Raw genomic sequence first — 42,880 nt, 5'->3', positions numbered from 1 at the left:
CCTGGACTGGCCTCATCGCCGGCAAGCCAGCTCCCACAGGGACTGCACAGGGCTTGAGGCCTATGCGGTCGAGGTGGGAGCCCATCGCGACACAAAGGCCGCTCCCACAAAGGTCTTGTGATGCCTGGGCTGGCCTCATCGCCGGCAAGCCAGCTCCCACAGGTACTGCACAGGGCTTGAGGCCTATGCGGTCGAGGTGGGAGCCCATCGCGACACAAGGCAAGGCAGCTCTCACAAAAGTCTTGTTTTGCCTGGGCTGGCCTCATCGCCGGCAAGCCAGCTCCCACAGGTACTGCACAGGGCTTGAGGCCTATGCGGTCGAGGTGGGAGCCCATCGCGACACAAGGCCGCTCCAACAAAGGTCTGTATTGCCTGGACTGGCCTCATCGCCGGCAAGCCAGCTCCCACAGGGACTGCACAGGGCTTGAGGCCTATGCGGTCGAGGTGGGAGCTGGCTTGCCGGCGAAAGGAGGGCGAAGCCCTCCCCTGCGATCTTCAGCCCTTCTTCACCCTGAACCACGCCGCATACAACGCCGGCAGGAACAATAGGGTCAGCACCGTGGCCACGATCAACCCGCCCATGATCGCCACCGCCATCGGCCCGTAGAACACACTACGCGACAACGGGATCATCGCCAGCACCGCCGCCAGCGCAGTCAGCACGATCGGCCGGAAGCGCCGCACCGTGGCCTCGATGATCGCCTGCCAACGCTCCATCCCCGCCGCGATATCCTGCTCGATCTGGTCCACCAGGATCACCGAGTTGCGCATGATCATCCCCGCCAGGGCAATGGTGCCGAGCATCGCGACGAAGCCGAACGGCTGGCGGAACACCAGCAGGAACAGCGTCACGCCAATCAGCCCCAGCGGCGCGGTGAGGAACACCATCACCGTGCGCGAGAAGCTGCGCAGCTGGATCATCAGCAAGCTCAGCACCACCACGATGAACAGCGGCATGCCGGCATTCACCGACTTCTGCCCACGCTCGGAGTCTTCCACCGTGCCGCCCACCTCCAGCAGGTAGCCATCGGGCAGCTTGGCGCGGATTTCCTGCAGGGTCGGCAGAATCTGCTTCACCAGCGTCGCCGGCTGCTCCTTGTCGTAGATATCGGCACGCACGGTCACCGTCGGCAAGCGGTTGCGGTGCCAGATGATGCCCTCCTCAAAGCCATACTCCAGGGTCGCCACCTGCGACAGCGCCACGCTCTGGCCGTTGTCGGTCGGCAGCGCCAGGCTGCCGAGGTTGCCCAGCTCGCTGCGCTCCTGCTGGGTGCCGCGCAGCAGGATCTCGATCAGCTCGTTGTCCTCGCGGTACTGGCTGACCGTAGTGCCGGTCAGCGAGCTTTGCAGGAAGCTGGACAGGTGCGCGGTGCTCACCCCCAAGGCACGGGCACGGTCCTGGTCGATCTCCAGGAACACCGCCTTGCTCGGCTCCTCCCAGTCCAGATGCACGTTCACCACATGCGGGTTCTCGCGCACCTTGGCGGCCACCTCACGGGCCAGCGCTCGGGCCTTCTCGATGTGCTCGCCAGTGACCCGGAACTGCACCGGATAACCCACCGGCGGGCCGTTTTCCAGGCGGGTGACCCGCGCGCGCAAGTCGGGGAACTGCTGGTCCACGGTGCTGATCAGCCAGCTGCGCAAGCGTTCGCGGTCCTCCATCGACTTGGCCAGGACCACGAACTGGGCGAAGCTGGCCGCTGGCAGTTGCTGGTCCAGCGGCAGGTAGAAGCGCGGCGAACCGGTGCCCACATAGGCCACATAGTTGTCGATGCCATCCTGCTGCTTGAGCAGTGCCTCCAGTTGCTTGACTCGCTCGGCGGTATTGGCCAGCGATGCGCCTTCGGCGAGCTTCAGGTCGACCATCAGTTCCGGGCGCCCGGAGGCCGGGAAGAACTGCTGGGGCACGAAGCGGAACAGCAGGATGCTGCCGACAAAGGCGGCAATGGTCAGCAGGATCACCGTCTTGCGCCGCCGCACGCACCACTCCACCACCCGCCGTACACGCTGGTAGAACGGCGTGGCGTATGGGTCTGGCGCGTGGCCGTCCTTGCCATGGCGCGCGGCATGCAGCTTGGCCAGGTCCGGCAGCAGGCGCTCGCCCAGGTAAGGTACGAACACTACGGCGGCCACCCACGAAGTCAGCAGGGCAATGGTCACTACCTGGAAGATCGAGCGGGTGTATTCGCCGGTGCTGGAGGCCGCCGTGGCGATGGGCAAGAAGCCCGCTGCGGTGATCAGGGTGCCCGTGAGCATCGGGAAGGCGGTGCTGGTCCAGGCATAGCTGGCCGCCTTGAGGCGGTCGTAGCCCTGCTCCATCTTGATCGCCATCATCTCCACGGCAATGATCGCGTCGTCCACCAGCAGGCCCAGGGCCAGTACCAGCGCGCCAAGCGAGATCTTGTGCAGGCCGATGCCGAAGTAGTGCATGGCGGCGAAGGTCATGGCCAGCACCAGGGGAATGGCCAGCGCCACCACCAGGCCCGTGCGCAGGCCCAGGGAGAAGAAGCTGACCAACAGCACGATCACCAGCGCCTCGACCAGCACCTGGACGAACTCGCCAACCCCCGCCTTGACCGCCGCCGGCTGGTCAGAGACCTTGCGCAGCTCCATACCGGCCGGCAGGCTGCGCGCCAGGCGTTCGAACTCGCCTTCCAGGGCCTTGCCCAGCACCAGGATGTCGCCGCCGTCCTTCATCGACACGGCCAGGCCAATGGCATCCTCGCCCATGAAGCGCATGCGCGGTGCGGGTGGGTCATTGAAGCCACGGTGCACCTCGGCGACGTCGCCGATACGGAAGGTGCGATCACCTACGCGAATGGGGAACTGGCGAATCTGCTCGACGCTGTCGAAGCGCCCGCTCACCCGCAGTTGCAGGCGCTCGCTGGGCGTCTCGAAGAAGCCTGCGGTGCTGACCGCGTTCTGTTCCTGCAGGGCCTTCTGCACAGCCTCCAGTGGCACCCCGAGGGTGGCCAGCTTGAGGTTGGACAGCTCGATCCAGATTTTTTCATCCTGCAGGCCGATCAGCTCGACCTTGCCCACGTCCTTGACCCGCTGCAGCTGGATCTGGATGCGGTCGGCGTAGTCCTTGAGCACTGCGTAGTCGAAGCCTTCGCCGGTCAACGCATAGATATTGCCGAAGGTGGTGCCGAATTCGTCGTTGAAGAACGGGCCCTGGATCTCCGGTGGCAGGGTGTGGCGGATGTCCGCGACCTTCTTGCGGATCTGGTACCACAGCTCAGGGATGTCCTTGGAATGCAACGAGTCGCGCGCCATGAAGGTGACCTGTGACTCGCCCGGGCGAGAGAACGAGACGATCCGCTCGTACTCGCCGGTTTCCATCAGCTTCTTCTCGATGCGCTCGGTGACCTGGCGCGACACTTCCTCGGCCGTGGCACCAGGCCACAAGGTGCGGATGACCATGGCCTTGAAGGTGAACGGCGGGTCCTCGCTCTGGCCGAGCTTGGTATAGGACATGGCGCCAATGGCAGCCAGCAGTATCATCAGGAACAGGACGATCTGGCGGTTGCGCAGCGCCCAGGCAGAAAGGTTGAAACCCATCGGGACTTACTCCTTGGCCGTCAGGTTCACTACGCGGTTGCTGCGGTCGACCGGGCGTACCTGCTGGCCCTCGCGCAATACATGACCACCGGCGGCAACCACCCAGTCATCCGGGGCCAAGCCTTCGAGCACCGGCACGCTGTCGCTGCCATACGCCCCCAGGCGCACCACGGCCCGCTCCAGGCGGCTGTCCTTGTTGACCCGCCAGACGTAGGCCTGGCCGTTTTCCGCAGTGACCGCCGACAGCGGCACCGCCAGCGGGATCATCCCCTCATGGGCGATGAACACCCGGGCGCTCTGGCCCAGTTCGGCGGGGGCGGTGGCCGAAGTGAAGGCGATGCGCGCCGCGAAGGTGCGCGAGCGCGGGTCGGCAGCCGGTGACAGTTCGCGAATACGCCCCTGGAAGCGCTCCTGCGGATGCGACCACAGCTCCACGCTCACCGGCTGGCCTACAGCAAAGCGGGCGAACTGCTGTTCCGGAAGGCCGATGGCCACTTCCCGCTCGCCATCGGCGGCCAGGGTGAACACGGTCTGCCCGGCAGCGACCACCTGGCCCACTTCAACCTGGCGCTTGGCGATCACCCCGGCCTGCGGCGCGCGCAGCACGGCATATTCAGCCTGGTTGCCGGCCACGTCGAACTCGGCCTTGGCCTGCTTCAGGCGGGCCAGGCCGGCGCGGTAGAGGTTCTCGGCATTGTCGTACTGGGAATGGCTGACCATCTGCCGGTCCAGCAGCTTCTGGTAGCGGTCGCGCTCGGCGCGCACCAGCGACAGGTTGGCCTCGGCAGCCGCCAGCTGGGCGCGGTTGGCTTCCAGTTGCAGGCGCACGTCCTGTGGGTCCAGTTCGGCCAGCGGCTGGTCGGCCTTGACCCGCTGCCCCTCTTCGACCAGGCGCTTGCTGACCTTGCCACCGATGCGGAAGGCCAGCTCCGGCTCGAAGCGCGCGCGCACTTCGCCGGGGTAACTGTCGGCAGCGGCTTCGGCCGGCTGCGGCTGCACCACCAATGCCGGGCGCGGCGCGGCAGGTGGGGCAGCTTCCTGGCCGCACGCTGCAAGAAGCAGGGCAGCGGCTGCGGGCAGAACGATGGACAAGGCATGGCGCAACATGATGAATCCTTTCCCGAGGGGCACTTCGAATATTTATACTGGCAAGTATATTAAATCAGGGAACCGGTGCCGGGAAGGGTATGTGTGTGGGTTTTTGCAGGGTATGGCTTGGGCCTTTTGGCGCCTTGGTGGGGGTGCCAAGCAGTCCTGGGAAACCGTAGTCCAGCTGTGGAAGCGGCCTTGTGTCGCGATGGGCCGCAAAGCGGCCCCGGCGGTATCTGCGGCGAAGCTGAAATCGTGGGGCCGCTGCGCGCCCCATCGCGACACAAGGCCGCTCCCACCTCGACCGCATCAGCCTCAAGCCCTGTGCACTACCTGTGTGGCTTGCTGGCGATGAGGCCAGTCCAGGCAATACAAGACAGTTGCTGCTACAACGACCGCGCTAGCCCGCCTGGCCGGCTTGGCGGCTGAGGTCTCGGTAACCGGCCGCTGGGTGACTGGCTGGCAGCCGTGCCCCGTCGCTGAACAGCTTCTCGCGCAGGGTGCCAGGCCGATATTCGGTTTTGTAGACACCACGATGCTGCAATTCCGGCACCAGCAACTCGACCACACGATTCATGCCAAGAAATAATCGTTATAAATTAGCAAGTTATATTTACTTATCGACACCGCGGATGCCTGCAGGAGGACATCACTGTCGATCAACTGTCCGCTGGCAGACAGCAGGTAATGCAGGCAGGCTTTAGCCGGATGGCGCCTGACCCGCTAAGATGGGCGACTCTTCAACCAGATGCAGACCACAATGTCCAACGACGCACCCATCGGCCCAGGCCGGCCCAAGGACCTGGCCAAGCGCGAGGCGATTCTTGAAGCGGCCAAGGCGCTGTTCTTAAGCCTTGGTTACGCCAACACCAGCATGGATGCGGTCGCTGCGGCGGCAGGTGTTTCAAAGCTCACCGTGTACAGCCACTTTACCGACAAGCAGACCCTGTTTGGCTCGGCGGTCATGGCCACGTGTCAGGTGCAACTGCCCGACTTGCTGTTCGAGTACCCCGAGGGGGTGCCGGTGGAGGAGGTGCTGCTGACCATTGCCCGTGGCTTCCAGGCGCTGATCAGCAGTGATGAGGCGGTCAAGCTCAGCCGCCTGATCATGGCCCAAGGCAGCCTCGACCCACGTTTTGGCGAATACTTCTACGAAGCCGGGCCCAAACGCGTGCTGGCGGGGATGGAAGCGCTGCTGCGCGGGGCGAATGAGCGTGGGCTGCTGCGGATCGACAACCCGTTGCGGGCGGCGGAACACTTCTTCTGCCTGGTCAAGGGTGCGCCTGATTATCGGTTGCTGCTGGGCTGTGCCGGGCCACTGGAAGGCGAAGAAGCCGAGGCGCATGTGCGCGAGGTGGTGGGCGTGTTCTTGCGGGCGTACCAACCCTGACGCAGATACGAACCTTTGCGGGAGCAACAGTCTTGTATTGTCTGGACTGGCCTCATCGCCGGCAAGCCGGCTCCCACAGGTACTGCACAGGGCTTGAGGCCTATGCGGTCGAGGTGGGAGAGCGTCCGCCAATCAGGTGCCCCGCAACCGGCACACCTACCTGACATTTTTGCCAGTATTCAACCAGGCACCTTCCTGACAGGCTCTCATGTACTACTTATACATGAGAGCAACCACCATGCCATCGCAAGCACTCAAGCTCTTTTACAAGGGCAACAAGCTTTCGGTATTGCATACCAGCGATATTCACCACACAGTGGTCAGCGTCAGCAACCAGAACCTGTGCGAAGCGACCAGCCATACTGCGCAAAGACGATTGCTGGCCACCGATGCGCAAGATTCAACAGTCCTCATCGGCTCACAAAATCAGGCTAGCATTATTTACGATCCTTACGGCAAGGACAGTTGCCAGCCTGCCAACCCACTGTTATCTCGATTTACCGGCCAGTGCTGGTTACCCGATGCCATCGGTTATTTACTAGGCAATGGTCACCGCCTGTTCAATCCAGGATTAAAACGCTTCCACAGCGCAGACAGCTTGTCGCCATTTGGAAAAGGGGGACTTAATGCCTACGCCTACTGCAACAATGATCCGATTAATAGCTCGGACCCCAGTGGCCGATATACCTCGTTTCTGAAGTGGCGAAAGGTGGATACTCTTATGCGAAACTTTCACCCAAACTATCTAATCCTGACTCCACCTTTTCCGTTAATGAACACTGGGCGCTCAAAAAGTCGATAAGAAAACGACTATCAGGTGCAAGATCGATGCTGAGCAGCGCGACCAGGTCGAAGAATACAGAAAAGAACAAGTACGCACAGGAACTTATCACAACACTCAATGAACAGCAGACTCTACTCGACATGTACAACCCCCCTTCCTCGGCAGAAGGGCGATATACGCGGAACCCGGTGAAAGTCAGTCAGTATTTGGTACCAGAAACCGAACCCCTGCCTCCAACGCCAACTTCAAGCCAGACGCCAAGTCGGCGTTCAAGCTCAAGCTCAAGCTCAAGCTTAAATTCAAGATCAAGTCGCTACGAATACAAATTATTTTGGGCCTCGTGGATGAAAGGCCAGGCTAGAATTGCAGATGCAGTAGAGCGAAAAGCCAAAGGCATTCGAATTTATTCAATTCCTTACAGCGACTTCCTCGAGTAAATATCATATCGGCCCGACTTGCCCTCAAGGCTATGGCTCGGCTTCGGCCCCTCGATGATCGGCGCCTTGCGCGGTCGTTTCACCACCAGTCGGCGGCTGGCCAGCGCCAGGGCGGATTCGAGCAGGGCCGGGGTATCCAGGTCATCACCGACCAAAGGCCGGGTGACGAAGCGGTCAAGCTCAGCCGCCTGATCATGGCCCAGGGCAGCCTGGACCCGAGCTTTGGCGAGTACCTCTACGAAGCCGGGCCCAAGCGCGTGCTGGCCGGGATGGAGGCGCTGCTACGCGGCGCGCATGAGCGTGGCTTGCTGCGCATCGACAACCCGCTGCGGGCGGCGGAGCACTTCTTCTGCCTGGTCAAGGGGGCGCCGGATTACCGCTTGCTGCTGGGCTGCGCGGGGCCGCTGGAAGGTGACGAGGCCGAGGCGCATGTGCGCGAGGTGGTGGGGGTGTTCTTGCGGGCGTTCGAGCCTTGACGGCATGGCTAGTTACAGGCCCGGAGCACTTGATTCCAATCTCTACCTTTCGCACCAACCAGCGAAAGGTAGAAAATCAGCCTAGCGTCTCAATTCTCAACCCACTTGCGAATATTATTTTGCAATCTTCCAATTTCTGCCAAGTTTTCGGCTGTGCCAAGCCCTGCTTCTTGGATCTGGATGAGTACTTCCAGTAAGTCCGTATCCCTTGCAATCGCACGCTCTCTATTGAAGTTTTCCTGCGCCCTTCTTCGCTCCATCAGCGTTGTTTTTGGCCTTGGCGTGGGGGCGCTGCCAACTAACGAGCCTTCTGGTCGTACTGAACTGCTTGCCTGCCGAGACGACTCGCGTGTAGCGCCGAATTGATTCAACAATTCCAACTGCTGATTAATATCCGAATCAGTAAGCTGCTTGAATGGATTGATGCCCTCCGCTGTCGGTGCAACTTTTTTGCTTATGCTATTGGTTCGGTTATCTCGAGTCGGATTTGTTTTGGCTACTGGCACGCCAATCTTCGCCTGCTTTGGCGCTTTGGATTTCTTGCCAAATATTCCTCTGAAGAGCTTCCCAATCCCCCAGAAATGCCCGGTCGGGTCAGTACGGTTGGTGGGATCTCCCGCACAATACGCATACGCATTAAAACCACCTGCCCCAAATGGGCTCCAACTGTCCGGGCTGCAAAAGCGCATCATGACCGGGCTGAACTGCCGGTAGCCATTCCCCAGATGATAACGCCCCGTGATCGCGTCCGGCCGCTCACCATTGAAGGCAAGCAACGACGGCAAACCGCTGCCCTGAATATGATGCCCATAGGGCGAGTAAGCCTGTGCCTCCTGACGTTTCCTCTCATAAATGGACAAGACCGAGCGCTGCTGGTCGCATGCCGCCAGCATGCTGGGCAAGCCCGAGGATCGGTGATTTTGCTGAGCCAGCACCAGGCCATTAGCCTGAAGGAAACGCCAGCGGGCATCGCCATTCAACTCAGTAACAATCTTGCCGTTACAGTAAAAAAGCTGGCGGCCATCTTGCCGGACATAGGGAGCAGGCGGCATGAACATTACCCTCAATCAAGTTCGAATGTTCGCTATGGTCGCGCCCCTAGCTAACCAATGACTACTGGCAGAAATAACAGGCCATTGTAGGAGCGGGTTTACCCGCGAAGAAGGCAACGCGGTGAATGGCACCGGCGTTGCCGGTGTTCGCGGCTAAAGCCGCTCCTACAATGACCGTGTTAGCCGGACCGGTTGGGGCAGGTCAGGGCTTCAGGGCCTTTTTCGGGTAGATGTCATACCGGCTCGACTTACCCTCCAGGCTATGGCTCGGCTTCGGCCCGTCGATGATCGGCGCCTTGCGCGGCCGCTTCACCACCACCCGGTGGCTGGCCAGCGCCAGGGCAGCTTCGAGCAGGGCCGGGGCATCCAGGTCGTCACCGACCAAGGGCCGGAACACGCGCATCTCCTTCTTCACCAAAGCACTCTTGTCGCGATGCGGGAACATCGGGTCGAGGTAGATCACCTGCGGTGCCTCGCCTTCCCAGGCGCGCATGCGCTCGATGGCGTTGCCGGTCAGCAGGCGCATGCGCCCGACGATCGGCCCCACCTCTTCATCCAGCCGGGCACGCGCCAGGCCATCCTCCAGCAACGCGGCAATCAGCGGCTGGCGTTCGATCAGGGTCATCTGGCAACCCAGGCTGGCCAGCACGAACGCGTCCTTGCCCAGCCCTGCCGTGGCATCCAGCACCTGCGGCCGCACGCCCTGGGCGATGCCCACCGCCTTGGCGATCATCTGCCCGTTGCCACCACCAAACTGGCGCCGGTGCGCGGCCTGGCCTTCGACGAAGTCCACCCGTACCGGCCCCGGTGCCTGCGGGCCCAATTGCTGGATCTGCAGGCCATTTGCGCCCACCTGCACGGCGAACCCGGCGGCCTCGTCCTGCAGCGGCAACTCGAGGCGCTCGGCCCATGCGGCAGCTTGCGCTTCGAAATCAGCCGACAACGCCTCGACCCGGATACCTGTGCCCTGCTCTTCCATCATTCACACCTAGAAATTGAACTCAGCCATTAAGGTATCGGCGGTTACGGCCGATACAGGCAATATCCCGCTATTCTGCCAGAGCACAACGCGCGCGACTGCCATGTCAGATACTCTTCCCATCGGCTTGACCTATTTGTCGCCTGTCGGCAACTACAGTCAGCACAACACCCAGGCACTCGGGGGCGTCAGCCACCTGTGGCAGGATTTCTTCGCCCGGGCCATGGCCGAGCAGCAGGAAGAGCCGGTAGACAGCGTCAGCCAGTCGTTCGTGCAGTACGACCAGGACAGCGGCGAACCGATCGGCGGCGCCCGTGCGCTGGCCATGATCGACGCCCAACGCGCCTGCCCGGTACACGACACCATCGTGGCCCCGCCCGAGCCGCTGTTCCTGCCCAAGGCCGAGCTTGAAGCCAAGCTGCTGCCGCCCGCCCCCGAGCCGTTCAGCGCCATCGAATTGATCGAGCAGCAGCGCCAGCTCGACATCAACAACAGTTGGCTGCGCCCAGTGGTAATGAGCCAAGGCCAGCCCATTGCCGAACCTGGCCCAGGCCCTGCCCCGCGCCCGCTGTTCCTGCCCATTGCCGAGTTCGAGACCAACCTGCTGGACCCGGCCGCCGAACCGTTCGACGACGCCACCCTGGCCAAGCAGCAGAACGACCTGGAGTTCGACATTCACTGGGCACGCCCGGTGGTGCTGAACAACGTGCGCGCTTACGCCTGAAGCTAACGGCAGACCTGCCAACGGCCCATGTCCACATGAAAGTGGTTGTGGTGCGCGGCGTTGTAGTCCGGGCCTAGTACGGTGCTGAAGCTTTCGCAGGCCGCCTGCTGCACCTGGCGCAGGAATTCTGCCTTCACCCCGCCCGCCTGCCAGTCACGCGCCAGCACGATGCGCTGGCCGTCCCGCAGGCGAAAACCGCTGATGTCCAGGGCATTGGCGGTGGCATGCTGGCTAAGGCGGCCTTGCTTGCGGTTGTAGACGTTGCGGCAGGCATAACTGCCCAGGTGATCCACCTGCGTCAGCGGCTGGCCGAACACCCGTTGCGCCACTGGCTGCAGGCCATGGTACTCGAACAGCGCGTAGGCCACCGCCAGCGGGCAACTGGCCAGGAAGCTGCTGCTGAGCCGCGCCTGGCCGCCTTCGATGCGCCAAACATTTTGCAGCGGGCAGTTGGCCGAGGCCGGGCTGTCGGCTTGTGCCCGATAGCGCAACTGGCTGGTTTCCAGCGCCTGACGGCACAGCGCCGGGTCATCGCGCAGCCGGGACAGCTTGTAAGACGTCAGCAGGTTGGGCGGCTGGCGCACGTCCAGCGGCGCCCAAGGGTTCCACGCCGCGGGCAAGCGCCAAGCGAAGTGCCAGGCCAGGCCGGCCAGTACCAGCAGGCTGGCCAGCAGCACCAGCACTACCCGCATCAGCGGCGGAACAGGTCGTTGAGCTGGGCGAACGGCAGTGCCTGGTCAGCGTAGCCGAACGTACCCTGGTCGCGAATCTCCAGCGCAGCCTGGTGGAAGGCACCGAGTGCAGCACGGGCCAGCGACGAGCCAACGCTGATGCGGCGCACGCCCAGGTCTTGCAGCTGGTTGACGCTCAGCGGCACGCCCGCCATGCCCATCAGCACATTCACCGGGCGCGGTGCGACTGCCTGCACCACCGCGCGGATTTCCTCGGCGGTACGTAGCCCTGGGGCGTACAGCACATCGGCACCGGCCTCGGCATAGGCCTGCAGGCGCAGGATGGTGTCATCCAGGTCCATGCGCCCGTGCAGCAGGTTTTCTGCCCGGGCGCACAGGGTGAACGGAAATGGCAGGCTGCGGGCGGCCTGTACGGCGGCGCGCACGCGCTCCACGGCCAGCCCGAAGTCATGGATGGGCGCATCGCTACGGCCACTGGCATCCTCGATGGAGCCACCCACCAGGCCGACTTCGGCAGCGCGCAGAATGGTCTGGGCGCAGTCTTCGGGCAGGTCGCCAAAGCCGTTCTCCAGGTCGGCAGCCACCGGCAACGGCGTGGCATCGACGATCTCGCCGGCATTATCTAGAGTATCGTCCAGGCTCAAGGCGCCTTCGGCGTCCGGGCGGCCCAGGCTGAAGGCCAGGCCGGCACTGGTAGTGGCCAGCGCCTCGAAGCCCAGGCTGGCCAGCAGCTTGGCGGAACCGGCATCCCACGGGTTGGGGATGACGAAGGCGCTGTCACGCGCGTGCAGGGCCTTGAAGGCTTCGGCTCGCAGGGTTTGCACATCCATGGTTCAACCTCCGGCAGTCAGGGAAAGGTCAGAGTAGTCCCAGTTGTTCGACCTCAGGGGCGCGTGGCAATTCCGCCAACGCGGCAAGGCCTGGCAAGCGTTGCATCAGGCGCTGGTGAAAGCGTTGGGCCAGTGCCGCTGCCATGCGGTTATCCGAGGTGTGCAGGAAGATGTAGGGACTGCGACCTTCTTCGATCCAGCCGGCCACCTTGTCCACCCAAGGGGTGAGAAAGGTCTCGTTGGCTTCCAGCTGCGGATGGCCGATGAAACGCACCTGCGGGTGCTGGCTGAAGGCAGCCGGGCGAGGCGGCACCTTGGGCTTCTTCGATTGCGCGTGCAGCACGGCTGGCTCGCGTGAGGTGCAACTGAACAGCGCGCGCGGGTCGAGGCAGATACGCTCCACCCCGCGCTCGTGCAGCAGGCGGTTGAGCAGCCGCTCCTCCTCACCCTTGGCGAAGAAAGCCTGGTTGCGTACTTCCACCGCCACCGGCACGGCTATTTCATCGAGGAAGTGGCAAAGCTCGCCCAATCGCGCGGGACTGAACTGGGCCGGCAACTGCAGCCAGTATGGCGAGACCCGCTGGCCCAACGGGGCCATCAGGCGGGTGAAGTCGAAGGCCGGTTCGAGCTGATCACGCAGGTCACCCTCATGGCTGATGTCCCGGGGAAACTTGGCGGTGAAACGGAAGTGTTCGGGCATCACCTGCGCCCAGCGCGCTATGGTGCCGGGGGCGGGGCGTGCATAGAAGGTGGTGTTGCCCTCGACGGCGTTGAACACTTGGCTGTAGAAACCAAGCATTTCGTTGCTGTTGGCGTCCGCGGGATACAGGTAGTCGCGCCAGGCGTTTTCGCTCCAGGACGGGCAACCGAGAAAATAAGGCAGTGGTGATGGGCTCATCCACTAAATGTACAGGTCGAGCCCCAGTACTTCCATGTCCCAGTCGGTAAAACCGGCGGTGCTCAGGTAGCTGGCCAATGCAGTGGCGGTGCGGCGGTCACGCGCGCGGGGGAAGATCATGTCCTGCTGGCGGGCTGGCAGGCCACCACTGCGACGGCGGGCGCTGGCTTCCTGAGGGGCGACTTCGACCTCCTCGACCACTTCGGCATCGTCGATGGCATCGTCACGCACCGCTGCCTTGCGCGGTGTGCGCTTGATCGGGTAGGACTGCGATGAGAAACCGTCGATACGCATGGCATGAGCACTCAGGACCAATGATGGCAATTTAGCAGCATCAGAGTTCCGTCGCTAATGCTTGAGTGATAACTGGACCACAGATCGCACAAAAGGTTTTCGGGGATTGGCGATAACCGACGAACAGCCTTCAGCGCTTCTTCGGCGTAGCCACATTATCGCGCAGGTAGACCGGTTGCGCCTGCTCGGCAACGATTGCCTCGCCGCGGGCCCAGGCGAAGCTGGCCAGGCTGAGCACGTCCAAGGCGTTGGGCAAGGCGCCAGCATTGCTGGCCGCCACCTGCACTGCCAGGCGCTCGGCATAGCCCCAGCCGGTACCGGCACCGAACCACTCGCCAGTGCTGCCTGGCGGCAGTGCCACTTGTTCGGGCGGCAATACTGCCTCGCGACCGATCAGGCGCATTTCGCCCGCCGTGGCCTGGTAGCAGCCCCAGTACACTTCATCCATACGCGCATCGATGGCGGCCGCCACTTGCTGCACGCCGTGTTCACGCAGCGCGCCCTGGGCCAGTGCGGCCAGGTTCGATACCGGCAGCACCGGGCGCTCGAGGGCGAAGGCCAGGCCCTGAACCACGCCAATGGCAATGCGCACACCGGTGAAGGCGCCCGGCCCACGGCCAAAGGCGATGGCATCCAGCGCATTCAGCGCCACGCCAGATTCGGCCAGCAGCTGCTTGATCATCGGCAGCAGCTTCTGCGCATGCATGCGCGGGATCACCTCGTAATGGCTGGTTACCTTGCCGTCATGCAGCAGCGCGACGGAACAGGCTTCGGTGGCGGTATCCAGGGCCAGCAGGGTGGTCATCGAACGGGTATCCAGGTGCGAATGAAAAAGAGCGGCAGTATAGAGCAGCGGCGGCGTTGTGTCCCGAAGGGGCCGCTGTGCGGCCCATCGCCGCGGTTCGTCGCCACGACAAGCCAGCTCCCACAGGATCGCGCCGATTCTAAATACTGTGCAGTACTTGTGGGAGCAACTGTCTTGTATTGCCTGCACTGGCCTCATCGCCGGCAAGCCGGCTCCCACAGGTATTGCACAGGCTTTGAGGCCTATGCGGTCGAGGTGGGAGCTGGCTTGTCGTGGCGACGAACCGCGGCGATGGGCTGCACTAGCAGCCCCAAACGACAACGGCCCGCAAGCGGGCCGTTGTCGGGGTGCGTCAGGTGCTGGATCAGCTCAGGGCTGCCAGGACCTTGGCGGTGATGGCTTCGACCGAGCCGACACCTTCGATGTGGCTGTACTTCGGCTTGCCGGCATTGGCGGCCGACAGCTTCTGGTAGAAGTCCACCAGCGGCTTGGTCTGGCTGTGGTACACCGACAGGCGATGGCGAACGGTTTCTTCCTTGTCGTCGTCACGCTGGATCAGCTCTTCGCCAGTCTCGTCGTCCTTGCCTTCCACTTTCGGCGGGTTGTACTGAATGTGGTAGGTGCGGCCCGAGGCCAAGTGCACGCGGCGGCCAGCCATGCGGCCGACGATTTCTTCGTCGTCCACGGCGATTTCGACCACGGCGTCGATGTCGACACCGGCAGCGACCATGGCTTCGGCTTGCGGGATGGTGCGTGGGAAACCGTCGAACAGGCAGCCTTTGGCGCAATCAGGCTGGGCGATGCGCTCCTTGACCAGGCTGATGATCAACTCGTCGGAAACCAGCTGGCCGGCATCCATGACTTTCTTCAGTTCCAGGCCCAGCGGGGTGCCGGCCTTGACGGCGGCACGCAGCATGTCACCGGTGGAAATCTGGGGGATACCGAATTTTTCGGTGATGAACTTTGCCTGAGTACCTTTACCGGCCCCGGGAGCTCCCAGCAGAATTACGCGCATCTCGTGCTCCTCAAATTTTTTTATGAAATTCAATGGATTCGGCGACCAGGGCCAAGTCCGGAAAATCGGGTATGACCATAAATCGGTCAGAAGGCTGCTCAAGATACACAGCGCCCGGCAGCCAGACAAGCGTCCCAAAGTTGCAGGAATGCGCCACTTGCGGCTGACCGGGCAGGCGGTTGCGCCAGGCGCAACCACCCCCTTCGTCCTTGCGCCGGGCCCGCACGGCACTCATCCGGCATGGCCCGGGCATACCCTCAGCCAGTGTTGCGCAGGCCGGCGGCGATACCTGCCACAGTGACTAGCAAGGCCTGCTCCAACGGGCTGTCCAGAGCGGCTTCGCGGCTGCGCGAGCGGGCCAGCAATTCGGCCTGCAGGCGGTGCAGCGGGTCCAGGTAGGTGTTGCGCAGGCTGATGAATTCCAGCGTCTCCGGGCTGTGCGCCAGTAGCACCGGCTGCCCGGTCAGGCCCAATACCACCTGGCACGACTGCGACAATAGGTCGCGTAGCTGCGCACCTAATGGAAGCAAGTGCGGTTGCACCAGACGTTCGTCGTAGGCCTCGGCGATTTGCGCGTCGGCCTTGGCCAGTACCATTTCCAGCATGTCGATGCGGGTACGGAAGAACGGCCATTGCTCACGCATCTGCGCCAACAGTTCACCCTGGCCCCGTGCCAGGGCATTGCTCAGCGCCGTTTCCCAGCCCAGCCAGGCTGGCAGCATCAGCCGGGTCTGGGTCCAGCCGAAGATCCACGGGATGGCCCGCAGGCTTTCGATGCCACCGGCACGGCGCTTGGCCGGGCGGCTGCCCAGTGGCAGGCGCCCCAGTTCCTGTTCCGGCGTCGACTGACGGAAGTACTCGACGAAATCGGGGTTTTCCCGCACCACGCTGCGGTAAGCCTTGACGCCATCGGCGGCCAACTGGTCCATCACCTCGCGCCAGGCTGGCTGCGGGGGGGGCGGGGGCAACAAGGTAGCCTCGAGCACAGCGGCCAGGTACAGGTTGAGGTTTTGCTCGGCAATGCCCGGCAAGCCGAACTTGAAGCGGATCATCTCGCCTTGCTCAGTGGTACGGAAACGCCCCGCTACCGAGCCAGGTGGCTGCGACAGGATCGCCGCATGCGCCGGGCCACCGCCGCGGCCTACCGTGCCGCCACGGCCGTGGAACAGCAACAGTTCGACCTGGTGCTCGGCGCAGATCCGCACCAGGTTTTCCTGGGCCCGGTACTGCGCCCAGGCGGCGGCCGTGGTGCCAGCGTCCTTGGCCGAGTCGGAATAGCCGATCATCACTTCCTGCGGGCCGCGCAGGCCGGCACGGTAGCCCGGCAGGCCAAGCAGGCGCTGCATAACCGGGCCGGCGTTGTCGAGATCGGCCAGGGTTTCGAACAGCGGCACCACGCGCATCGGGCGGGTCAGGCCGGCTTCCTTGAGCAGCAATTGCACCGCCAGCACGTCCGAAGCCGCACCGGCCATGGAGATGACATAGGAGCCCAGCGAGGCGGCCGGTGCTGCAGCGACTTCCCGGCATGTGGCCAGTACTTCGGCGGTATCCGCCTGCGGCTTGAAGTGCGCTGGCAACAGCGGCCGACGGTTTTTCAACTCCGCCTGGAGGAACGCGATGCGCTGCTCTTCATCCCAGTCGGCATACCGCCCCAGGCCCAGGTAGTCGGTGATCTCGGTCAGTGCATCACGGTGACGGGCAGCGTCCTGGCGCACGTCCAGGCGGCCAAGGAACAGGCCGAAGGTGACTGCCCGGCGCAGGCAATCAAGCAGCGGGCCTTCGGCGATCACCCCCATGCCGCATTCGTGCAGCGACTGGTAGCACAGCTCCAGCGGCGCGATCAGGTCGCGGTTATCCACCAGCACCTCGGCACTGGCCGGTTGGCTGCTGGCCAAGGCCGAATGTGCCCAGGCACGCGTCGCGCGCAGGCGATCACGCAGTTGCTTGAGCACGGTGCGATAGGGTTCGGCACTGTCGCCGACCTGTTCACGCAAGGCGTCGCTGGCCTGCTGCATGGACAACTCGGCGGCCAGTGCATCGATGTCGCGCAGGAACAGGTCGGCGGCCATCCAGCGCGCCAGCAGCAGCACTTCACGGGTGACGGCAGCGGTCACGTTGGGGTTGCCGTCACGGTCACCACCCATCCACGAGGCGAAGCGGATCGGCGCGGCTTCCAGTGGCAGGCGCAGGCCGGTGGCCTCCAGCAGGGCCTTGTCGACCTTGCGCAGGTGGCTGGGGATGGCGTGCCACAGCGAGTGTTCGATCACCGCGAAGCCCCACTTGGCTTCGTCTACCGGCGTTGGCCGGGTGCGGCGGATTTCTTCGGTGTGCCAGGCTTCGGCGATCAGCCGGCGCAGGCGTTCGCGTACCTGCTGACGTTCAGTCGGGGTCAGGTCACGATGGTCCTGCGCAGCCAGTTGGCCGGCGATGGCATCGTATTTCTGGATCAGCGTGCGGCGGGCCACTTCGGTGGGGTGTGCGGTGAGCACCAGCTGGATATCGAGCTTGGCCAGTTGGCGGGCCAGGGCGTCGTTGCTGTGGCCGGCCTGCTTCAGGCGCGCCAGCAGCTCGGGCAGTACCCGCGCTTCGAAGGGCTCGGGCTGGTCGGCATCGCGGCGGCGAATCAACTGGTACTGCTCGGCCATGTTGGCCAGGTTGAGGAACTGGTTGAAAGCCCTGGCCACCGGCAGCAGGTCCTCTTCGGCGAGGTCCGCCAGGGTCGAGCTCAGTTGCTCGCCGGGGCCGCGGCGGTCGGCCTTGGCACTGTGTCGGATGTCTTCGATCTTCTGCAGAAACGCATCGCCATGCTGCTGGCGAATGGTTTCGCCCAGCAGCTCACCCAACACATGGACATCTTCACGCAAACGCACATCGATATCGGTCATTGGCCCTCTCTCCGTTGCATCCCTTTCAGGTTCCACGCGATCCCTGTGGGAGCGGGTTCACCCGCGAAGCATCCAACGCGGTGTCGGGCACCGGCTGCGCCGGTGTTCGCGGGTGAACCCGCTCCCACAAGGGGGCGCGCGATACATGCCCCAAGAGTGCCCACAGCCGGCCGACGATGGCAAGCCGTGATCGGCCAAAGCAAACTAAAGTGAAAGCACAGCACTCCCATGCAATGCAGCCATTCCAGGCGTCAACAGAGGTCGTCATGAAAATCCGTGAACTCGCCCAGCACTGGGAACAGAATGCCGCCGGCACCCTCAGCCGCACAGGTCATGTGTTGCACCTGGACCTGGAGTCCGAGGCGCGCCTGGCCGCGCTGATCGACATGTACCCCAAGCGCACCGCCGAGGAATTGCTCGGTGAACTGGTGGCCGCCGCCCTCGAAGAGCTGGAAGCCAGCTTCCCCTATGTGCAGGGCCGCCAGGTCATTGCCACCGACGAAGAAGGTGACCCGCTGTACGAGGACATTGGCCCTACGCCGCGCTTTCTGTCCCTCTCGCGCCAGCACCTGCACAGCCTGAGCAACAACAGCGACGATAGCCAAAACTAACCACCCCGCCCTGCCATTTCGGGCCTCGCCAAGGCCCGGAATACCGCTCTAGTCCGCGAAAGTTCCGCGCCATTCCGCCTGACTGAACAGTCAGAAAAACTTACCTGGTTACGCGACTTTTTTCTGAACTATTGGAAAAACGGTCGAGTCGGAGCCAATAGCCATCACGCTAAAACCCTGCACACCTGCACTTGTGCACCGATCGGCTAAAGCGCACGGAAGTTGTCAGGGAATGAGCGATGGACTGTTACGGACATCGTCGTTATCAGGAGTGATCCAATGGAACTGACCACCATGAAAACCCGCACTTTCAAACCGTCATCCACTCATGTGCGCGGGTTCAAGCTGGCCGCGCTGGCCCTGGGCAGTAGCCTGGTTCTGGCCGGCTGTGCAGGCAACCCGCCCACCGAGCAGTATGCCGTTACCCAGTCCGCCGTGAACTCCGCTGTCAGCGCTGGCGGCACCGAGTTCGCTGCCGTGGAAATGAAAGCGGCCCAGGACAAGTTCAAGCAGGCCGAAATCGCCATGCATGACAAGAAGTACGACGACGCCAAGCGCCTGGCCGAGCAGGCCGAATGGGACGCTCGCCTCGCCGAACGCAAGGCCCAGGCGGCCAAGGCCCAGAAGGCTGTACAGGATGCCCGCCAGGGCGTTCAGGACGTACGTGAGGAAGGCCTGCGCAGCGCTCAGTGAGCCCTGCCCTGCCACCCTTAGCTTTCGCACACGATCAAAGGATGAACACTATGCGCAATTACGTCATGATTCCCGCCCTGCTGGCCCTGAGCGTCGGCCTTGCCGCCTGCTCGCACGACCCTAATGCCAACCTGGAAGCGGCCCGCAGCAACTTCTCCTCGCTGCAGAGCGACCCGCAGTCGAGCAAGGTTGCGGCACTGGAGACCAAGGACGCCCAGGACTGGCTGAACAAGGCCGACAAGGCCTACATGGACCGTGAAGACGAGAAGAAGGTCGACCAGCTGGCCTACCTGACCAACCAGCGCGTCGAAGTGGCCAAACAGACCATCGCCCTGCGCACCGCCGAAGGTGAGCTGAAGAACGCCTCGGCCCAACGTGCCCAGGCCAAGCTGGATGCCCGCGACGCACAGATCGCCAAGCTGCAGGACAGCCTCAACGCCAAGCAGACCGACCGCGGAACGCTGGTCACCTTCGGCGACGTGCTGTTCGACTTCAACAAGGCCGAACTCAAGAGCAACGCGTACCCGAACATCACCAAGCTGGCCCAGTTCCTTCAGGAAAACCCGGAACGCAAGGTGATTGTCGAGGGCTACACCGACAGCGTCGGCTCGGCCAACTACAACCAGACCCTCTCCGAGCGCCGCGCCAACAGCGTGCGCATGGCCCTGGTACGTGCCGGTGTCGACCCGGCGCGCATCGTCGCCCAGGGTTATGGCAAGGAGTACCCGGTGGCGGACAACTCGAGCAACTCGGGGCGTGCGCAGAACCGTCGCGTGGAGGTGACCATCTCCAACGACAACCAGCCGGTGGCACCACGCTCGGTTAGCCAGGTTCAGCAGTAAGGCTGGCTAGCTGAATAGACAAGCCCCGCCATCGCCGCGGGGCTTTCTTTTGCCTGTACCGGCCTCTTCGCGGGCACGCCCGCTCCCACAGGTACACTGCCAGGCTCTAAACTGGCGCTGTACCTGTGGGAGCGGGCGTGCCCGCGAAGAGGCCGGTACAAGCAGTAGAAATAATGGCTCACTGCACCTGCTGCGGAGTTTCCTCGCCCATGCAGCGCACCGCACGCTTGCGGTTGTCCACCAGCACGCCAGTCAGGCCTTTCTGCTGGGTATCGAACAGCACCAGCACGCCATCCACGCACTGGGCCACTTGCGGCGCCGGGTCCAGCGAAACCTTGTAGTCCTCGCCTGGGATGGTCTTGAGCATGGTGAAGTCCTGCAGCAACAGGGCATCCTCGGGCTTGGCGAAATGCAGGTAACCGTAGTACCACAAGGCCCCCACCGTCACGATGATGCTGCCGACGCCGGTCAGGATCAGCGGGATGGCGTTGCGTTCTTCACTCATTGCTTGTTCTTCTCGTCAGGGAAATTTGGCACTTCGGCAAGCCGCCGCAGGCCGTTGAAATGGCTGGGGTCATCGAGGAAACGCAGCATCACCTGGCGCCATGTGGGGTCGGCGAAGGTCTGTACGTGGCCACCACGAGTCAGTTGCAGCACCCGCGGCGGTGGCGCGTGCTGGTACAGGCGGATGCCGTTGTCCATCGGCACCAGGTTGTCGTCGATGCTGTGGAAGAACAGCTTGGGCGGGCTGCTCAACTGCTCGATCGAACGGATCGCGCTGTCGCCGTCCGGCACCAGCCACGACAGCGGCACCTGCAACGGCCAGGTCATCCACGAAGTGCTGAGGGCAAAGCGCCCGACCGCGCGGTAACTGGCCGGCACGCCATCGAACACCAGGGCGCTAAAGCGCTGGCGCTGCTCGGGGTGGGCTGCCAGGTAATGGATGGCCATGGCACCGCCCAGGCTCTGCCCCAACAGCACCAGTGGCTTGCCCTTGACCTCGGGCGCCTGCTCCAGCCAGGCCATGGCCGCCGCGATGTCCTCGTACACTTCCGGCAGGCTCGGCTTGCCCTGGGACAGGCCATAGCCGCGGTAATCGATCATCAACACCTGGTAGCCCTGCTCCGGCAACCAGTAGCTGCCGCCCAGATGCCCCGGCAAGTTGCCACCATTGCCGTGCAGGTGCAGCACCGTGCCCTTGACCTCGACGCCGGCCTTGGCCGGCAGCCACCAGCCGTGCAGGCGGACGCCGTCAGCGGTGGTCAGGGTAACATCGCGGTATGCGAGCCTGGCCCGCTCAGGGGTGAACGCCTGGCCAGGTTCTGGGTAGAACAGCAGGCTGCTGCAGCCGCCCAGACCCAGCAGGAGCATGCCCAGGGCCAGCAGGCGGCAGCGCTCAGAGAATGTTCGCGTAGTCGGCTTCAATGCGGTCCAGGCTCAGGTGGTTGAGGAAGTTGGAGAAGCACATCCAGGCCGATAGCGCATTGAGGTCGCGGAACTGCTCCGGCAAATACTTGGGCGGCTCGACCAAGCCCTCCTCGACCAACTGGCGCAGGGTGCGCATGTCTTCCAGGGTGGTCTTGCCACAGAACAGCAACGGGATCTGTTCGAGCTTGCCCTTCTTCACGGCCAACTGAATGTAGTTGTAAACCATGATGAAGCCCTTGAGGTAGGACAAGTCCTTGGTGAATGGCAGGCCATTGGGCACCGAGCCGCGGAATACCCGGCTGGCGTTGCTGTAGCTCTGCGCCATCTCGAAGCCCTGCTCGCGGAAGAAGCCATAGACCTGCATGAAGTCGGCGCCCTCCTCGACCATATGGATGGCGCGGGTGCGGTTGGTCAGCTTGCGCAGGCGGCTGGGGTAGGAGGCGAAGGCAATCACCTCCATGAGAATGGCCAGGCCCTCCTGGGTCACCGTCGACGAGGGCGGGCCCTTGGCCAGGAAGGTGCAAATTGGCTGGTTCAGGCCATTGAGCGTGGTACCGACATGCACCAACCCCTCATGCACCTCGAGGGCACGCACGTCGCGACTGTTGAACATGGCATCGGCGCGCACCTTGATGTAGTCGGCACCGGCCGCGGCATCGGCAACGATACCGTCGGACTCGAACACGCGGATGGTTTCCTCGGCCTCGCCGAACACTTTGTTCAGGCGGCGCTGGAGAATATCCACGGCCTCCTTGGCGGTGAGGTTCTTCGGTTCGTCCTTGAGGTCGCCACGGCCATCGATGTTATTCAGGTAATCCGACAGCATCAGACCGAGGTCGGCCAGGGTCGGGTCACCGGCGTGGAAGGCATCCGAGGCAGCGCCGTACAATTCCTGGGAGATCAAGCCGAAATCTTCGGTGCCGCGCGCTTCGAGCATGCGCACCACCATGCGGTATTCGCGGCACATGCGCTTCATGATCTGCCCGACCGGGTTGAACTGGCCAAGCTGGCGAATGATATCGCGCTCGATACTCTGGAACTCGGCCTTGACCGCGTTGGAGTCGAACGCCAATGGGCGGGACTGGTAGTAGGCGCGGTCGACTGCCGGCGGCTCCTTGCCTTTGGCCTTGAGGAAGCCCTGGCGAATGTTGTCGTCCCATTTCACCGCGTCCAGGACCCGGATCGGGGTCTGTGCCGCGACGATGCGGTCGGACAGGGCGCGGATGGTTTGCTGGTATTCGTCCACCGGGGACTCCTTTCTAGTACAGAAAACCTGTACCGGCCTCATCGCCGGCAAGCCAGCTCCCACAGGTACACCACAGGGCTCGAAGGCAGTGATAAACCTGTGGGAGCTGGCTTGCCGGCGATGAAGCCAGCACGGTCATTTGCCGGACCGCTGGAACCGCGCCACCTCGACGAACAAGTCGGAGTTGGCCGGGTCGTCCAGGTACGCCAGCACCCGCTCCGACGGGCTGTCGATCAGCACACCTGCGCCATTGTCCTCCGACACCTTGGTGCTGCGCCCGGTCAGTTCTTTCTTGTCCACTGCCTGCTGCACCTGCTCGACATCCAGGTTGTAGACCACCAGTTCCTTGCCATCGACGATGTCGAAACCACCGATCAGGAAGTTGCCACCCAGGCGCTTGGGCACACCGGCCGACAGGTACCAGCGGTTGCCGTGGCGCGACACGGTGAACACGTATTCTTCAGCGGCCTTGCCCTTGGCCGTGGCCACCGCCTTGTAGGCATCGCCGCCGCTACGGCTGATCACCAGCTTCAGCGGCTCGCCCCAGGCGTCCTTGCTGCTCCACTTGCCGAGCAAGGCCTTGGGCGCCGCCTGGTTGCTCGGCAAGGGCTCGTGGAAGGTCACCAGACAACCGCCCAGCAGCAGGAATGACAGAGTCAACAACACCACACGCCAGGCTTTCATCAGGTTCTCCTTGAAAAGTCGTTCTCGGCTCAGGCCGATGCCAGCACCAACTGCAGGTATCGGCTAAGCATAGCGAGCATCTGCCCATCGGCTTGCGCATTCGCACCGTTGAGCAGGCCCTGATATTCCATCTGCTCGATAATCGCCGTCAACATTTGGGCGTCCTGTTCCGGTTGCCGCGAGCCCACCACCTGCAGCAACTGGCGGGTGCCATGCAGCAGGATCTGCTCGTGGGCGCACACCAGCTCGGCCAGGCGCGGGCACAGCAGCGCCTCCTGGCGGAAGGCCTGCTCGGCCATCAGGAAGTCGCGGCGGTTCAGGAGCTGGCGCTGGACGTAGTCGGCGGTCATGCGCGCCACTTCGTCAGCCAGCCGCGCCCGTGCCTGCGGGCTGCCGTCGCCCTGCGCCAGCAACTGGCGCAATACCACCTCGGTGTTGGCCCAGAGCTTGGCCATGTAGGCGGCGCTGCGTTCGACGTACTGGGCGAAGGTATCGGTGAGCAGGTCCTCGATGTCCTTGAAGTAGTAGGTGGTGGCCGACAATGGCACACCGGCCTCGGCGGCCACGGCGCGGTGGCGCACGCCACGTACGCCCTCGCGCACGACGATGCGCATGGCGGCATCGAGGATCAGCTGGCGGCGCTGTTCGCTGCCTTGGCGGGCAGTCTTGCGGCCTTGGTATTGCACGCTTTCGGCGACGGCGGTGGCGATGCCGGCGGCGCCTTGGTGAGGCATGGCGGGTGTCACGGGGGTACCTCATGGACAGTGTTTCGTCAGTGCCGGCCCTTTCGCGGGCAAGCCCGCTCCTACAAAGGCCCCACAGCTCAGAGAATTGTGAGATCCGTGTAGGAGCGGGCTTGCCCGCGAAAGGGCCGGTATTGACAACATAAAGCTTCACGCAAGAAAAAGCCGCCTCGAAAGGCGGCTCGTTCAATTCACTCAGGCCTGCGGACGCATGTGCGGGAACAGGATCACATCGCGGATCGACGGCGAGTTGGTCAGCAGCATCACCAGGCGGTCGATGCCGATGCCTTCACCGGCAGTCGGCGGCATGCCGTACTCCAGGGCGCGCACGAAGTCGGCGTCGTAGTGCATGGCTTCGTCGTCACCGGCGTCCTTCTCGGCCACCTGGGCCAGGAAGCGCTCGGCCTGGTCTTCGGCATCGTTGAGCTCGGAGTAGGCGTTGGCAATTTCGCGGCCGCCGATGAACAGCTCGAAGCGGTCGGTAACCGCCGGGTTGTCGTCGTTGCGACGAGCCAGCGGCGACACTTCGAACGGGTACTCGGTGATGAAATGCGGCTGCTCCAGCTTGTGCTCGACCAGCTCTTCGAAAATCATCACTTGCAGCTTGCCCAGGCCTTCGTGGCCGAGCACCTTGGCACCGGCCTTCTTGGCGATGTCGCGGGCGCGGTCGACGTCCTGCAGGTCGGCAGCGGTCAGCTCAGGGTTGTACTTGAGGATCGAGTCGAACACCGACAGACGGGAGAACGGTTCGCCGAAGTGGAACACCTTGTCGCCATACGGCACGTCGGTGCTGCCCAGTACCAACTGCGCCAGCTCGCGGAACAGTTCCTCGGTGAGGTCCATGTTGTCGCGGTAGTCGGCGTAGGCCTGGTAGAACTCGAGCATGGTGAATTCGGGGTTGTGCCGAGTCGAAACGCCTTCGTTACGGAAGTTGCGGTTGATCTCGAACACCTTCTCGAAGCCACCAACCACCAGGCGCTTGAGGTACAGCTCCGGCGCGATGCGCAGGAACATGGCCATGTCTAGGGCGTTGTGGTGGGTTTCGAACGGCTTGGCCGCGGCACCGCCAGGGATGGTCTGCAGCATCGGCGTCTCGACTTCGAGGAAGTCACGCTCGATGAGGAACTTGCGGATGTGCGAGATCACCTGCGAACGCACACGGAAGGTGTGGCGGGTTTCTTCGTTGACCATCAGGTCGACGTAACGCTGGCGGTAGCGCTGCTCGGTGTCGGTCAGGCCATGGTGCTTGTCGGGCAGCGGGCGCAGCGACTTGGTCAGCAGGCGCACGTTGTTCATCTCGACGTACAGGTCGCCCTTGCCGGAACGGGCCAGGGTACCTTCGGCGCTGATGATGTCGCCCAGGTCCCAGGTCTTGACCGCAGCCAGGGTTTCTTCCGGCAGGGTCTTGCGGTTGACGTAGACCTGGATGCGCCCGGTCATGTCCTGGATAACCATGAACGAACCACGGTTGAGCATGATGCGGCCGGCTACCTTGACCGGGATCGCGGCTGCTTCCAGCTCTTCCTTGGTCTTGTCCGCGTACTGCTTCTGCAGGTCGTTGCAATAGTTGTCGCGGCGGAAGTCGTTGGGGAAGGCATTGCCCTTGGCACGCTCGGCGGCAAGTTTTTCCTTGCGCAGGGCGATCAGGGCATTTTCTTCCTGTTGCAGGTCTTGCGATTCGGTCTTGAGGTCGCTCATGTCGTCATTCTTTCCATCAGGTATTCGTTGCCCTTGTCGGGCAGGGCGCGCGCTAACGGCGGGTGGCCGGTAGCGCGGCAGTGGTGTGCGGCTTACAGGCCCTGCTTGAGGCTCGCTTCCAGGTATTGGTCGAGGTCGCCGTCCAGGACCTTCTGGCAGTCGCTGCGTTCAACGCCGGTACGCAGGTCCTTGATGCGCGAGTCATCCAGTACGTAGGAGCGAATCTGGTGGCCCCAGCCGATGTCCGACTTGCTGTCTTCCAGTGCCTGCGAGGCGGCGTTGCGCTTCTGCATTTCCAGCTCGTACAACTTGGCCCGCAGCATTTTCATGGCGGTGTCCTTGTTGGCGTGCTGGGAGCGTTCGTTCTGGCAGGCCACCACGGTGTTGGTCGGCACGTGGGTGATACGCACGGCCGAGTCGGTGGTGTTGACGTGCTGGCCACCGGCACCGGAGGAGCGGTAGGTGTCGATGCGCAGGTCGGCCGGATTGATCTCGATCTCGACCTTGTCGTCGATCTCGGGCGAGACGAATACCGCCGAGAACGAGGTGTGGCGACGGGCGCCAGAGTCGAACGGGCTCTTGCGCACCAGGCGGTGCACGCCGATCTCGGTGCGCAGCCAGCCGAACACGTACTCGCCCTTGATGTGCACGGTGGCACCCTTGATGCCGGCGACTTCACCTTCGGACAGCTCGATGATGGTGGCGTCGAAACCACGCTTGTCGGCCCAGCGCAGGTACATGCGCAGCAGGATGTTGGCCCAGTCCTGCGCTTCGGTACCGCCGGAGCCAGCCTGGATGTCCAGGTAGGCGTTGTTCATGTCCATCTCGCCGCTGAACATGCGACGGAACTCAAGCTGGGCCAGGTTTTCTTCCAGGCCTTCCAGCTCGGTCACGACGTCGCCGACGGCGCTTTCGTCATTTTCCTCGACAGCCATGTCGAGCAGGTCCTTGCAGTCGCCCAGGCCATTGGACAGTTTGTCCAGGGTCTCGACGACCTGCGCCAGCATGGCACGCTCGCGGCCCAAGGCCTGGGCGTACTCGGGCTTGTTCCAGACGTTGGGGTCTTCCAGCTCGCGGTTGACTTCGATCAGACGGTCATGCTTGTGATCGTAGTCAAAGATACCCCCGAATGGACTGGGAACGCTCGGTGAGGTCCTTGATGGTGTTCAGGATCGGTTGGATTTCCATGGGCGCGGGCTCTCGTGCGAATTCGGTGAAAAGCCTGCGAGTATAACCGAGTCCGCCGCAGGGCGGCAGACCCGCCGGGCGGTAGAAGTGGCATCGAAAGAACGATCCTGGGCGCCTGACAGGGCCCTATCGCCGGCAAGCCAGCTCCCACAGGTACAGCGCCGGCCTCAAGGCTGGTGCTGTACCTGTGGGAGCTGGCTTGCCGGCGATGAGGCCAGTCCAGGCAATACAAGACAGTTGCTCCCACAGGTACAGCGCCGACCTCAAGGCTGGTGCTGTACCTGTGGGAGCTGGCTTGCCGGCGATGAGGCCAGTCCAGGCAATACAAGACAGTTGCTCCCACAGGATACAGCGCCGGCCTCAAGGCTGGTGCTGTACCTGTGGGAGCTGGCTTGCCGGCGATAGGGCCCTGTCAGGCGATCCCGACCTGGTTGCGCCCGCCGTTCTTGGCCTGGTACAGGCCCTTGTCCGCCGCCGAGATCAGTTGCCGGGAATGGCTGCCGATGGCCGGGGTCTGGGTGGCCAGGCCGATGCTCACGGTCAGGTACGAGTCGGCCACCGGCGCGGTATGCGGGATACCCAGGCCGAGCACGGTCTGGCGCAACTTCTCGGCCACCAACCGGGCCCCGCCGGGCGAGGTGTTGGGCAACACCAGGGCGAACTCCTCGCCACCATAGCGCGCCGGCAGGTCGGTCGGCCGCGAGCACGAGCCGCGGATCGCCTCGGCCACCTGGCGCAAGGCCTCGTCGCCGGCCAGGTGGCCGAAGCTGTCGTTGTAGGCCTTGAAATAGTCCACGTCGATCATCAGCAACGACAACTGCTGCTGTTCACGCATGGCCCGGCGCCATTCCAGCTCCAGGTACTCGTCGAAGTGGCGGCGGTTGGACAGCCCGGTCAGGCCATCGGAGTTCATCAGCCGCTGCAGCATCAGGTTGGAGTCGAGCAACTGCTGCTGGCTGACGCGCAGGGCACGGTAGGCCTCGTCGCGCTGCAGCAAGGTCAGGTAGGAACGCGAGTGGTAGCGAATGCGCGCCACCAGCTCGATGGAGTCTGGCAGCTTGACCAGGTAATCGTTGGCCCCGGCGGCAAACGCAGCGCTCTTGACCAGCGGGTCTTCCTTGGTCGACAGGACGATGATCGGGATATCCTTGGTCGCCGGGTTGTTGCGGTATTCACGCACCAGCGTCAGGCCGTCCAGGCCAGGCATGATCAGGTCCTGGAGGATCACCGTGGGCTTGATGCGCATGGCCTGGGCCACCGCCTGGTGCGGGTCGGCACAGAAGTGGAAGTCGATGTTCTCTTCATTGGCCAAGCCACGCCGCACCGCCTCGCCGATCATTGCCTGATCGTCGACCAACAGCACCATCGCCGAGTTCTCGTTGGTGGTCACGAAACCTTCGATCGGTAAATCATTCATACCTGTTCACCCGATCACTGCCGGCCTGGCGGCGTGATTCAATACACTTCGTCATTTTGCGAAAATTTCTGTCAAGCGCCCGGCTATGCGTTCCAGCGGGCGTATTTCCACTGCGGCATCGATCGCCACAGCGGCCTTGGGCATGCCGTACACCGCACAGCTGGCCTGGTCCTGGGCAATGGTCAGAAAGCCCTGCTGACGCATCAGCTTCAGGCCCTGGGCACCGTCGCGCCCCATGCCGGTGAGCAACACGCCCACGGCATCGCCGGACCAATGACGCGCCACACTCTCGAAGAACACATCGATCGAAGGCCGGTAGATTGCATTCACAGGTTCGGCAGTGTAGGCCAGTTGGCCGTTCTGGAGCAGGCGGATGTGGTGGTTGGTGCCGGCCAGCAGCACCTGCCCGGGCTGTGGCGGCTCGCCTTCACAGGCCAGGCGCACGGGCAGGCCAGCCGCGCTGCTGAGCCATTCGGCCATGCCCGCGGCAAACACCTGGTCGACATGCTGGACCAGCACGATGGCCGCCGGAAACGCCGCAGGCAAGCCTTTGAGCAACACTTCGAGGGCCGCCGGCCCACCTGCCGACGAGCCGATGGCCACCAGGCCGCGGCGCTGGGAAAGTTCACGAACCGGCGCAGCTACCGGGCGAGCGGCAGGCGGGCGCTGCTGGCCAATGAGCCAACTGATGTTGAGGATCTTGCGCAACAACGGCGCCGCGGCTTCCCGGGCATCCCCAGCCCCCAGGGCCGGCGTGTCTACCACATCCAGGGCGCCGTGCCCCATGGCCTCGAACACCCGATGCACATTCTGCTTGCGATCGACCGTGACGATGACGATGGCACACGGGGTTTCGGCCATGATCCGCCGGGTAGCCTCCACGCCGTCCATCACCGGCATGATCAGGTCCATGAGGATCAAGTCTGGCAACTGCTCGGTACAACGCTGCAGCGCTTCGGCGCCATTGCTGGCCACCCATATCACCTGGTGCGCGGGCTCGAAGGCAACCGCCCGGCGCAACGCCTCGACAGCCATGGGCATGTCATTGACGATGGCGATCTTCATCCCTGAGCACCTCCGATCAGTTCCACCACAGCATCCAGCAACGCATCGTCATGGAAACTGGCCTTTGCCAAATAGTAGTCGGCGCCAGCATCCAGGCCACGTCGCCGGTCCTCCTCGCGGTCCTTGTAGGACACCACCATCACCGGCAGCGCTTGCAGGCGCTGGTCGCGGCGCACCAGGGTGACCAGCTCGATGCCGTCCATGCGCGGCATGTCGATGTCGGTGATCAGCAGGTCGAAGTCTTCGCCGCGCAAGGCGTTCCAGCCGTCCATGCCATCCACCGCCACGGCCACCTCGTAGCCACGGTTGCCCAGCAGCTTGCGCTGCAGTTCGCGCACGGTCAGCGAGTCATCGACCACCAGGATGCGCTTGCGCACCACACCACGGGCGCCGCCGCTACCACGCTCGATGCGTTCCAGGCTGCCGGTGCTGAGCAGTTTCTCCACCGAGCGCAGCAAGTCCTCGACATCGACGATCAGCACCACCGAGCCATCATCGAGCAAGGCGCCGGAAGAAATGTCCTGCACCTTGCCCAGCCGTGGGTCGAGAGGCATCACCACCAGCACCCGTTCGCCCACCAGGCGCTCCACGGCCACGCCGTACAGCTGCTCGCGCTCACGGATCACCACCACCCGCAGGCTGGCTTCGTCCGTTTGCCCGGCCGGGCGGTTGAGCAACTGGCTGGCCGCCACCAGGCCGATATGCCGGCCTTCGTGCCAGAAGTGCTGGCGCCCTTCGATCTGCACGATCTGCTCGGCGGTCACCTCCAGCGTGCGTTCGATATGAGCGAGCGGGAAGGCATAGGCTTCACCGCCCACCTCGGCCACCAGGCTGCGCACCACCGACAGGGTCAGCGGCACCTGCAGGTGGAAACGGCAGCCCTGCCCAGCCACCTGGGTCAGCTCGATCGAACCGCGCAGCTCGCGGATCATGTGCTGCACCGCGTCCAGGCCGACACCGCGCCCGGACACCTCGGTAACCTTGTCGCGCAAGCTGAAGCCAGGCAGGAACAGGAACGTCAGCAGCTCCGCCTCGCTCATCCGCGCCACCGTGTCGGCAGGCGCCAGGGCACGTTCGACGATGCTGCCGCGCAGGCGCTCCAGGTCGATACCGGCGCCGTCGTCGATCAGTTCCAGGCTGAGCATGCCGGCCTGGTGCGAAGTACGCAGGCGGATCACGCCCTCCTCCGGCTTGCCCGCCAGCAGGCGCCGCTCTGGCAGTTCGATACCGTGATCGACCGCGTTGCGCAACAGGTGGGTCAACGGCGCTTCGAGCTTTTCCAGCACATCGCGGTCGACCTGGGTCTTCTCCCCTTCCACCGCCAGCCGCACCGGTTTGCCCAGCGAGCGGCCAAGGTCACGGACCATGCGGCTCTGGCCAGTCAGCACATCGGCGAACGGCCGCATCCGGCAGGCCAGGGCGGTGTCGTACAGCAACTGCGCACGCTGGCTAGCCTGCCAGCCGAACTCGTCAAGGTCGGCCGCCTGCTGCTGCAGGATCTGCTGGGTTTCTGCCAGCAGACGCTGGGTTTGCGCCAGGGCTTCGAGCACCTCGCTGCTCTGGTCGCTGTCCTCCAGCTGCATGCGCAGGCCATCGAGTGCCTGCATGCCCTGGCCATGCATGCGTTTGAGGCGTTGCAGGGTGGCCAGGTAGGGCTTGAGCCGCTGGGTTTCCACCAGCGACTTGCTGGACAGGTCGAGCAGGCAGTTGAGGCGGTCGGCAGTGACCCGCAGCACCCGCTCGGCACCTTCGCCTGCGCGCTTGCCCGCCTTGCGACGCGGCGCGGGTTCGGGCTCAGCCTCGGGTTCTGGCTCCAGCAGTTGCGCAGGCGTCAGCGGCGGCTCGGCTGGCAAGGGTGCCAGCGGCAGGTCCGGCGGCACGGCTACAGCCGCTGGCAGGGCGGGCGTGATCGCGGCTCCCGGGTCGAGCAGGCTGGCCATTTGCGCAAGGAACACCGGCAGGGTCGCCTGCGCCCCGGCATCGCCTGGCGTGGCGATGCGCATCAGCAGGTCGGTGCCCTGCAACAGGGCGTCGATATGCTCGGCGGTCAGGCGCAAACGGCCTTCCTGGGCGGCCACCAGGCAATCTTCCATGACGTGGGCGACACTCACGCCAGCATCCACCCCGACGATGCGTGCCGCGCCCTTCAGCGAGTGCGCGGCACGCATGCAGGCCTCGAGCTGATCGGCCTGTGTGGGGTTACGCTCCAGTGCCATCAGGCCGGCGCTGAGCACCTGGGTCTGTGCCTCAGCCTCCAGGCTGAACAGCTCGAGCAACGATGCGTCGCGCATTTGCTCTGGGGTCATGACAGGCTCCGCTGCACCGCAGACAGTAATTGTTGATCGTCCAGCACTCGGACACTGCGGCCACGCCATTGCAGCACCGCGCTGGTGAAGTGCGTGGGGTCCTGGCCGCTGCCGAGCGACAGCGGGTCGAGCCGATGAATGCCGTCGATTTCCTCGACGGCCATCACCACCGGCCCACCTTCGGCAGCCAGGATCAGCATGCGCGGCATCGCCCGGCCGCTGCGCGGCTCGGCGGCAGCGGCCGGCACACCCAGCAGATGCGCCAGTGACAGGCACGGGACCAGTGCACCACGCACGTTGGCAACCCCCTGCAACACCCGTGAACGCTGGTGCGGCAACGAATGCACCGCCTGCAGGGGGGCGATTTCCGCCAGGCAGGCGGTAGCCAGCGCCAGCCACTCTTCGCCCAGGCGGAACAGCAGCATGGAGCGGCCGGTGTGTTCCTCGACCGGCGCCACTACCGCCTGGTGGTCCTGCAGCAAGGCATAGCGGTCGAGCAGGCGCGTGGCCGCAGCGGCATACACCTCGCAATTGCGACAGTGAATATGCCGTTCCAGCAATGGGCATTGTTTATCGCCGTGCACGCCAATGCGGTTCCAGCAGTCGTCGATGTGCGCGTCATCCTCGGCAAGCAGCTGCATGGTGGATTCACCGTTCATCGTTCAGACTCCCGACCAACCCGTGCGGCCCGCTCCTGCAGGCGCCGGGCACCTGCCAGGTCGCCCTGGGCCGCCAGCAAGGCCGCCAGGTGCACCAGCGCCTCGGGGTGTTGCGGCTCCAGGTACAGGGCCTTGCGATAGTGGCTCAGCGCCTGCCGGGCATCGCCGTCGGTATCGCTGAGCAGCCCCAGCCAGTAGTACACCTGCGCCGACGGCGCGAACTGGGCCAGGTAACGCTGGCATTCTCCACGGGCCTGCTCGCTGGCACCGGCATTGGCCAGCCGGGCGATGCTGGCCAGCAACTCGCTTTCGCCCTCGCGCTTGTGCTCACGGGCCGGTGCAGGCTTGGCAACCACAGGCAGTACGCGCAGCGGGTGCGGCAACGGTGCGCTCGGCGGCGGATAACCCGGCGTGGCCAGCGGCGGCAACGTGCGCCGTGCTGGCGCTGACGCGGTGGGGAGCGCAGCCACCGCAGCGCTGCTGCCCTCCTGGCGCACGTAGGCGAACGATTGGGCAATCCCCAGCGGACGCATCCCCAACCGCGCCAGCAAGCTGCCTTCGGCCGGGCCGATGAACAGCACACCTTGCGGATGAAGCAAGCGCTTGAGCACTTCGAAGACCCGTCGCTGGGTCGCCACGTCGAAATAGATCAGCAGGTTGCGGCAGAACACGAAGTCATACAGGCCATCGCGGCTGGCCAGCCCCGGGTCGAGCACATTGCCCACCTGCAGGCTGACTTGCTGGCGTACCCGCTCATGCAGGCGGTGGCCTTCGTCGAGGGCGTCGAAGTAGCGCTCGCGAAAGCCCAGGTCGTTGCCGCGGAAGGCATTGCGCCCGTAGACGGCCTGCCCGCCCCTGGCCACCGAACTGGGGCTGATGTCCATGCCGTCGATCAGGAACGCCCCCGGCGCGATGCCGGCATCGAGCAAGGCCATGGCCAGCGAATAGGGCTCCTCGCCGGTCGAGCAGGGCAGGCTGAGCAAGCGCAACGGGCGCGCGCCCGCAAGCTCGGCCAGGCGTTTGTGCGCCAGGCTGGCCAGGGCAGTGAAGGATTCGGGGTAACGGAAGAACCAGGTTTCCGGAACGATCACCGCTTCGATCAGTGCCTGTTGCTCATCCGCCGACTGTTGCAGGCGCAGCCAGTAATCGTCCAGGTCGCCGGCGTTCACAGCCAGGCAACGCTGGCGCAGCGCACGCTCGATCATGGGCGCGCCCACCGACTCGACATCCAGGCCGATGCGTTCATGCAAGAAGCGGAAGAAACGCTGTTGGTTCATGTCGGCATCCCTGTCGGGGCATCGCTGTACAGCAACTGGTGCACGGCGGCAGGCAGCAGGTCGTTGACTTCGATGAGCTGCAGCAGACCTTGCTGGTCCTGGCGCACCGGGCCCAGGTAAGGCGCTGCGCCGCTGTCCACGCCGTAAGGCTGGAATTCATCGGGATGGCAACGCAGGGTTTCGCTAGCCTGCTCCAGGATCAGGCCCAGCTGCAGGCCGCCGCGGTAGTGCACCAGCACCAGGCGGGTACTGGTGCGCTGCGCCGCCGGCTGGCCAAAGCTCAGCGCGGCCAGGTCGACTACCGGCACCAGCGCGCCACGGTGGGCAAGAATGCCCGCGACCCAGGCAGGCGCCTGGGCGATCGGCTTGAGCGGCTGGCGCGGCAGCACCTCGATCACCTCGTGCACGCTCAGGGCAAAGCGCTGGTCCTTGATGCGAAACTGCAGGTACAGCGCCCCCTTGGCGTTACCCGGCGGCGCAGTGCGCGGTTGCAAGTCGTCCATCCTGGTCAGACTTTGAAGCGCGACACGCCGCCACGCAGGCCGGCGGCCACCTGGCTCAGCTCATCGATGGCGAAACTGGCCTGGCGCAGCGACTCGACGGTCTGGGTGCTGGCGTCGCTGAGCTGGGCCAGCGCCTGGTTGATCTGTTCGGCACCGGTGGCCTGGGCCTGCATTCCTTCGTTGACCATCAGCACGCGCGGTGCCAGGGCCTGCACCTGGTGGATGATCTGGCTGAGCTGCTCGCCCACTTGCTGTACCTCGAACATGCCCCGGCGCACTTCTTCGGAGAACTTGTCCATGCCCATGACCCCTGCCGACACCGCCGACTGGATCTCGCGCACCATCTGCTCGATATCATAGGTGGCCACCGCGGTCTGGTCGGCCAGGCGGCGCACTTCGGTGGCCACCACGGCAAAACCACGGCCGTACTCGCCGGCCTTTTCCGCCTCGATGGCGGCGTTGAGCGACAGCAGGTTGGTCTGGTCGGCGACCTTGACGATGGTCACCACCATCTGGGTGATATTGCTGGCCTTTTCGTTGAGGATGCCCAGCTTGGCGTTGACCAGGTCGGCGGCGCCCATTACCTGGTGCATGGTTTCCTCCATGCGCGCCAGGCCCTGCTGGCCGGAACCGGCCAGGCTGGAGGCCTGGTCAGCGGCAGAGGTGACTTCGGTCATGGTGCGCACCAGATCACGCGAGGTGGCGGCGATTTCCCGCGAAGTGGCGCCGATTTCCGTAGTGGTAGCGGCCGTTTCGGTGGCGGTGGCCTGCTGTTGCTTGGAGGTGGCGGCGATTTCGGTCACCGAGGTGGTGACTTGCACCGACGAGCGCTGGGCCTGGGACACCAGGTTGGCCAGCGCTTCGGCCATTTCATTGAAGCCGCTTTCGATGGCGCCGAACTCGTCTTTGCGGGCCAGGTTCAGGCGCATGCTCAAGTCGCCCGAACGCAGTTTGTCGAGGGCATGCACGATATGCTGCATGGGCGCAGTGATGGAGCGCAGCAGCAGCAGGCCGCAAATACCGGCGGCAATGATTGCCAACAGCAGTGACACCACCATGCTGCCCTTGGCGGTGCTCACGGCGCTGACGATTTCGGCGGTGTCGGCGTCGGCGGCAGCGCGGTTGTGATCGATCACCTCGTTCAGGCGCTTGCGGCCGTCCAGCCAAGCAGGGGCCAGCACCTCGGTGATCAGCCGCTGGGCTTCGTCGTAGTTGTGCTGGCGGTAGGCGTCCAGCACCTGGCCGACGATCTTGACGTAGTTCTCTTTCAGTTGGATGAAGCTGTCGAAGCGGGCTTGGTCGTCATCGTCCTGGATAGTGGCCTGGTAGCTAGCCATGTGCTGCTTCAAACGGTCATCGAAGCTCTTGAACAGTTCCATGTCGGCCGAGGTGATTTCGCGGCGGTTGGACAGGCCCACCAGTTGCTGGCTGGTGACATAACTGTCGACCCAGGCGCTGCGGATCATCGAGCTGTAGTAGACCCCGGGAATGCTGTCGGTCCCCACCGCGTCCTCGGCAGCTTCTATGGTCACCAACCGCGAGTAGGCAGCCACGATCATCAGCAACATGATGGCGATGATCACGGCGAAACTTGCCAGGATCCGTTGGCGCAAGGTCCAGTTCTTCACATTCAGCCCTCAGGAATTCACAACGAGCGGGAAAAATCGCCGAAGTATAGCCCAGGGGCCTTACGCTTTTGCGGGTGAAATGTGGGGTAAACAGGCATCTGTGCTGATGGACATGCCATGTGTGCAATGGCCATTGGGGCCGCTGCGCGCCCCATCGCCGCGGTTCGTCGCCACGGCAAGCCAGGCTCCCACCTGGAGCGCGTCGAACTCAAGCCATGCGCGATCCCTGTGGGAGCCGGCTTGCCGGCGATGGGCTGCAACGCAGCCCCCGGTCACTGGCCCGCGGCCAACCGCACCTGGCTTTCCAGCTCCTGGCGCAGGCCCGGCTCCAGGCGCAGCTGGCGTGCCAGTTCGTCCAGGTAGGCGCGCTCCATGAAGTTTTCCTGATCGACCATCATCACGCTGGCCAGGTACATCTCGGCGGCCATCTCGGGCGTTTGCGCCGCACCAGCCACTTCGGCCGGGTCCAGCGGTTTGTTCAGCTCGGCATGCAGCCAGTGCTGCAGTTCGCGATCGCTGTCCAGGCGCGTGAACTCGCCCTCGATCAGTGCCCGCTCGCGCTCGTCGATATGGCCATCGGACTTGGCCGCCGCCACCAGCGCCCGCAGCACCGCCTGGCTGTGCTGCTCGACCTGGGCCGGCGGCAGGCGGTCGACGGTCTGCGGCTCGGTTGCGGCCACCTGCTGGCGCGCCTGCCAGTTGCCATAGGCCTTGTAGGCCAGCACGCCAAGCGCGGCCAGGCCGCCATAGGTAAGCGCCTTGCCACCATATTTGCGGGCCTTTTTACTGCCCAGCAACAAGCCCAGTGCACCGCCGCCCAAAAGCCCACCGCCGGCCCCGGAAAGCAGGCCGCCAAGCCCGTTCGCCCCCGTCGCAGGTTTGCCGGAAGCGGATTGTTTGTTCAGCAGCTCCTGGCCAGATTTCAGCAGTTGGTCAAGCAGGCCACGGGTGTTCATGTACAGGTCTCCACGCTAGGAAGTCAGCCGCCAGAGTAAGGCCTGCCCGATCACCGACCACGCCTGGATTTGATTCTGGATGTTGCATTGGCTGGCAAAAAGCCAACTAGACTCGACCACTGCCGCGACCAAAATCTCCAAGAAGAGGGAACACCATGTCAGTGCACAAGACCGCATTGCTCGGCGCCATGTCGGGCGCCTTGCTCGCCAGCGCCAGCCTGCAGGCCGCCGAACCGCCCAAGGCCCTGGGCCCTGGCGAGGGGCGCCTGGACATCGTCGCCTGGCCCGGCTACATCGAGCGCGGTGAAAGTGACAAGGCCTACGACTGGGTGACCGGCTTCGAGAAGGAAACGGGCTGCAAGGTCAGCGTCAAGACCGCTGCCACCTCGGACGAGATGGTCAGCCTGATGACCAAGGGCGGCTACGACCTGGTCACCGCCTCGGGCGATGCCTCGCTGCGGCTGATCGCCGGCAAGCGCGTGCAGCCGATCAACACCGCCCTGATCCCCAACTGGAAGAACATCGACCCGCGCCTGCAGAACGGCGGCTGGTACGTGGTCGACAAGCAGGTCTACGGCACCCCATACCAGTGGGGGCCGAACGTGCTGCTGTACAACACCAACGTGTTCAAGCAGCCCCCCACCAGCTGGGGCGTGCTGTTCGAGCCACAGGAGCTGCCCGATGGCAAGCCGAACAAGGGCCGTGTGCAAGCCTACGACGGACCGATCTACATGGCCGACGCGGCGCTGTACCTGAAGTCGGCCAAACCGGAGCTGGGCATCCAAGACCCGTACGAACTGAACGAAGCCCAATACAAGGCCGTGCTCGAACTGCTGCGCCAGCAGCAACCGCTGATTCACCGTTACTGGCATGATGCCACGGTGCAGATGAGCGACGTGAAGAACGAAGGCGTGGTCGCATCCAGTTCCTGGGGTTACATGGTCAATGGCCTGAAGGCCGAGAACCAGCCGGTGGCCTCGACCATTCCCAAGGAGGGCGCGACCGGCTGGGCCGACACCACCATGCTGCACAGCGAGGCCAAGCACCCCAACTGCGCCTACAAGTGGATGGACTGGTCGTTGCAGCCGAAGGTGCAAGGTGACATCGCGGCCTGGTTCGGTTCGTTGCCGGCGGTACCGGCGGCGTGCAGCGGCAGCGAACTGCTGGGGGCCGAGGGTTGCAAGACCAACGGCTTCGACAACTTCGACAAGATCGCCTTCTGGAAGACCCCGCAGGCCCAGGGCGGCAAGTTCGTGCCGTATAGCCGCTGGACCCAGGATTACATCGCGATCATGGGTGGGCGCTGAGGTTGCCTGAATGCCTGTACTGGCCTCTTCGCGGGCAAGCCCGCTCCTACACAAGTTCTTCACCGCCTGTAGGAGCGGGTTTACCCGCGAAGAGGCCGGAACAGGAGAAACATTGTTGTCCGGAGCCCCCGCATGCCCCTAGCCGTCCAGTTCACCCAGGTTTCCCGCACCTTCGGCGAGGTGAAGGCCGTCGACCAGGTCAGCATCGACATCATCGATGGCGAGTTCTTCTCCATGCTCGGCCCTTCGGGCTCGGGCAAGACCACCTGCCTGCGCCTGATCGCCGGGTTCGAACAACCCACCAGCGGCTCGATCCGCATCCACGGTGTCGAGGCCGCCGGCGTGCCGCCGTATCAACGTGACGTCAACACGGTGTTCCAGGACTACGCGCTGTTCCCGCACATGAACGTGCTGGACAACATCGCCTATGGCCTGAAGGTAAAAGGCGTGGCCAAGGCCGAACGCCACAGCCGCGCCGAAGAAGCGCTGGCCATGGTGGCCCTGGCCGGCTACGGCGTGCGCAAGCCGGCGCAGCTGTCCGGCGGCCAGCGCCAGCGTGTAGCCCTGGCCCGGGCGCTGGTCAACCGGCCACGAGTGCTGCTACTGGACGAGCCGCTGGGCGCGCTGGACCTGAAGTTGCGCGAACAGATGCAAGGCGAGCTGAAGAAGCTGCAACGCCAGCTGGGCATCACCTTCATCTTCGTCACCCACGACCAGACCGAGGCGTTGTCGATGTCCGACCGGGTCGCGGTGTTCAACCGCGGCCGCATCGAACAGGTCGACACGCCACGCAACCTGTACATGAAGCCCGCCACCACCTTCGTCGCCGAATTCGTCGGCACCTCCAACGTGGTGCGTGGCGAGCTGGCCATGGCACTCAACGGCAGCCTGGCGCCCTTCTCCATCCGCCCCGAGCACATCCGCCTGGGCGACCCGGTGGTGACCAGCCATGAGGTGCAGGTCAGCGGCTTGCTGCGCGATGTCCAGTACCAGGGCAGCGCCACCCGCTACGAACTGCAACTGGACGGCGGCCAACTGCTGGCGGTAAGCCAGGCCAACGACCGCTGGCAAGCGCAGGCACAGGCCTGGCAGCCCGGGCAACGGGTGCAGGCACACTGGCCCCGTGAAGCCATGACCGTGCTGCAGGAAACCGAGACCCGCTGACATGAGCACACTGCGCAGCCTGTCCAACCTGCTGTACCGGCGCCCCAACCTGTACCTGGCACTGCTGTTGATCCCGCCGCTGACCTGGTTCGGAGCGATCTACCTGGGCTCGCTGCTGAACCTGCTGTGGCAAGGCTTCTACACCTTCGACGACTTCACCATGGCGGTGACCCCGGACCTGACCCTGGGCAATTTCGCCGCGCTGTTCAACCCGTCGAACTTCGACATCATCCTGCGCACCCTGGGCATGGCGGTGGCCGTGTCGCTGGCCAGCGCGGTGCTGGCCTTCCCCATCGCCTACTACATGGCGCGCTACACCAGCGGCAAGACCAAGGCGTTTTTCTACATCGCGGTGATGATGCCGATGTGGGCCAGCTACATCGTCAAGACCTACGCCTGGACCCTGCTGCTGGCCAAGGGCGGCGTGACCCAGTGGTTCGTCCAGCAGTTGCACCTGGACGCCCTGCTGCAAGCGCTGCTGGCGGTGCCGGGCGTGGGCGGCAGCACCCTGTCGACCTCGCACCTGGGGCGCTTCATGGTGTTCGTGTACATCTGGCTGCCATTCATGATCCTGCCGATCCAGGCCGCGCTGGAGCGCTTGCCGCCCTCGCTGCTGCAAGCCTCGGCAGACCTCGGCGCACGGCCGGGGCAAACCTTCGTGCAGGTGATCCTGCCGCTGTCGATACCCGGCATCGCCGCCGGCTCGATCTTCACCTTCTCGCTGACCCTGGGCGACTTCATCGTGCCGCAACTGGTCGGCCCACCCGGCTATTTCATCGGCAGCATGGTCTATGCCCAGCAAGGGGCGATCGGCAATATGCCGATGGCCGCCGCGTTCACCCTGGTGCCGATCGTGCTGATCGCAGTGTACCTGTCCATCGTCAAGCGCCTGGGGGCTTTCGATGCACTCTGAAAAAGCCTCGACCGGGCTGCGCCTGGCGGCCTGGGGCGGGTTGCTGTTCCTGCACTTCCCGATCCTGATCATCTTCCTGTACGCCTTCAACACCGAAGACGCGGCATTCAGCTTCCCACCCAAGGGCTTTACCCTGAAATGGTTCGCCGTGGCCTTCGCCCGGCCCGATGTACTGGAGGCGATCAAGCTGTCGCTACAGGTGGCCTGCCTGGCCACGCTGATCGCCCTGGTACTCGGCACGCTGGCCTCGGCGGCACTGTACCGGCGCAGCTTTTTCGGCAAGGAGAGCATTTCGCTGATGCTGATCCTGCCCATCGCCCTGCCCGGCATCATCACCGGCATCGCCCTGCTCTCGGCGTTCAAGACCTTAGGCGTGGAACCCGGGGTATTCACCATCGTGGTCGGCCACGCCACCTTCTGCGTGGTGATCGTCTACAACAACGTGATCGCTCGCCTGCGGCGTACCTCGCAGAGCCTGATCGAAGCCTCCATGGACCTCGGCGCCGATGGCTGGCAGACGTTCCGCTACATCATCCTGCCCAACCTCGGCTCGGCGCTGCTGGCCGGCGGCATGCTGGCCTTTGCCCTATCGTTCGATGAAATCATCGTCACCACCTTCACCGCCGGCCACGAACGTACCCTGCCGATCTGGCTGCTCAACCAGCTCAGCCGCCCGCGCGACGTGCCGGTGACCAACGTGGTCGCCATGCTGGTGATGCTGGTGACCATGCTGCCGATCCTTGGCGCCTATTACCTGACCCGTGGCGGCGAAAGCGTCGCGGGCAGTGGCAAATGACCTGGAGGAGTCCCCGATGCAAACGCAGATGCTGATCAATGGCCAGCTGGTCGCTGGCGAAGGCCCGGCCTGGACCGTGCTCAACCCGGCGCTGGGCACTGCCCTGGCGCAGCTCAACGAAGCCAGCGAGGCCCAGGTGGACAGCGCCGTGCGCGCCGCCGACCAGGCCTTCGACAGTTGGTCGCAAACCAGCCCCAAGGAGCGCTCGCAGGCCTTGCTGGCGCTGGCCGATAGCATCGAGGCCCATGGCGACGAACTGGCCCGGCTGGAATCGCAAAACTGCGGCAAGCCCTTGAGTGCGGCGCTGAATGACGAAATACCGGCGATTGCCGATGTGTTCCGCTACTTTGCCGGTGCGGCGCGCTGCCTGGGCGGCTTGGCGGCGGGTGAATACCTGCCAGGCCACACCTCGATGATCCGCCGTGACCCGCTGGGTGTGGTCGCCTCGATCGCGCCGTGGAACTACCCGCTGATGATGCTGGCGTGGAAGATCGCCCCGGCCCTGGCCGCCGGCAACACGGTAGTGATCAAGCCGTCCGAGCTGACCCCGCTGACGGCCCTGCGCTTGGGCGAGCTGGCCCTGGACCTGCTACCTCCGGGCGTGCTGAACATCCTCTTCGGCCGTGGCCAGACGGTCGGTAACCCACTGGTCAATCACCCCAAGGTGCGCATGGTGTCGCTTACCGGCTCGATCCCCACGGGTGCGCACATCATCAGCGCCACCGCCGACAGTGTGAAACGCATGCACATGGAGCTCGGTGGCAAGGCCCCGGTACTGGTGTTCGATGATGCCGATATCGACGCTGCCATCGACGGCATCCGCACCTTTGGTTTCTACAACGCCGGCCAGGACTGTACCGCAGCCTGCCGCCTGTACGTGCAGGACGGTATCTACGAGCGCTTCGTCGAACGCCTGGGCAAGGCAGTCGCCAGCCTCAAGCCAGGCCTGCAGGAGGCCGAGGATACCGAACTGGGGCCGCTGATCAGCGCCCAGCACCGCGACAAGGTGGCCGGCCTGGTGCAGCGGGCCATCGCCCAGCCGCACATTCGCCTGGTGACCGGTGGCAAGGCACTTGCTGGCGACGGTTTCTTCTTCGAGCCGACCGTGCTGGCCGATGCCCTGCAGGACGATGAGATCGTGCGTAACGAAGTGTTCGGCCCGGTGGTGTCGGTGACCCGCTTCAGCGACGAAGCACAGGCGCTGGAATGGGCCAACGACTCCAACTACGGCCTGGCCTCATCGGTGTGGACCCGCGACACCGGCCGCGCCCATCGTCTGGCGGCACGCCTGCAGTATGGCTGCACCTGGGTGAACACCCACTTCATGCTGGTCAGCGAAATGCCCCATGGCGGGCAGAAGCATTCGGGGTATGGCAAGGACATGTCGATGTATGGGCTGGAGGATTACACCTGTGTACGGCATGTGATGATCAAGCATTGAGCATACAGCCCGGATTGCGGCCAACACCGCAATCCAGGCGCTTTCCTACAATCGGCTCAGCCCATTCCCAATGACTCATCTTCTATCTTGCAGTCATCAAAATGCGATGAGCAAAGGGCCAGATGACATGGAATATCGAGGACAAAGAGCAAAGGCGAAATACAGCAAGGAAGACCGCTTATGGGTCGGTCACCTTTGCACAACCCGCGAAATCGTCGGGTTTCATGCTCAGTCACGCAGGCTATTGTCTTCTGCTTTCAAACAAGCAGTGGATGACTATCTGGAATTCGCCAAAGAAGCAGGATCGAGTACCAAACCCTGATCTTGCGCGACCTCTGTGGGGGGTTATCGAGGCGTCGAACCGCCACCGGCGCACCTTCTTCGCGGGCTTGCCCGCTCCCACA

At 64.0% G+C, this 42,880-nt stretch carries 39 protein-coding genes and 3 pseudogenes; 13 read left to right on the top strand and 29 right to left on the bottom strand.

The window, feature by feature from the left end; genetic code table 11:
* Window positions 1–495 precede the first annotated feature (495 nt).
* The 3 genes and pseudogenes from TZ03_RS27615 to TZ03_RS31035 all read right to left on the bottom strand — a co-directional run.
* Window positions 496–3,561 (bottom strand): efflux RND transporter permease subunit, encoded by a 3,066-nt coding sequence (locus TZ03_RS27615; protein WP_051101487.1) that lies wholly within the window; start codon window positions 3,559–3,561, stop codon window positions 496–498.
* 6 nt (window positions 3,562–3,567) lie between these two features.
* Window positions 3,568–4,668 (bottom strand): efflux RND transporter periplasmic adaptor subunit, encoded by a 1,101-nt coding sequence (locus tag TZ03_RS27610; RefSeq protein ID WP_051101486.1) that lies wholly within the window; start codon window positions 4,666–4,668, stop codon window positions 3,568–3,570.
* 382 nt (window positions 4,669–5,050) lie between these two features.
* Window positions 5,051–5,218, bottom strand: a pseudogene (locus tag TZ03_RS31035) (5,10-methylene tetrahydromethanopterin reductase); the annotation flags it as partial.
* 180 nt (window positions 5,219–5,398) lie between these two features.
* On the opposite strand from TZ03_RS31035, the gene TZ03_RS27605 reads away from it, so the two are divergent.
* Window positions 5,399–6,040 carry a TetR/AcrR family transcriptional regulator gene (locus tag TZ03_RS27605; protein ID WP_051101485.1) on the top strand — a complete coding sequence of 214 codons (642 nt, stop codon included), beginning with the start codon at window positions 5,399–5,401 and terminating at the stop codon, window positions 6,038–6,040.
* Between the two features lie 238 nt (window positions 6,041–6,278).
* Window positions 6,279–6,842, top strand: a complete 564-nt coding sequence (locus TZ03_RS29485; protein WP_236692918.1) for an RHS repeat-associated core domain-containing protein — start codon at window positions 6,279–6,281, stop codon at window positions 6,840–6,842.
* Window positions 6,843–7,239: 397 nt separating this feature from the next.
* On the opposite strand, the pseudogene TZ03_RS29480 reads toward TZ03_RS29485, so the two are convergent.
* Window positions 7,240–7,422: pseudogene (locus tag TZ03_RS29480) on the bottom strand (class I SAM-dependent methyltransferase); the annotation flags it as partial.
* Between TZ03_RS29480 and TZ03_RS27600 the strand changes: the two are divergent.
* Window positions 7,423–7,737: pseudogene (locus tag TZ03_RS27600) on the top strand (TetR/AcrR family transcriptional regulator C-terminal domain-containing protein); the annotation flags it as partial.
* A gap of 89 nt (window positions 7,738–7,826) precedes the next feature.
* Here the strand turns inward: TZ03_RS27600 and TZ03_RS28020 are convergent.
* Both TZ03_RS28020 and TZ03_RS27590 read right to left on the bottom strand, forming a co-directional pair.
* A complete protein-coding gene (locus TZ03_RS28020; protein ID WP_236692917.1) occupies window positions 7,827–8,789 on the bottom strand; it encodes an RHS repeat-associated core domain-containing protein in 963 nt (320 codons plus the stop codon).
* Window positions 8,790–8,991: 202 nt separating this feature from the next.
* Window positions 8,992–9,768 carry a class I SAM-dependent methyltransferase gene (locus tag TZ03_RS27590; RefSeq protein ID WP_051101484.1) on the bottom strand — a complete coding sequence of 259 codons (777 nt, stop codon included), beginning with the start codon at window positions 9,766–9,768 and terminating at the stop codon, window positions 8,992–8,994.
* A gap of 103 nt (window positions 9,769–9,871) precedes the next feature.
* On the opposite strand from TZ03_RS27590, the gene TZ03_RS27585 reads away from it, so the two are divergent.
* Window positions 9,872–10,492 carry a hypothetical protein gene (locus TZ03_RS27585; protein ID WP_051101483.1) on the top strand — a complete coding sequence of 207 codons (621 nt, stop codon included), beginning with the start codon at window positions 9,872–9,874 and terminating at the stop codon, window positions 10,490–10,492.
* A 2-nt stretch (window positions 10,493–10,494) separates the two neighbouring features.
* On the opposite strand, the gene TZ03_RS27580 is transcribed toward TZ03_RS27585, so the two are convergent.
* The 8 genes from TZ03_RS27580 to ppc all read right to left on the bottom strand — a co-directional run bounded on the left by TZ03_RS27580 (window position 10,495) and on the right by ppc (window position 17,911).
* Window positions 10,495–11,184, bottom strand: a complete 690-nt coding sequence (locus TZ03_RS27580) for an extensin family protein (protein ID WP_051101482.1) — start codon at window positions 11,182–11,184, stop codon at window positions 10,495–10,497.
* Window positions 11,184–12,014 (bottom strand): isocitrate lyase/PEP mutase family protein, encoded by an 831-nt coding sequence (locus TZ03_RS27575; protein WP_051101481.1) that lies wholly within the window; start codon window positions 12,012–12,014, stop codon window positions 11,184–11,186. Before TZ03_RS27575 ends, TZ03_RS27580 begins: the two co-directional genes overlap by 1 nt.
* Before the next feature lie 28 nt (window positions 12,015–12,042).
* Entirely contained in the window at window positions 12,043–12,912 is an 870-nt protein-coding gene (locus TZ03_RS27570) for a DUF72 domain-containing protein (protein ID WP_051101480.1), read from the bottom strand.
* Window positions 12,913–12,915: 3 nt separating this feature from the next.
* Window positions 12,916–13,206 (bottom strand): hypothetical protein, encoded by a 291-nt coding sequence (locus tag TZ03_RS27565; RefSeq protein ID WP_051101479.1) that lies wholly within the window; start codon window positions 13,204–13,206, stop codon window positions 12,916–12,918.
* A 130-nt stretch (window positions 13,207–13,336) separates the two neighbouring features.
* Complete coding sequence (gene tsaB, locus TZ03_RS27560) at window positions 13,337–14,011, bottom strand: tRNA (adenosine(37)-N6)-threonylcarbamoyltransferase complex dimerization subunit type 1 TsaB (RefSeq protein WP_051101478.1); 675 nt, start codon at window positions 14,009–14,011, stop codon at window positions 13,337–13,339.
* 364 nt (window positions 14,012–14,375) lie between these two features.
* The gene (gene adk, locus TZ03_RS27555; protein WP_051101477.1) at window positions 14,376–15,026 is read right to left on the bottom strand and encodes an adenylate kinase; all 651 of its coding nucleotides are present in this window, start codon (window positions 15,024–15,026) and stop codon (window positions 14,376–14,378) included.
* A 10-nt stretch (window positions 15,027–15,036) separates the two neighbouring features.
* On the bottom strand, window positions 15,037–15,261 hold the full coding sequence (locus tag TZ03_RS31030; protein ID WP_152645563.1) for a hypothetical protein: 225 nt from the start codon (window positions 15,259–15,261) through the stop codon (window positions 15,037–15,039).
* A gap of 22 nt (window positions 15,262–15,283) precedes the next feature.
* Entirely contained in the window at window positions 15,284–17,911 is a 2,628-nt protein-coding gene (gene ppc / locus TZ03_RS27550) for a phosphoenolpyruvate carboxylase (protein ID WP_051101476.1), read from the bottom strand.
* A 266-nt stretch (window positions 17,912–18,177) separates the two neighbouring features.
* Here ppc and TZ03_RS27545 point away from each other — a divergent pair, with 266 nt between their 5' ends.
* The 3 genes from TZ03_RS27545 to TZ03_RS27535 all read left to right on the top strand — a co-directional run bounded on the left by TZ03_RS27545 (window position 18,178) and on the right by TZ03_RS27535 (window position 20,057).
* Window positions 18,178–18,522 (top strand): pilin assembly protein, encoded by a 345-nt coding sequence (locus TZ03_RS27545; protein ID WP_051101475.1) that lies wholly within the window; start codon window positions 18,178–18,180, stop codon window positions 18,520–18,522.
* Between the two features lie 279 nt (window positions 18,523–18,801).
* Window positions 18,802–19,215: a DUF4398 domain-containing protein gene (locus TZ03_RS27540; RefSeq protein ID WP_027595759.1), complete on the top strand. Its 414-nt coding sequence runs from the start codon at window positions 18,802–18,804 to the stop codon at window positions 19,213–19,215.
* Window positions 19,216–19,265: 50 nt separating this feature from the next.
* Window positions 19,266–20,057 (top strand): OmpA family protein, encoded by a 792-nt coding sequence (locus TZ03_RS27535; protein WP_051101474.1) that lies wholly within the window; start codon window positions 19,266–19,268, stop codon window positions 20,055–20,057.
* A 178-nt stretch (window positions 20,058–20,235) separates the two neighbouring features.
* Here the strand turns inward: TZ03_RS27535 and TZ03_RS27530 are convergent, their stop codons facing one another.
* From TZ03_RS27530 to TZ03_RS27460, 15 genes are all read right to left on the bottom strand, one after another.
* The gene (locus tag TZ03_RS27530; RefSeq protein ID WP_003252219.1) at window positions 20,236–20,562 is read right to left on the bottom strand and encodes a hypothetical protein; all 327 of its coding nucleotides are present in this window, start codon (window positions 20,560–20,562) and stop codon (window positions 20,236–20,238) included.
* A complete protein-coding gene (locus tag TZ03_RS27525; protein ID WP_051101473.1) occupies window positions 20,559–21,482 on the bottom strand; it encodes an alpha/beta hydrolase in 924 nt (307 codons plus the stop codon). Before TZ03_RS27525 ends, TZ03_RS27530 begins: the two co-directional genes overlap by 4 nt.
* Complete coding sequence (locus TZ03_RS27520; RefSeq protein WP_177328515.1) at window positions 21,454–22,773, bottom strand: flavohemoglobin expression-modulating QEGLA motif protein; 1,320 nt, start codon at window positions 22,771–22,773, stop codon at window positions 21,454–21,456. The genes TZ03_RS27525 and TZ03_RS27520 overlap by 29 nt, the downstream gene beginning before the upstream one ends.
* A 93-nt stretch (window positions 22,774–22,866) precedes the next feature.
* A complete protein-coding gene (locus tag TZ03_RS27515) occupies window positions 22,867–23,415 on the bottom strand; it encodes a hypothetical protein (RefSeq protein ID WP_051101471.1) in 549 nt (182 codons plus the stop codon).
* A gap of 29 nt (window positions 23,416–23,444) precedes the next feature.
* Window positions 23,445–24,149: a TetR/AcrR family transcriptional regulator gene (locus TZ03_RS27510; RefSeq protein ID WP_051101470.1), complete on the bottom strand. Its 705-nt coding sequence runs from the start codon at window positions 24,147–24,149 to the stop codon at window positions 23,445–23,447.
* A gap of 204 nt (window positions 24,150–24,353) precedes the next feature.
* Complete coding sequence (lysS, locus tag TZ03_RS27505) at window positions 24,354–25,856, bottom strand: lysine--tRNA ligase (protein ID WP_051101469.1); 1,503 nt, start codon at window positions 25,854–25,856, stop codon at window positions 24,354–24,356.
* 92 nt (window positions 25,857–25,948) lie between these two features.
* Window positions 25,949–27,044 (bottom strand): peptide chain release factor 2 gene (prfB, locus tag TZ03_RS31025; RefSeq protein WP_152645562.1). Its coding sequence is split into 2 segments (ribosomal slippage): window positions 25,949–26,971 and window positions 26,973–27,044, totalling 1,095 coding nucleotides; the frame shifts between segments, so codons are not numbered across the junction.
* Window positions 27,045–27,456: 412 nt separating this feature from the next.
* Window positions 27,457–28,461 (bottom strand): Wsp signal transduction system regulator diguanylate cyclase WspR, encoded by a 1,005-nt coding sequence (gene wspR, locus TZ03_RS27495; RefSeq protein ID WP_051101468.1) that lies wholly within the window; start codon window positions 28,459–28,461, stop codon window positions 27,457–27,459.
* A gap of 51 nt (window positions 28,462–28,512) precedes the next feature.
* Window positions 28,513–29,526 carry a Wsp signal transduction system protein-glutamate methylesterase WspF gene (gene wspF / locus TZ03_RS27490; protein ID WP_051101467.1) on the bottom strand — a complete coding sequence of 338 codons (1,014 nt, stop codon included), beginning with the start codon at window positions 29,524–29,526 and terminating at the stop codon, window positions 28,513–28,515.
* Window positions 29,523–31,832 (bottom strand): hybrid sensor histidine kinase/response regulator, encoded by a 2,310-nt coding sequence (locus TZ03_RS27485; protein WP_051101466.1) that lies wholly within the window; start codon window positions 31,830–31,832, stop codon window positions 29,523–29,525. The genes wspF and TZ03_RS27485 overlap by 4 nt, the downstream gene beginning before the upstream one ends.
* Window positions 31,829–32,491 carry a chemotaxis protein CheW gene (locus TZ03_RS27480; RefSeq protein WP_051101465.1) on the bottom strand — a complete coding sequence of 221 codons (663 nt, stop codon included), beginning with the start codon at window positions 32,489–32,491 and terminating at the stop codon, window positions 31,829–31,831. The genes TZ03_RS27485 and TZ03_RS27480 overlap by 4 nt, the downstream gene beginning before the upstream one ends.
* Window positions 32,488–33,768: a CheR family methyltransferase gene (locus TZ03_RS27475; protein WP_051101464.1), complete on the bottom strand. Its 1,281-nt coding sequence runs from the start codon at window positions 33,766–33,768 to the stop codon at window positions 32,488–32,490. Before TZ03_RS27475 ends, TZ03_RS27480 begins: the two co-directional genes overlap by 4 nt.
* Entirely contained in the window at window positions 33,765–34,271 is a 507-nt protein-coding gene (locus TZ03_RS27470; RefSeq protein ID WP_051101463.1) for a chemotaxis protein CheW, read from the bottom strand. Before TZ03_RS27470 ends, TZ03_RS27475 begins: the two co-directional genes overlap by 4 nt.
* 5 nt (window positions 34,272–34,276) lie before the next feature.
* Window positions 34,277–35,899: a methyl-accepting chemotaxis protein gene (locus tag TZ03_RS27465; RefSeq protein ID WP_051101462.1), complete on the bottom strand. Its 1,623-nt coding sequence runs from the start codon at window positions 35,897–35,899 to the stop codon at window positions 34,277–34,279.
* A 272-nt stretch (window positions 35,900–36,171) separates the two neighbouring features.
* Window positions 36,172–36,855 (bottom strand): tellurite resistance TerB family protein, encoded by a 684-nt coding sequence (locus TZ03_RS27460; protein WP_051101461.1) that lies wholly within the window; start codon window positions 36,853–36,855, stop codon window positions 36,172–36,174.
* A 155-nt stretch (window positions 36,856–37,010) separates the two neighbouring features.
* Between TZ03_RS27460 and ydcS the strand changes: the two genes are divergently transcribed.
* The 6 genes from ydcS to TZ03_RS31715 form a co-directional block, all read left to right on the top strand.
* Window positions 37,011–38,162, top strand: a complete 1,152-nt coding sequence (gene ydcS, locus TZ03_RS27455; RefSeq protein WP_051101460.1) for a putative ABC transporter substrate-binding protein YdcS — start codon at window positions 37,011–37,013, stop codon at window positions 38,160–38,162.
* Window positions 38,163–38,294: 132 nt separating this feature from the next.
* On the top strand, window positions 38,295–39,326 hold the full coding sequence (locus TZ03_RS27450) for an ABC transporter ATP-binding protein (RefSeq protein ID WP_051101459.1): 1,032 nt from the start codon (window positions 38,295–38,297) through the stop codon (window positions 39,324–39,326).
* A 1-nt stretch (window position 39,327) separates the two neighbouring features.
* The gene (locus TZ03_RS27445) at window positions 39,328–40,239 is read left to right on the top strand and encodes an ABC transporter permease (RefSeq protein WP_051101458.1); all 912 of its coding nucleotides are present in this window, start codon (window positions 39,328–39,330) and stop codon (window positions 40,237–40,239) included.
* Complete coding sequence (locus TZ03_RS27440) at window positions 40,229–41,035, top strand: ABC transporter permease (protein WP_051101457.1); 807 nt, start codon at window positions 40,229–40,231, stop codon at window positions 41,033–41,035. Before TZ03_RS27445 ends, TZ03_RS27440 begins: the two co-directional genes overlap by 11 nt.
* Before the next feature lie 16 nt (window positions 41,036–41,051).
* Window positions 41,052–42,476 (top strand): gamma-aminobutyraldehyde dehydrogenase, encoded by a 1,425-nt coding sequence (locus tag TZ03_RS27435; RefSeq protein ID WP_051101456.1) that lies wholly within the window; start codon window positions 41,052–41,054, stop codon window positions 42,474–42,476.
* A gap of 122 nt (window positions 42,477–42,598) precedes the next feature.
* The coding region (locus TZ03_RS31715) for a hypothetical protein (RefSeq protein WP_236692915.1) at window positions 42,599–42,880 on the top strand (282 nt) is incomplete at its 3' end.

The sequence above is a fragment of the Pseudomonas sp. 10-1B genome, from assembly GCF_000935045.1.
GTDB lineage: Bacteria > Pseudomonadota > Gammaproteobacteria > Pseudomonadales > Pseudomonadaceae > Aquipseudomonas.
Note: the sequence above shows the minus strand (reverse complement) of the source record. Positions and strands in the feature narration are given on the sequence as shown.

Bases quoted from the DNA above. Each gene is read 5' to 3' on its own strand.
- TZ03_RS27615 (WP_051101487.1), bottom strand. From the start codon at position 3,561: ATGGGTTTCAACCTTTCTGCCTGGGCGCTGCGCAACCGCCAGATCGTC.
- TZ03_RS27610 (WP_051101486.1), bottom strand. From the start codon at position 4,668: ATGTTGCGCCATGCCTTGTCCATCGTTCTGCCCGCAGCCGCTGCCCTG.
- TZ03_RS27605 (WP_051101485.1), top strand. From the start codon at position 5,399: ATGCAGACCACAATGTCCAACGACGCACCCATCGGCCCAGGCCGGCCC.
- TZ03_RS29485 (WP_236692918.1), top strand. From the start codon at position 6,279: ATGCCATCGCAAGCACTCAAGCTCTTTTACAAGGGCAACAAGCTTTCG.
- TZ03_RS28020 (WP_236692917.1), bottom strand. From the start codon at position 8,789: ATGCCGCCTGCTCCCTATGTCCGGCAAGATGGCCGCCAGCTTTTTTAC.
- TZ03_RS27590 (WP_051101484.1), bottom strand. From the start codon at position 9,768: ATGGAAGAGCAGGGCACAGGTATCCGGGTCGAGGCGTTGTCGGCTGAT.
- TZ03_RS27585 (WP_051101483.1), top strand. From the start codon at position 9,872: ATGTCAGATACTCTTCCCATCGGCTTGACCTATTTGTCGCCTGTCGGC.
- TZ03_RS27580 (WP_051101482.1), bottom strand. From the start codon at position 11,184: ATGCGGGTAGTGCTGGTGCTGCTGGCCAGCCTGCTGGTACTGGCCGGC.
- TZ03_RS27575 (WP_051101481.1), bottom strand. From the start codon at position 12,014: ATGGATGTGCAAACCCTGCGAGCCGAAGCCTTCAAGGCCCTGCACGCG.
- TZ03_RS27570 (WP_051101480.1), bottom strand. From the start codon at position 12,912: ATGAGCCCATCACCACTGCCTTATTTTCTCGGTTGCCCGTCCTGGAGC.
- TZ03_RS27565 (WP_051101479.1), bottom strand. From the start codon at position 13,206: ATGCGTATCGACGGTTTCTCATCGCAGTCCTACCCGATCAAGCGCACA.
- tsaB (WP_051101478.1), bottom strand. From the start codon at position 14,011: ATGACCACCCTGCTGGCCCTGGATACCGCCACCGAAGCCTGTTCCGTC.
- adk (WP_051101477.1), bottom strand. From the start codon at position 15,026: ATGCGCGTAATTCTGCTGGGAGCTCCCGGGGCCGGTAAAGGTACTCAG.
- TZ03_RS31030 (WP_152645563.1), bottom strand. From the start codon at position 15,261: ATGAGTGCCGTGCGGGCCCGGCGCAAGGACGAAGGGGGTGGTTGCGCC.
- ppc (WP_051101476.1), bottom strand. From the start codon at position 17,911: ATGACCGATATCGATGTGCGTTTGCGTGAAGATGTCCATGTGTTGGGT.
- TZ03_RS27545 (WP_051101475.1), top strand. From the start codon at position 18,178: ATGAAAATCCGTGAACTCGCCCAGCACTGGGAACAGAATGCCGCCGGC.
- TZ03_RS27540 (WP_027595759.1), top strand. From the start codon at position 18,802: ATGGAACTGACCACCATGAAAACCCGCACTTTCAAACCGTCATCCACT.
- TZ03_RS27535 (WP_051101474.1), top strand. From the start codon at position 19,266: ATGCGCAATTACGTCATGATTCCCGCCCTGCTGGCCCTGAGCGTCGGC.
- TZ03_RS27530 (WP_003252219.1), bottom strand. From the start codon at position 20,562: ATGAGTGAAGAACGCAACGCCATCCCGCTGATCCTGACCGGCGTCGGC.
- TZ03_RS27520 (WP_177328515.1), bottom strand. From the start codon at position 22,773: ATGAGGCCGGTACAGGTTTTCTGTACTAGAAAGGAGTCCCCGGTGGAC.
- TZ03_RS27515 (WP_051101471.1), bottom strand. From the start codon at position 23,415: ATGAAAGCCTGGCGTGTGGTGTTGTTGACTCTGTCATTCCTGCTGCTG.
- TZ03_RS27510 (WP_051101470.1), bottom strand. From the start codon at position 24,149: ATGCCTCACCAAGGCGCCGCCGGCATCGCCACCGCCGTCGCCGAAAGC.
- lysS (WP_051101469.1), bottom strand. From the start codon at position 25,856: ATGAGCGACCTCAAGACCGAATCGCAAGACCTGCAACAGGAAGAAAAT.
- wspR (WP_051101468.1), bottom strand. From the start codon at position 28,461: ATGAATGATTTACCGATCGAAGGTTTCGTGACCACCAACGAGAACTCG.
- wspF (WP_051101467.1), bottom strand. From the start codon at position 29,526: ATGAAGATCGCCATCGTCAATGACATGCCCATGGCTGTCGAGGCGTTG.
- TZ03_RS27485 (WP_051101466.1), bottom strand. From the start codon at position 31,832: ATGACCCCAGAGCAAATGCGCGACGCATCGTTGCTCGAGCTGTTCAGC.
- TZ03_RS27480 (WP_051101465.1), bottom strand. From the start codon at position 32,491: ATGAACGGTGAATCCACCATGCAGCTGCTTGCCGAGGATGACGCGCAC.
- TZ03_RS27475 (WP_051101464.1), bottom strand. From the start codon at position 33,768: ATGAACCAACAGCGTTTCTTCCGCTTCTTGCATGAACGCATCGGCCTG.
- TZ03_RS27470 (WP_051101463.1), bottom strand. From the start codon at position 34,271: ATGGACGACTTGCAACCGCGCACTGCGCCGCCGGGTAACGCCAAGGGG.
- TZ03_RS27460 (WP_051101461.1), bottom strand. From the start codon at position 36,855: ATGAACACCCGTGGCCTGCTTGACCAACTGCTGAAATCTGGCCAGGAG.
- ydcS (WP_051101460.1), top strand. From the start codon at position 37,011: ATGTCAGTGCACAAGACCGCATTGCTCGGCGCCATGTCGGGCGCCTTG.
- TZ03_RS27450 (WP_051101459.1), top strand. From the start codon at position 38,295: ATGCCCCTAGCCGTCCAGTTCACCCAGGTTTCCCGCACCTTCGGCGAG.
- TZ03_RS27445 (WP_051101458.1), top strand. From the start codon at position 39,328: ATGAGCACACTGCGCAGCCTGTCCAACCTGCTGTACCGGCGCCCCAAC.
- TZ03_RS27440 (WP_051101457.1), top strand. From the start codon at position 40,229: ATGCACTCTGAAAAAGCCTCGACCGGGCTGCGCCTGGCGGCCTGGGGC.
- TZ03_RS27435 (WP_051101456.1), top strand. From the start codon at position 41,052: ATGCAAACGCAGATGCTGATCAATGGCCAGCTGGTCGCTGGCGAAGGC.